This window comes from Kitasatospora sp. NE20-6, assembly GCF_045862635.1.
In genome coordinates this window covers 113,849-170,419 of record NZ_BPRL01000018.1, presented here as the reverse complement: position 1 = coordinate 170,419, position 56,571 = coordinate 113,849, and the positions used below count along the sequence as shown (strand labels likewise).

Below are 56,571 nucleotides of genomic sequence, written 5' to 3'. Positions count from 1 at the left end.
CGGCTCAGCCGTCCGGCCGCGCGGCCCGCGGGTCCTCCGGGGACGCGGGAGACGACGCCGTCGGTGAGCACCGCCGGGGGCAGCGGCGGCAGGATCCGCCCGGGATCGGCCCCCTTGCCGATCATGAAGGCGTCCCGTTCGGCGGCGGCGCCCGGGTCGGTGACGCAGATGACCTTGCCGAGCTCCACGGACATGCCGATCGCGTGCTGGACGTGCGCGCTGCGCTCGGTGCCGTAGCTGTCCAGCAGGCCCGGGCCGGCCTCGCCCCGCAGGACGAGGCCGAGCTTCCAGCTCAGGTTGGCCGCGTCGCGGATGCCGGAGCACATGCCCTGCCCTGCGAAGGGCGGCATCAGGTGGGCGGCGTCGCCGGCCAGGAGGAGCCGGCCCGCGCGCCACACGTCCGCCCACCGGGCCTGGAAGGTGTACACGGCGTGCCGTTCCAGCGTGCAGTTGGCGGGCGTGAGGTCCCAGGGTGCGAGCAGCTTCCACGCGGTGGCCTCGGTGTCGAGCTCCTCGACGGTCTCGCCGGGCATGCGCATGAACTCCCAGCGACGGCGCCCCGGTCCGCCGGAGACGGCGGTGACGGGCCGGGCGGGGTCGCAGATCTGGAGGTTGACCGGCTCCCAGGTGCGGGGCTCGTGCGGCCGGACGTCGACGATCAGCCAGTCGTAGAAGAAGCCGAGGTCGTGCATGCGGGTGGGCATGCGTGTGCGCACGAAGCTGTTGGCCCCGTCGCTGCCGACGACCCAGGGGGCGGTGAAGTGGTGGAGGGTGCCCTCGGCGTCCCGGGTGGTGACGCGGACGGCGCCGGGGTCCTCGGTCAGCCCGACGGCCACGTGCCCGCGCAGCACGGTGATGTTCTCGTGCCGGTCGGCGCGGAGCGCCAGGGCCCGCTCCAGGTCGGGCTGGTGCATCATCGACGCGGTGGGCCAGCCGGACGCCCCCCGGCCGGACCAGTCGAAGCGCAGGAGGGTCTCGCGGCCGGAGTTGACCCACTCGTAGGTGTCGGCCGGCTCGCTGAAGGCGCCGATGTCCTCGCCGAGTCCCGCGTCGGCGAGCAGCCGGGCCACCTCGTCGTCGAAGTGCACGGCCCGCGGCTGGGGGTAGGGGGCGGGCCAGCGTTCGAGCACGGTGACGGTCCACCCGTCGCGGGCCAGGTAGAGGGCGCAGGCCAGGCCGACGGGGCCGGCTCCGACGACGAGTACGTCACTGTCCGGGTTGCGGGTGTCGTGCGGGGTCATGGGGGTTCCTCGTTCCACGGTGCGGTGCGCGGGCAGCGGTCGGGGGTGCCGCCGGGCGCGCGGAGGGGGCGGCGGGTGCCTCGTGCCCGCGGGCCCGACGCGTGTGCGGGGGGCCGGTCCGGGCGTGGCGCCGCCGCCTCGGAGTGTTCATCAGGATTATCGAGAATGCAATAGATTCGCGAACTTCCGGCAGGATGGCGACCGCCGGAGGGTGGCACCCCCAGGCGGGCGCGGACGATCCGGCCTCCACCCGCCCGCCGCCGATTCGTCTGCGCGCGAGGGCACTTGCACAGGTCGGCGAGGGCGCGCACGCCCGCACGGCGGGCCCGCCGGCATCTGCGGCCGGGACCGGCCCACGGCGCCCCGCCCCCGCGCACCCTCCCGCGCCTCCGCCGCACACCTCGCGCTCCGCCCCCGCGCACCCTCCCGCGCCTCCGCCGCACACCTCGCGCTCCGCCCCCGCGCACCCTCCCGCGCCTCCCGCCGCACAGCCGCACCGCCTCCTCGCCGGTAGGCCCGCAGAAACCCATATAGAACGATTGCGTTTCTCCCGAGTGGCGTCTACGTTAAGGAAAGAACGGTGCCGTACCACCCAGAGGTCGGCAGGGCACCGGGACCGGTACGCGGGACACGGCACAGCGCGCCCTCGCCCACCGGAAGAACGGCCGCGGCCCACGTCCGCCGCGCGGCACCACCACTCCCCCGACGACTGCACCGTCACGCCCTCGCGTGTCCGCCCGTACGCACCGGGCCCCGCAGCCCGTCACACCCTCCGCTCCCCCCGCACCTTCCACGAAGGGGTCCGACATGACACCCACCACCTCCTCGCCCACGGCGGTCGCCCGGCCCTCCGCCGAAGAGGTCGTCGCCAGCACCTGGAAGCTGGTGCCCCGGCTCCGCGAGCGGATCTTCGCGACCGAAGAACTGCGCCGGCTCCCGCCGGAGACCGTCCAGGACGGCCACGACGCCGGAATCTTCACCCTGCTGCTGCCCCGCAGCCTCGGCGGATCGGCCGGCAGCCTCGACGACGCCGTCCAGGTGATGCGCGCGCTCGCCCAGGGCGACCCGACCGCCGCCTGGACCCTCGGGTTCCTGATGTCGCACAACTACCTGCTCGCCCGGTTCCCCGAGGCGGCACAGAAGGACTTCTTCACCGACGGCAGGCCGGCCCAGATGGCCGGCGTCGCCAACCCGCCCGGACGCGCCGAACCGGTCGACGGCGGCTACCTCGTCACCGGCTACTGGGGCTACTGCTCGGGCGTCATGCACTCCGACTGGGTGATGGTCACCGCGATCATCGACGGCGAGCCGTTCCCCTCCGTGTTCCTCCTCCCCCGTGCGGAGGCCGACGTCCAGGACACCTGGTTCATGTCCGGGATGAAGGGCACCGGCAGCCACGACGTGAAACTGGAGCAGGTGTTCGTGCCCGCCCACCGGGTCGAGAACTTCCTCCAGCAGTGCTCCCGCAACAGCTCCGGCGCGTCGCTGCACCCCGAGCCGCTGTACGCCTACGACGGCCGCGACCTCATCCAGCTCATCGGCCCGAGCATCGTCCTCGGTACCGCGGAGGCCGTGCTGGAGGGCTACCGGGACCGTCTGGAGAAGCGGCGGGCCGCCTTCAGCCCGACCGTCACGGGTGACACGGTCGCCGGCCAGATCCGCTACGCCCGGGCCGTCTCGGCCCTGCGGGCGGCGCAGGCCGTCCTCGACAGCGTGGTCCGGACGACCACGGACGCCAACGCGCAGAGCGGCGAGGACCTCGACTTCGAACTCCGCGCCCAGCTCAAGCTGGACTGCCTCAGCGTCATCCGGCTGGCCCAGGAGGCCGTCCGGACGGCCGTCGCCGGGTCCGGGTCGAGCATCTTCAGGTCCGGCGACGTCACGCAGCACTACCTGCGCGACCTCCAGACCATCCTCGGCCACCTGACCATCGACGAGGACGGCATGCAGGCACGGGCCGGGGAGATCCTCCTGGGCCGCTCGACCGAGCCCGACCCCACCCTGATCTTCACCTGAGCCCCCGCCACGGGAACGACGAGCCGTACCACCTCCGCACGACGAGAGAGGAACAACGATGACGAGCACCGACAGGGACGAGATCGTCGCAGTGACCGTCCGGTACTGCTGGGCGCTGGACCAGCGCCGCTTCGAGGACCTGGACCAGGTCTTCGCCGCGGACGCCGTGGCCGACTACGGTTCGGACGCGCGCTACGTCGGCCCCGGGCAGGTCGGCGCGTTCTGCGCCGGGGTCGTGAAGGCCATGGAGATCGACCGGTCGCAGCACCTGGTCGCCAACCACCAGGTGGAGATCACCGGCGACACCGCCACCTGCCGCTCCCAGTACCAGTCGCACTACGTGCTGCGCCCCGCCGCCGGGTCGGCGAAGCCGCGGGTCATGGACATCGGCGGCAGCTACCTCGACGCCCTCGCCCGGACGGAGGACGGCTGGCGGATCACCGGCCGGGTGGCCCGCGGCACCTGGAGCCTGGGCGACGCCCCGCACGGCGCTCCCGCCGCGGCCGGCGGCGAGAGCACCGCGTTCGTGGTCGCCGGCTGGATCGACGTCGAACCGGACAACCGCGACCGGCTGATGACGGCCGCCCAGGAGATGGCGCTCGCGGCGTCCGAGCTGGAGGAGGGCAGCCTGGACTACCTGGTGGCAGCGGACCCGCGGACGGCGGGCCGGGTCCGGGTCTACTCCCGGTGGCGCTCCGAGGGCGACTTCCGCGGCCACATGGACACCCTGCACGTGGCCGCCTTCCGCCGGGCGCTGGCGGAGGCGCAGGTGACGGGCCGCCACCTGCGGCGGTACGTGGTGAGCGAGGAGACGCCGGCCCTGGCCTTCGCCCTCCCCGTCACGGCGGCCGGAGCCGGGTCGTGACCGGTGCTTCCGCCTCCGGGGACGGCCGCATCGACGTGCACCAGCACATGATGCCGCCGGTCTGGGCCGAGGCCGTGGTCGACGCCCCGAACGGCCCGCCGTTCGTACCGGCCTGGTCCGAGGAGGACGCGCTGCGGGCGATGGACGCCGTCGGCACCCGCAAGGGCATCCTGTCGGTGACCGCCCCGGGCGTGCACCTGGGGGACGACGCCGCGGCACGGCGGCTGGCCCGGGCGGTCAACGTCTTCGGGGCGGAGGTCGTCGGACGCCGCCCCGACCGGTTCGGCCTGTTCGCGAGCCTCCCGCTGCCCGACGTCGAGGGAGCCGTGGCCGAGGCGGTCTTCGCCCTGGACGAACTGCACGCGGACGGCGTGGCCCTCATGAGCAACGCCGACGGGCGGTACCTGGGCGACCCGGAGTTCCGTCCGCTGTGGCAGGCCCTCGACGAGCGCGCCGCGGTGGTGTTCGTCCACCCCACCCTCGTGCCCGGCCTGCCGGAGCTCCCGGGCGCGCACGGCTGGGTCGACTTCCCCTTCGACACCACCAGGACCGCCGTGCACATGGTGATCAACGGTGTGCTGCGGGACTTCCCCTCGGTGAAGATCATCCTTTCGCACGCCGGCGGCTTCGTCCCGTACGTGGCCCCGCGGATCGAGGCCCTGACGATGTTCTCCCCGGGCCTGTCCGCGGACGAGGTCCACCGGGACCTCCGCCGCTTCTACTACGACACCGCGCTGGCGTCCGGCCCGGCCACGCTGGCCGGACTGCTGGAGTTCGCCGGACCGGGACACGTCGTGTTCGGCACCGACTGGCCGGCCGCACCGCTGCCCGTGGCCACCCGCTTCGCCGACTCCCTCGACCACTTCCTCACCACCCGCCCGGGCTGGTCGGACCGCATCAACCACGAGACCACCGCATCGCTCATCCCCCAGCGAGGAGAACGACCATGCCTGACGTGAACACCCGGCCGGAAGCGGCACCGCAGGGCACCGGGGCAGGCATGCTCCCGAGCCGGCTGCACCACAACGCCTACGTCGTGAAGGACCAGCGGGCCACGCAGCACTTCTACGAGGGCGTCCTCGGGATCCCGCTGGTGGCCACCTGGACCGAGACCGACGAACTCCTGGGCGCCGAGCGGGTCTACTGCCACACGTTCTACGGCCTCGCCGACGGCAGCGCCCTCGCCTTCTTCCAGTTCGCGGACCCCGGCGACCAGGCGCTGTTCGAACCGCGCTTCCGGCCCTCGCCCTTCATCCACGTGGCCCTCAAGGTCGACGACGCCACCCAGCAGGCCATGATCCGGCGCCTCGCCGACAACGCCTGGGACCACCTGGTCATCGACCACGGCTACTGCGTGTCCCTCTACGCCACCGACCCCGACGGCCTGCAGCTGGAGTTCACCCGCGACCACCCCGACACGGCGCGCATCGAGGCCGAACGGCTGGCCGGTGCCCACGCCGACCTCGACCGGTGGCTGAGCGGCGACCACCGCAGCAACAACACCTTCCGCGAGAGCTAGATGGCCCCGGCCAGGCGTCTCACGCTCAGCTTCGACAACGGTCCCGCCCCCGGCACCACCCCCTGGGTGCTGCGGCAGCTCGCCGCCCGCGACCTGCCGGCCACGTTCTTCCCCGTCGGCACCCAACTGCTCGAACCGCGCGGCCGGGAGACGCTGGAGCAGGTGGCCGCCGCCGGCCACCGCATCGGCAACCACTCGACGACCCACACGACCCCCCTCGGCGACGACCCGGGCCCGGACGCGGTCCGGCGCGAGATCGCCGACATGCAGGACCTCCTCGGCGACCTGGCCGGTCCGGAGAAGCTGTTCAGGCCCTTCGGCGGCGGCGGCGTCCTCGGGCCCCACCTGTTCAGCCGCGACGCGCTCGCCCACCTCACCGCGCAGCAGTACACCGTGGTGCTGTGGAACAGCGTCCCCCGCGACTGGGAGGACCCGGCCGGATGGCCGGCACGTGCCCTGGCCGACATCGCGGCGCAGCCGTGGACCGTCCTGGTGCTCCACGACATCGTGCCCCGGGCGATGGAACACCTGCCGGCCTTCCTCGACGAGGTCGCCGCCCGCGGGGTCGAGGTGGTCGCCGACTTCCCCGACGCCTGCGTGCCCGTCCGCCGGGGCGTCGTGCAGGGCGACCTGGCACCGCTGACCTCGCCGTGAACCACCCGCGCCCCGGGGAGCACCGCTCCCCGGGGCCCGTCCCCGGCCCACTCCGGAGGAGTGCGCCCGTACCCGATGAGAGGACTCCCGTGACCGTCACCACCGTGGACCCCACCGCCGCCCTGCTCGTGATCGACCTGCAGAACGGCATCCGGCGCCTGCCCTACGTGCACCCGCTCGACGGTGTCGTCGCCAACGCCGCGGAGCTGGCGGCGGCGTTCCGCCGCCACGGCCTGCCCGTCGTCCTGACCACCGTGACCGGCACCGCCGCCCACGGCCGGACGGACGTCGACCTCACCCTGCCCCCCGGTCTGCCGGCCGGCTGGCAGGAGCCGGTGGCCGAGCTCGCACCCGCCGAGGGCGACCACCGGATCGGCAAGCAGAGATGGGGCGCCTTCACCGGGACCGGCCTCGAAGCACGTCTGAGATCCCTCGGCGTGACCCAGGTCGTCCTCACCGGCGTCGCCACCTGCTTCGGCGTCGAGTCCACCGCCCGGCAGGCCGCCGAGCTCGGATTCCACGTCACCCTGGCCACCGACGCCATGACCGACCGGGACGCCGACGCCCACGCGCACAGCGTCACCCGTGTCTTCCCGCTGCTCGGCGAGTGCCGCACCACCCGGCAGATCCTCCGGGCACTCGACCCCACCGACCCCACCGGAGCGTGAGAGATGAGCACCCCCGTACGCGACAGGCCCTCGTTCGACAGCGCCCGTTTCCGGCACGCCCTCGGCCACTTCGCCACCGGCCTGACCATCGTCACGGCCCTCTCCGGGGACGGCCCCGTGGGCTTCACCTGCCAGTCGTTCACGTCCCTGTCCCTGGATCCCCCCATGATCGCCCTCGCCCCCGGCAAGGCCTCCCGGAGCTGGCCGCGGATCCGTGAGGCCGGCGCGTTCTGCGTCAACGTCCTGGACGCCGGCCAGCAGGACCTCTGCACGGCCTTCGCCACCTCGGGCGGCGACAAGTTCGCCGCCGCCCCCTGGTCACCGGGCCGCAACGGCGCACCCCGGCTGGCGGGCTCGCTGGCCCACGTCGAATGCCGCCTGGTCACCGCCCACGACGCGGGCGACCACGAACTCGTCATCGGCGCCGTCGAGGACATCGAGGTGCACGACGGCGAACCCCTGCTCTTCTACCGGGGGGCCTTCGCCGGGCTGTCCCGCTGAGCCGGGGCGCACCGCAGCTCGCCCGACCGTCCTCCGCACCGCCCCGCGCCCGATCCGCACCACCCTCCCGATCCGCACCACTCTCCCCGCTCGACGCGGAACAGCGCTCCGACGGACGCCACGTCGCAGCGCCTCCGTGCGGGCCCGCGCACGACAGCTCCCGGGAAGGCCCCCACATGTCGATCCCCGACTCCCCCGCACCACCGTCCGCCCCGCAGCCCGCGCTTCCGCCCGGAACGGCGCCCGCACCGTCGCTCGCACCGCCGAGCCGACGGGCACTCGGAAAGAGGCTCGCCGCGGTCGTCCTCGGACTCGCCGCCGCGGTCACCGCGATGCTCACCGCCTTCGCGCTCCCGGCGATCCACAGCGGTCCGCACCGCATACCCGTCGGCGTCACCGGTCCCCCGGCCGTCACCCAGCCGCTGCAGCGGACCCTCGACGGCGGCGCGTGGCGGGTGACCGCGTACCCGGACGAGAACGTGCTCAAGGCCGCGGTGCACGACCGGAAGGTGGCCGGCGGCCTCGCCTTCCCCGCCGGGCAGGTGCACGTCTACACCGCCACGGCCGGAGGCCAGCAGGCGACCGCCGCGATCACCGCCCTCGCCGGGACGCTCGCCGCCCGGCAGGGCACCGGCACCACCGTCACCGACCTCGCGCCCTTCCCCGCGCGGGATCCCCGGGGTGCCGGCTTCGGCACCGCCACCCTCCCGCTGATCTTCGGCGGCCTCTTCCCCGCCCTCGTCCTGGTCCGGCTCTTCCCCAGCCGGTTCGGCCTGGGCCTCCGGCTGGCCGGCGCCGCCGCGTTCTCGCTGGTCGCCGGTGCGGGTGTCGCCGCACTCCTCCAGTTCGGCACCGGCACGCTGGACGGCAGCTACCTGCGCAACGCCGCCGGTCTGGCCCTCGGCATGGCCGCCCTGTCGATCGCCCTCCTCGGCCTGCACGCCGCCGCCGGCACTCCGGCGCTGGGAGCGGGGGTCGTCGTCGTCTTCGTCCTCGGCAACCCGCTGTCCGCACTGGCCACGGGCCCGCACTGGCTGCCCGACGGCTGGGCCGCCGTCGGCCAGCTCCTGCCGCCCGGCGCCGCCGGAACCCTCCTGCGCGCCAACGCCTACTTCGGCGGCCACGGGGCGGGCACCGCCGCCGCGACCCTCGGTGTCTGGGTCGCGGCCGGGCTCGCTCTGGCCCTCGTTGCCGGACGGCCGCGGCGGGCACCGGGCGCCGATCCCGCCGCGGTCCGCGCCGTCGCCGGGCACCGGCCTGCCTGAGCCCGTTTGCACTCCCCCCGTCGACTCCCTACTTTGGTACGGAACGGTTCCGTACCAAAGAAAGGCGGGCCGATGCCGAGCAACACCCCGACGACCCCGGTCCGCCGGCCGCGCATGACCTCGGACCGGGAACTCGAACTGCTGGCCTGCTGCCTGGAGATCCTGCGCGAGGTCGGCTACGAGGCCCTCACCATGGAGGCCGTCGCCGCCCGGGGCCGCTGCAGCAAGGCGACGCTGTACCGGCTCTGGGTCGGCAAACCGCAGCTGGTGGCCGCAGCCCTCTACACCGTGCGGCCGGCCGACGCCAGCACCATCGACACCGGCACCCTCCGCGGCGACCTGGTGGCCTTCGTCGGGATGCTCGTGGTCCAGGCCGAGAAGGACACCGCACTCGTCGCCGGGCTCGCCCACGCGGCCCTCACCGACCGGGCACTGGCCCTGGCCCTCAACGACACCCTGACCGCGCCCGAACACCTGGCGGCCTTCGTCGACCGCGCCGTCGCACGCGGCGAACTCCCCGCCCGCCCCGCCGCCACGGCGTTCGTGCCGCAGATGCTCTTCACCGCGCTGTTCACCCGCCCTCTGTTCGAGGGCGCCTACTCCGACCTCGACTACCTGGTCCGCTTCATCGACAGCGTGCTCCTCCCGGCCCTCCTCCACAGCTGACCCGGACGACCGGGCGGCCGGACGACCGGCGACCGCTGCGAATCCAGAGCCCCTGCCCGCCCCGCCGCCCGGTGCCGACCGGCACGGCGGGGCGGCGCGCTTCGGCCGCAGGAACCACCCCTCCCGCACCAAGGTTCTCCGAAGTCCCGGACACGCCGCCCCTGCCCGGTACGGGCCGGTTCAGGCGGAGGTGGGGACCGCGCGGGTGGGGCAGTACTCGGGGTTCGGCGCGCCGAACCAGGCGTCGCCGCTGAACGCGTTGTAACGGCAGGTCAGCGGCGCCGTCGGGGCGCCGCCGTAGTTGCAGACCAGCCAGCCCTGGCCGTAGGTCCAGCCGTAGAGGCCGTGCGCACCGTCGGTGAGGAAGGGCGGGCACATGTACGGGGTGGGCGGAGTGGTCGCCGAGGCCTGGGTGGCGGACGCACCCATGAGCCCGGCGACGGTCAGCGCGACGGTCGCGGCGGCGGAGGTGATGCGAGCGCGTGGCAACGGTTCTCCTCTCTCGGCCGGCGGCGTGACGGTCCCGTCCCGAACCCGCCGGCGCTGAAATTTATGTCGAGAGGGACCGTATCAAGGAAGGAAACTCGCGCAAATAGATGACAGCAAACTGGAATTGACGCATTTTCAGCCAGCGCGGCCAGGCGCCGAGCCCGCCGCAGCCCCCTGCAGCCCCTTGCACCCCTGCAGCCCTCACGGGAGAGCGCCCGGCACGGCGCGGCCGGCACGGGTGGATCCCCGCGGCGGCCGCGCCGTGCCGGCCGGTGGTGCGACGGCGCGGCGGACGTACCTGTCAGGTCGGGCACCGTCCCGGCGGCGGGACGCGGCTCAGGTCAGGGCGAACTTCTGCGCGGCCGAGCCGTTGCAGTCCCAGATGCGCAGGGCCGCTCCGTTGTCGGTGGATCCGTTCGGGGAGTCCAGGCAGCGTCCGGACTGCGGGTTGCGCAGCGAACCGTCGTCCTGCTGGAGCCACTGCTGGCCCCAGGTGCTGTTGCAGTCCCAGAGCTGGACGGGAGTGCCGAGGGCGGGGTTGGCGCCGGTGACGTCCAGGCAGCGCCCGAGCGTGCGCAGGGCCCCGCCGGCCGCGGTGTAGTGCTGGTCCCGGGCGCCGCTCTGACAGTCCCACAGCTGCACCTTCGCACCGTTGCCCCCGGTGTCGTCGGCGGCGACGTCCACGCACTTGCCTCCCGGGCCGATCACCGTCCAGACCCCGTCGAACCGGTACTTCTGCGCGGCCGAGCCGTTGCAGTCCCAGATGCGCAGGGCCGCTCCGTTGTCGGTGGATCCGTTCGGGGAGTCCAGGCAGCGTCCGGACTGCGGGTTGCGCAGCGAGCCGTCCGGCTGCGGCACCCAGCGCTGGCCCCAGGTGCCGTTGCAGTCCCAGAGCTGGACGGGAGTGCCGAGGGCGGGGTTGGCGCCGGTGACGTCCAGGCAGCGTCCCAGGGTGTGCAGGGCCCCGCCGGCCGCGGTGTAGTGCTGGTCCCGGGCGCCGCTCTGACAGTCCCACAGCTGCACCTTCGCACCGTTGCCCCCGGTGTCGTCGGCGGCGACGTCCACGCACTTGCCGCCCGGGCCGGTGATCGTGGCCCCGATCGGCGGGAAGGTTCCCACGCCGGTGACGATCTTGTCGTTGGCGGCCTTCATGCGGGCCGTGTCGACCTTCGCCACCCGGCGGTCGTAGGTGTAGAGCCCGTTGAGTTCCATCTCGACGTCGGTGGGCTGGGTGTAGATCGCGGCGGACAGGCCGTAGTCGTCCTTCCGCTGCTTGACCAGCGCGGCGATCCTCTCGTACTCGGCGGTCACGTCGTTGGTGTCCGACGCCGCGACCGGCTGCCAGGTGTGGTCCCGGACCCGCTTGCCGATGCCGCCGTACTCGCCGAGGACGGCGGCACGGGTGGCGGACGGCGGCAGTGTGTCGCCGGGGCCTTCGTAGATGTGGTTGTCGCTGACGTCGCCGTTGCCGCCGTCGGTGCCGCAGCACTGGCCGTTGCCGCCGGAGTTGTTGTCGACCAGCCGGCTCGGGTCGAGGCTCTTGGCGAGGCTCGCCTGTCCGGCCGAGTCGTACTGGCCCCAGCCCTCGTTGAAGACCACCCACATGACGATCGAGGGGGCGCTGCGCAGCTGGTCGATCATGGACCGCAGCCCGGCCTCGTGCAGCTGGCGCCCGGTGCTGTCGGAGTCACCGGACGGCATGTCCTGCCACACCAGCATGCCGAGCCGGTCCGCCCAGTAGTACCAGCGCATGGGTTCGACCTTGATGTGCTTGCGCACGGTGTTGAAGCCCATGGCCTTCTCGGTCTGGAGGTCCCAGCGCAGCGCCTCGTCGGTGGGGGCGGTCATGTTGCCGTCCGGCCAGTAGCCCTGGTCCAGTGTGCCGTTCATGAAGACGGGTTTGCCGTTGAGCAGGGTGCGCATGGTGCCGTCGACCGTGCCGACGGAGATCGACCGCATGCCCGTGTAGGACCCGACCGAGTCCACCACGGCGCCGCCGTCCAGCAGGTCGACCCTGACGTCGTAGAGGAAGGGGTCGCCGGGGGTCCAGAGGTGGGCGCCGGGCACCGGGACGGCGATCGTCGTTCCGACCGTGCCGGTGGCGGTGCCGGCGACCGTGCCGCCGACCGAGACGGTGACCCGGGCCGACCTGCCTGCGGCGTTGACGGCGCGCGGGACGATCCGCAGGGTGCCGGACGGCAGGTCGGGGGTCATGTCGAGCCGGGTGAGGTGGGCGGTGGGGGTGGGCTCCAGCCACACCGTCTGCCAGATGCCGCTGGTCGCGGTGTATTTGATGCCGCCCGGGTCGTGGGTCTGCTTGCCCCGCGGCTGGGGGGCGTCGGTGGCGTCGTGGACCCCGACGACGACGGTGTTCGTGCCGCCGGCGACGAGGGCCGGGGTGATGTCGAACCCGAAGGCGTCGTAGCCGCCGGTGTGGGTTCCGACCTGGGTTCCGTTGACCCACACGGTGGTGGAGAAGTCCACCGCGCCGAAGTTCAGCTGGACGCCGCGGCCGGCCCAGTCCGCCGGGATCGTGAAGGTCCGGCGGTACCAGAGCCGGTCGTTCGCGGTGGGGTGCCGCATGATGCCCGACAGTGCCGACTCCACCGGGTAGGGGACGCGGACGGCCTCGCCGTAGCTGCCGGGCTGCCCGGCACCGGCGGCCGTCTGCTGGAAGTCCCACACGCCGTTGAGGTTCCGCCAGTCCGGGCGGGTCAGCTGCGGCCGCGGGTACTCCGGCAGCGGGTTGTCGACGGGCACCTGGCCCGTCCACGGCGTCGTCAGCGGGGGCGTCTTCGGCACGAAGGCGGCGGCGTGGGCCGCGGGGGCCTGGTCCGTGACGAACAGGGAGGCCAGCAGGGCGAAGGCGGCCACCGCGCAGCCCCTTCCGAGCGCGCGCGGACGCGCCCGTTGCAGCACTGGAAACACGTGGTTCTCCTCGGGCAGGGACGGGTGCCGGACGAAGTCGCCGCCGGCGGCGGTGTGCGCCGGTCCGCACCGGCGCGCCGGTGTCCAGGTCGCAGCCGGTGCACAGCCGGTGGTGGTGGTGCCGGCCGCTGACCGCCGGCGCGCCGGAACGGGGGACGTCGCCGCGCCCGTCCTGCCGCGCCGCCGACCGGCGGCACGTTCGGCCCCGACCAGGACGCGTCCACGTCCGCGGGCGCGGGTCACACGGGCGTCAGGGTGGTCCACTTCTGTGCGTTCGTCCCGTTGCAGTCGAAGAGCTGCAGTTGCGTGCCGTCCGCGGTGGAGGAGGCCGGATCGTCCAGGCACCGGCCCGACTGCGGGTTGCGGTAACCGCCGTTGTACGGCTGCCAGACCTGCGCACCGGTCCCGTTGCAGTCGTACAGCTGGATCTTCGTGCCGTTGGCCGTGCCGCCCGCGGTGGCGTCCATGCACCTGCCGAGGACGCGCAGGGTGCCGTCGGCGCGCAGGGTCCACCACTGGGCGTCGGTGCCGTTGCAGCCCCACAGCTGGACGGGGTTGCCGTTGGCGGCCGAACTGAAGGCGTCGTCCAGGCACTTGCCCGCGATGCCGGACCGGACGACGCCGCCGGTGGGCACCGGGGCCTTGACCCACCCGGCGGCGACGGCCGCCCGGATGCCGCTGTCGAACGCGTCGGCCATCTTGGCGTGGCCGGTGTCGTTCGGATGCAGCGCGTCGGCCAGGTCGGCCGGGGTCAGCGCGCTCATGTCGACGTGCCGGACGTGCCGGCCCGCGGCCTGCTCGGCCTGCACGATGCCGAGCAGCGCCTGGTTGAAGGCCGGCCGGTTCGGCTCCTCCACGGAGCTGGTGGAGACGACCAGCGAGGCGAGCAGCACGGCCGCGTCGGGGACGTCGGCGGTGATCCGGTCGACCAGCGCGCGCAGCCGGTCGGGGGCCGTCGGCACCTGGTAGTTCTGGTTCAGGTCGTTGGTGCCGATCTCCACGAGCACCACGTTCGGCCGGTACCGGGCCAGCGTGCCGTCCACGATCGAGGCGACCTGGTCGATCCGCCAGCCGGAGTGGCCCTCGTTGTCCGGATCGGACATGGTGCCGTTGCGTCCGCTGCCGACGAAGTCCACGGAGTACCCCGCACCCGTCAGCCGGCTGCCCAGCGGCGCCCGGTAGCCGTTGCCCGTGCTGCTCCCCTCCCCCCAGGTGATCGAGTTGCCCAGCGGCATCACGCGCAGCGGGACGGGCGCCGCGGCGCTGTCGGCGACCGCCGGCGCGACGCCCGTCCAGACCGCGGTCAGCACGGCCGCCAGCACCACGGCCGCACCCGCCAAGTACCTGGTCATGTCCCGTCCTCGCGACAAGTAGTAGGGTCACGCGACTGCCGTCCCGGCAGGGCCGACATCGCGTGGGCGGACGAGGGAATCCTCTCCGACATCGTTGTCAACCGCCCCCGCAGAAGCCCTTGGTGACGGAGAATCAGCAGATGGCGCGGAGAGGTTCCGGAGAGCGCTCTCTCACCGTAGCCAGGGGGTCGCGGACACGTCAAGAGTCGTGACGGCGGCTGTCCGGCGACGCTCGTCCGGGGCCCGGCGCCGGGCCCCGGCAGGTCGCGCACGCCGTGGAGGACGAGGGTGTCGTGGCCTTCGCAGCGTACGGGAACAGGTCGGCGTCGGCCGAGCTCCAGGTTTCCGGCCTCGCCGACGCCGAGCTCGCCGACGCCGACCTTGTCGCCCGGGCCCCACCGCCCGGGCCGCACCGTCCAGGGGCCGCGGCTCATGCCGGCCGGAGGAACTCCCCCAGGCCGGTCAGCTGCCGCCCCGCCGAGGCGAACAGCACCCCTATGCCCAGGGCCCCCGGATCGGGCACACCGGCGGCACGCTCGCCCAGGTAGCTCGCCCGGCCACGCCTGGCCCGCTGGAACATCGTGCTGCGGACTCCCGCGAACGCCGCGTCGGCCGCCGCCTCCAGCGCCTCGTCGGGGGGCGTGTCCGGGTCGAGGCCCCGCAGTGCACGCGCGGCCGGGTCGAGGGCGTCGACCAGCGTCTTGTCGCCCGGCCGGGCCTCGCCGACCCGCTGCACGGCGGCCAGCCCCTCGGTGACGCCGGCCGCGAGCGTACCGGCGGTCAGGCCGGGGCCGACCGCGACCGCCAACTCCTGCAGCACCAGCCCGAACAGCGGCCCGCTCGTCCCGCCGACCTTGTCCAGGAACGCGGTGGCCGCGGCCCGAAGCGGTACGGAGGCGGCGCGCGGGCCGGCCGGGAGCCGGTCGAGCGCCGCCACCACGCACCCGGTGCCCGTGCGGAGGTTGGCACCGAAGTCACCGTCGCCGGCCTGCTGGTCGAAGGTGGTCAGTTCCTGCTCGGTGGCCGACACCGACGCCGCGAAGCGCCGTAGCCACGCCTCGGTGAACGTGCCGTCGTACCTCATCGGGACACTCCCCTCCGTACGCCCGTCGGTCACTGCCACTGCACTGTGCGGGCCGGTGCGTCGTAGAGGCCGAGGATCTCCTCGTCGGCGACGAGCAGCGAGATCGAGAAGCCCCTCATGTCCAGGGCCGTCACGAAGTCGCCCACCATGCTCCGCGCCATCGGGGTGCCCCGGCGGTCCAGCAGGGCCGCCAGCTCGCCCACGACCGCGTACAGCTCCAGCCGCGTGACCGCGCCGAGCCCGTTGACCATCGCGATCACCGGTGCGCCGGCCGCGGGCTTGAGCGCGTCCCAGACGGTCCCGGCCATCCGTTCCACCAGCGGGCCGAGCGCCTCGGCCGGCACCGACCGTGCGGCGCGCTCCCCGTGGATCCCGACGCCGTACTCGATCATGCCTGCGGGGAGGTCGAAGGCGGCCTCGCCGGTGGCGGGCGAGGTGTGGGCCGCCGACGCGACGGCGAGGCTCCGGCACCGCCCGACGAGGGACTCCCCCCTCGCCGCCAGCTCGGCCAGGCCCAGGCCGCGGTCCGCGGCCGCGCCGAGCACCTTCTCCACCAGGACCGTGGCGGCGGTGCCGCGCCGGCCCGCGGCGATCTCCGCGGACTCGGAGGCCAGGTCGTCGTCGACGAGGACCCTCGCGCACGGAATGCCCTCGTGGGCGAGGCGCTCCGCGGCGATGCCGAAGTTGATGCGGTCGCCGGTGTAGTTCTTCACGATGTGGAGAACGCCCTCCGCACGGGCCACCGCGCGCGACGCCTCGAAGATCTGCCGGTTGTGGGGGGATGCGAAGATCTGCCCCGGGCAGGCCGCGTCGAGCATCCCCGCGCCGACGAATCCCAGGTGCATCGGCTCGTGCCCCGAACCGCCGCCGGACACCAGCCCGACCCGGCGGGACGGCGCGGTGTGCCGGGCGCGGACGAAACCGTGGTCGGCCTGATGGGTCACCAGGTCCGCGTGCACGCGGGCGAAGCCCGCCAGCGCGTCGGACACCAGCGACTCGGGGGCGTTCTCGAAGTACCGGGCCATCTCCGACTCCCTACTGCGCCGGAAGCCGCACCGTCCCGGGGCGAACAGCCGCTTGTCGCGCCCAATCCTGAGCCACGCCTCCGCACCTGGCAACCCGTTCGCCAGGACCGGCGGAGAACGACGACGGTGATCGGCACGGCTGCCACGGCGATCTGCGGGTACCGGGCGCCGCGGGTCACCGTCCGGCCGGGGTGGGCGGTCTGTCGGCCGCTCACGGGTCCGGCCGCTGCCGGGCAGCGGCAGATCCAGGTCCCCGGATGCCGCCATCCGTGTGAACGTCCGGGCGACGGACCGGCGGTGCCGCTCCGGGCCTCCGCCGTGGGGCGGGTGCCCGATCCGCGGCAACCGGCGCACCCGCCGACGCACCGGCCGGCGGGTGCGCCGGTGCTCATCGGTCGTCCGCCCGCCGCGGATCGGGCTGGCGCGGCAGCCGTACGGGCCAGGGCGGCAGGGTGGAGGGTCGGAAGGACGGAACGGGGGTCACGGTGTGCTCCTTGTGCCATCGGCGGGGCGCGCACGGAACGGGCACCCGGCCTCACTCCGACTCTGCACCGTGCCCCGGCGGGCCGCACGCCCTGGAACCGGCTCCGGGCACCGGCTCCGGGCACCGGCTCCGGGCACCGGCCGCACCGTCGGCCCGGGCCGTGCCGCCGCGGGCAGCCCGCCGGGGTCGGGCAGCTCGTCCAGGCGTTCCACCGGGCGGGTGCGGGTGGCCGTCGCATGTCCGGTGGCCTGACGCACGGACAGGTCGGTGGACGCGGCCGGTGCCGGGGGCCGGGGGCCGGGGGCCGGGGCGGTGCTTCTCACGGAAGGTTCTGCTCGGTCCAGATGGTCTTGCCGTGGGCTCCGTGTCGGCTTCCCCAGCGGTTGGTGAGCTGCGCCACCAGGAAGAGCCCGCGGCCGCCCTCGTCGGTGTTCAGCGCCCTGCGCAGACGGGGCTGGGTACTGCTGGAATCGGACACCTCGCACACCAGCACGTGGTCGCGGACGAGGAGCAGGCCGACGGGGCCACCGGCGTGGCGGATCGCGTTGGTGACGAGCTCGCTGACGACGAGCTCGGTGGCGAACATCTGCTCCTCCAGTCCCCATGACCGTAGTTGGGCGGTGGCGTCGGCGCGTGCCGTGTGCACGGCGGTGACGTCGGCGGGGTACTCCCAGCGCCGCACGTTCTCCTCCGGGACGGCCTGGATGCGGGCGATCAGGAGGGTGACGTCGTCGTCGCGGTGGTTCTCGGAGACGGGACGGCGGTCGACGAGGTCGGCGCCGATGTCGGCCAGGGGCCGTTCGGGCCGGGCCGCCGCGGCGAGGTGGGTCAGGAGGTCGGGCATGCCGCGGGTGGGGTCGTGGCCGGTCAGGCCGTCGGTGTAGAGGGCGAGGGTGCTCCCCGGGGGCAGCGCGCCGCTCCACTCCTCGAAGGGGTGGTCGCCCACGCCCAGCGGCGGCCCCGGCGTGAGGGGGACGTGGTGGGCGGTGCCGTCGGGCAGGAGGAGGGCGGGTGGAGGGTGACCCGCGCTGGCCATGCGGCAGTGCCCGGTGACGGGGTCGTGGACGACGAACAGGCAGGTCGCACCGACGGTGTCGGGGTGATCGGACTCCGCCGCCATGCGCCGGACCAGGTCGTCCAGGCGGGTGAGGAGCTCGTCGGGCGGCAGGTCGAGGTCGGCGAGGGTCTGCACCGCCGTACGCAGGCGCGCCATGGTCGCGGTGGCCGGCAATCCGTGTCCGATCACGTCACCGACGACGAGCGCCGTCCGCAGCGACGACAGCGCGATGGTGTCGAACCAGTCGCCGCCCGCGCTCACGCTGCCGCTGGCGGGCAGATAGGTGCCGGCGGTTTCGCAGGCCGTGCTCCGGGTGGCTGCGGGTGGCAGGAGACTGCGCTGCAGGGCCACGACGGTGCGGTGTTCGCGGGTGTAGCGGTGGGCGTTGTCCAGGACGAGTGCGGTGCGGTCGCACAGGTCCTGGACCAGTTTCAGGTCGTCCTCGTCGAAGGGGGCCGGGTTGTCGGTACGCCACAGCTGGAGGGAGCCGAACAGTCGGCCGCGGTGGTAGAGGGGGCAGACGACGGCCGTACGCATGTCGGCGGGCATCAGCCGGGTGATGAGCCGGGCATCGTGGGAGAGCAGCGCACGGCCGGCGGCCGGGTCCAGGACGAAGGCCCTGCCGACCGCGATGGCGGCGGTCCGGGGCTGGTCCTCGACGATCGGGACCTGCTCGCCGGCCTGCGTCATCGCCGCGGGCCAGCCCCCGTCCGCGGACTTCACGGCAACCCTGCGCGGACGCGAGGCACGCATGCCCGGGTACCCCAGGGGCGGGTCGCGCCCCTGCAGGACGTCGTCGGGGAAGTCCACGCAGCCCAGGTCTCCCAGCGCGGGCACGACCAGGTCGACGAGTTCGCGGGCAACGGTGACGACGTCGAAGGATCCGCCGATCTCGAAGGCCCGGCGGTAGGACTCGATCAGCCGGCGGCTGCGGAGGTCCCAGGCGCCCTCGGCCACGACGGCCGCCGCACCCACGGTGGTTCCCTGCCGGTCGCTGATGCGGAAACCGGCGAGCGAGAGCGCACCGCCCGCCCCGGCCGGCCCCGGGCGGTAGATCCTCCCGGCCAGGGACTCGCCGCTGTGCACCACCCGGGCGAGCTCCTGCCCGACCGTCTCCTTGCCACCGGGCCCGACCAGGTCGAGGAACCAGGTGCTCCCCCCGTCCGCGGGGCCCAGCGCCCGGAAGGCCGTGTTGCTCCGCACCAGCCGGAGCTGCGGGTCGAACGCGGCGACCGCGAGCCGGTCCTGCGCGAACACCGCCCGGGCAAGATCACCGCTCCGGTCGGGGTCCTCGGCAGCGGCGTCGGTGTCGGTGTCGGTGTCGGTGTCGGCGGGAGACCCGGCCGGGACCGCGAGGACGAGGTGGTTCCCCTGCCCGTCGCCGTCGAGCACCGCGATCCACACACCGACCGGTCCCCGGTCCCGGCTGCTCAGCCACACGGTGCGCCATCCCCGGGCCGTTTCCCGTGCTCCGGTCGCACGCGCCAGCAGGCGGCGGGCCGGTGTCCCGAGCACCTCGCCGGATTTCCGGTCCAGGAGGTGCTCGGCCTCGGTCGACCACCAGGCGATCAGGCCTTCCGGACCGACCAGCGCCGAAGCCACCCGCGCCGTGTCAGGGAGCCCCGGAGGCCGGTGGGTGGACGGCGGCACGGACCCTCCCTGCGGTCGGCGAGCTGGGGATCCGGCGCTCTGCGGTCCCACCAGCAGCATGCTCCCCGACCCGCCGCCGGGCACCCCGGAGGGCCTCCGCCGCACCCGCCGCCGAACCGCGGTCCGATCGCGGCGGCTCGGGCAGGCGGCAGCTTCTAGGATCTGCGGCATGGCGACACGACTCGTGCAGATCAACATGAAGGCCCAGGACGACTCGGCGCTCGGCCGGTTCTGGGCGCAGGCACTCGGTTGGGGCCTCGACAGCGAGGGGCCCGGCGTGACCAACCTCGAACCCGTGGGCTTCTCCTACCCCGACCCGGCGGCCGTCTGCATCGACGTCATCGCCCGCCCGGAGCCCAAGATGGTGAAGAACCGGGTGCACCTCGATCTGGCCACCACCTCGACCGCCCATCAGACGGAGTTGGTCGCGCGCCTGAAGGGTCTCGGCGCGACGCTCGCCGACGTGGGTCAGGGCGACGTCCCCTGGACGGTCATGGCCGACCCGGAGGGCAACGAGTTCTGCGTCCTGGAACCCCGCCCGGTCTACCGGGACACCGGGCCGATCGCCGCGGTGGTGGTCGACTGCACCGACCCGCGGGAGATGGCCCGGTTCTGGGGCGAGGCGATGGACTGGACGCTGCACGAGGTCACCGACGACCACGCGACCATGCGCTCCGCCGAAGGCGTCGGTCCCTACCTGGAGTTCCTCCGCACCCCCGACACCAAGAGCGGGTGGAACCGCGTCCACCTCGACGTGCGTCCGTACCCCGGCGGCGACCCGGCGGCAGAGGAAGCCCGGCTGCTCGCCCTGGGCGCCACCGACCCCGGTATCGACCGGTCCGAGATCTCCTGGACGGTTCTGGCCGACCCGGAAGGCAACGAGTTCTGCCTCCTCTCCCCCGGCTGACCTTGAGCAGCGGCACCGGCCGGTTCCGGGTCGGCGGCGGACCGGCACGGTGCCGGCCGGGTTCACCGCGTGCGGACGTCGCGCGGGCTGCCGCTCGAAGCGGTCCGCGTTCCGGATCGTTCGGGCGGTGGCGGGCCCGGGGTTCGTCGGCTCGGCCCTGGAGCTGGTGCCGGCGAGGGAGTCCGCCTCGCTGCCGGGCCGCCTGTTCGGTCGATGGTGCGGCCGGGCAGTGCCAGTCCGGCGCCGAGCGCGCCGACCAGGCAGATTCCGGCGGCCACCAGGCAGGCGAGGTGGAAGGCGTCCATGAAGGAGGTCTGGACGGCGGTCAGCAGGTCGGCCCGGCCGAGGCCGGTGGCGGCGGCGAGGGCGGATGCGACCGAGTCCTCGGCGGCTGCGGCGGTGCGGGGCGGCAGAGCGGTGAAGGCGGTGTCGGCGAGGCGGCTTGCGTAGAGCGAGGTGAAGATCGAGCCCAGGACGGCGACGCCGAGGGTGCCTCCCGCCTCGCGGGTGGCGTCGTTGACCGCGGAGCCGACACCGGCCTTGGCGGGCGGCAGCACGCTGAGGATCGACTCGGTGGCCGGGGCGGTGGTGAGCCCGAGGCCGAGGCCGATCAGCACCATCTGACCGACGATCAGTTCGTACGGTACGAAGGCCGGCGAGGTCGCGATCCAGGTGAAGGAGGTGCCGAGCAGGACGAGGCCCGAGGTCACCACGGCGCGGGTGCCGAACCGGGCGACCAGGGCGACCCCGCCGAGCGAGCCGGCGGCGATGCTCAGCGCGACCGGCAGGATGCGCACGCCGGTGGAGAGCGCGCCGTAGCCGCGGACGAACTGGAAGTACTGGGTCACCAGGAAGATGAAGCCGAAGAGGGCGAAGAAGGCAAGGGTGACCGAGCCGCTGGCGGCCGAGAAGGCCGGGGTGCGGAAGAGCGTCAGGTCGATCATCGGGTGGGCGCGACCGCGTTCGATCCCGACGAAGGCCGCGGTGAGCACGGCGGTGGCGGCCAGGCCGGCCAGGGTGGCGGGGGCACCCCAGCCGCGGTCGGGCGCCTCGATGATCGTGTAGACCAGGATGCCGATGGCCGCCGAGGACACGGCCAGGCCGGGCAGGTCCAGGCGCGCCGAGGCGGGGTCGCTGGACTCCGGTACCCAGGCCCAGGTGGCGGCCAGGGCGGCGAGCGCGACCGGCACCAGCGCCAGGAACACCGACGGCCAGCCGAAGTGGGCCAGCAGCAGGCCGCCGGCCACCGGGCCGACCGCGACGCCCAAACCGGTGACGGCACCCCACACCCCGACCGCCTTGGCGCGGGAGCGGCGATCGGGGAAGGTGTTGGTGATGATCGACAGCGTGGTCGGGAAGATGAGGGCCGCGCAGGCGCCCATGGCGAACCGGACCGCCACCAGTGCCGCCGGTGAACCGACCATGCTGCCGGTCGCACTGGTGACGGCGAACCCGGCGAGCCCGAGCAGCAGGGCGGGCCGCCGACCGAACCGGTCGCCGAGCGAACCCGCGGTGAGCACCAGCGCGGCGAAGGCCAGGTTGTAGCCGTCGACGACCCACTGCAGGTCACGGGTGGTGGCGTCCAGCTGTCGGCTCAGCTCGGGCAGGGCCACGTTCACGATCGTGGTGTCGAGGTTGATCGCGAACGCGGCGAGACAGACCGTGGCCAGGACCAGCAGGCGTCGGCGAGAGGTGAGGGCGGCCATGAGGTGCTCCATCCGCCAGGCAAGTTGACAGTGACAACATGCGGCGATTGACACGCTTCCACCCGAAATGGACACTGTCAACATTCAGCCGGAAAGGTGGTGAAACCTTGGAGAATCGGACATATCATCACGGCAATCTGCGTGAGGCCCTGATCGACGCCGGAGTCGCCCTCGCCCGTACCGGCGGCCCCTCGGCCGTCGTGCTCCGCGCCGTCAGCCGCGAGGCCGGCGTCTCCCACAACGCCGCCTACCGGCACTTCGCCGACCACCAGGACCTGCTCGCCGCCGTCGCGGCCCGCTGCATGGAACAGCTGGGGCTGCTGATGATCCGGCGCACCGCCGAGGTCGCCGAGCACGACCCCGCCCCCCGCGCCTGGGGCCGGCTGGAGGCCATCGGCCGGGCCTACGTCGACTTCGCGCTCACCGAACACGGCTGGTTCCGCACCGCCTTCTCCGGCGCCACCGCCCACGGAGGCAAGCCTCCGCTGCCGCACCCCGAACCCGGCAGCACCGACCCCTACACCCTGCTCGCCGCCCGCCTCGACGAGCTCGTCGAGGCAGGAGAACTACCGCCCGAGCGGCGCCCCGGCGCGGAGTACGCGGCCTGGTCAGCCGTGCACGGCCTGGCCGACCTGCTCGTCGACGGCCCGTTGCGCGACCTCCCCGCCGACCAGGTCCGAGCCGCGGTCGAGACCGTGCTCGCCGCCGTCGCACGCGGCCTCTGAGTCCGGTCTTCAAGCAAGTGCCTGGAGCGGACCGTCGAACGTGACCACTCGTATCGGCATCTGCCGCACACGGAGAGGACGGCTCCACGAGGTGCCCGACCACAGGGGTGGCGCTCCCGGCATGCGGCTCCGTTCCGCAGGACGGATCATGTGACCGACGAGCGGAGCAGCCGTGACAAAGGACATTCCCGCCCCTGCCGCCACGGGCGATCTCGTCGTGCTGCGCAAGGTCAACAAGCACTTCGGTGATCTCCACGTCCTCCGGGACATCGACCTGACGGTCGCCCGTGGCGAGGTCGTGGTCGTGATCGGGCCGTCCGGGGGCGGGAAGTCCACCCTGTGCCGCGCCATCAACCGTCTGGAGACCATCGACTCCGGCGAGATCGTCATCGACGGCAGGCCCCTGCCTGCCGAGGGCCGCGAGCTCGCCGCGCTGCGGGCCGACGTCGGCATGGTCTTCCAGTCGTTCAACCTCTTCGCGCACAGGACCGTGTTCGACAATGTCACGCTCGGCCAGATCAAGGTGCGCCGGAAGGACAAGAAGGCCGCCGCGGAACGGGCCGGCCGACTGCTCGACCGGGTGGGCGTGGCCTCGCAGGCCGACAAGTACCCCGCGCAGCTCTCCGGGGGTCAGCAGCAGCGCGTCGCGATCGCCAGGGCGCTGGCCATGGACCCGAAGATCATGCTCTTCGACGAGCCGACCTCCGCACTCGACCCCGAAATGATCACCGAGGTCCTGGAGGTGATGCAGCAGCTCGCCCGGGAGGGAATGACCATGGTCGTCGTCACCCACGAGATGGGATTCGCCCGGTCGGCCGCCAACCGTGTGGTGTTCATGGCGGATGGCCGGATCGTGGAGGAGACGACACCCGATCAGTTCTTCGGCAACCCGCGCAGCGAGCGGGCCAGGGACTTCCTCTCGAAGATCCTCCACCACTGACGGGCCCCTGCGCACGAGGAATGATCACCATGAAGCCTCTCAAGGTCATTTTGGCGGCCGCCGTGGCGCTCGGGCTGTCCCTGACCGCCTCCGGCTGCGGATCCGGCGGCGACAGCGGCAGCGGCAGCGGTTCGAGCAGCGGCGGTGCGGGCGGCGGCGAGAAGATCACCGTCGGCATCAAGTTCGACCAGCCGGGCATCGGCCTGAAGACCCCGGACGGCACGTACACCGGCTTCGACGTCGATGTGGCCACCTACGTCGCCAAGGAACTCGGCCACGACCCCGGCGACATCGAGTGGAAGGAAGCGAAGAGCGCCGACCGCGAGACGCTGCTCCAGCGCGGCGACGTCGACTTCATCGCCGCCTCGTACTCGATCACGCCCGCGCGTGCGGAGAAGGTCGACTTCGCCGGCCCCTACCTGCTCGCGCACCAGGACGTGCTGATCCGGTCGGACGACGGCTCCATCACGAAGCCCGAGGACCTGAACAACAAGAAGCTCTGCTCCGTCACCGGCTCCACCTCGGCGCAGAACGTCAAGACCAAGATCGCGCCGGATGCGCAGCTGCAGGAGTACGGCGGCTATTCGGAGTGTCTGACCGGTCTGGAGAACGGGGTCGTCGATGCTCTGACCACCGACGACTCGATCCTCGCTGGGTACGCCTCGCAGCCCGAGTTCAAGGGGAAGTTCAAGCTCGGCGGCTTCAGGATGAGCAACGAGAACTACGGCATCGGCGTCCAGAAGAACAGCGCGCTCACCGCACGGATCAACACCGCGCTGGAGAAGATGGTCGCGGACGGCTCCTGGGACGCGGCCGTCGAGAAGAACTTCGGCCCGGCCGGCTACCGGAACGAGCCCGCACCGAAGACCGGCGTCGTCGTCAGCTGAGGCCCGTCGTTCGAGGCGTGCCGCCCGTGAGGCGGCGCGCCTCGTCCGTCACTCGCGGAAGGCGGGGAGACCGTGTTCGACTTTCTTGAGGGCTACAACGTGCTCGGGGCCTTCTGGGTGACGGTGCAGCTCACCTTCTACTCCGCCGTCGGCGCCCTGGTCTGGGGAACCGTGCTGGCCGCCATGCGCGTCAGCCCCGTGCCCCTGATGCGCGGCTTCGGCACCGCCTATGTCAACGTGGTCCGGAACATCCCCCTCACGGTCATCATCGTCTTCACCTCGCTGGGCCTCTTCCAGACGCTCGGCATCACCCTCGGCGCCGACGACTTCACGACGATCGACTTCCGGCTCGCCGTCCTCGGCCTGATCGCGTACACCTCGGCATTCGTCTGCGAGGCACTGCGGTCCGGCATCAACACGGTGCCCGTCGGCCAGACCGAAGCGGCGCGGGCCCTCGGTCTGAGCTTTCCCCAGGTGCTGAGGCTCATCGTGCTTCCGCAGGCCTTCCGGTCCGTGGTGGGCCCCCTGGCGAACGTGCTGATCGCCCTGACCAAGAACACCACCGTGGCGGCTGCGATCGGTGTCGCCGAGGCGGCGGCGCTGATGCGGGTGATGATCGAGAACGAGGCTCAGCTCCTCCTCGTCTCCGCCGTCTTCGCCTTCGGGTTCATCTGCCTCACCCTCCCGACCGGGCTCTTCTTCGGCTGGGTCGCCAGGAAGGTCTCGGTGAGGCGATGAGCTCCTCGTCCGTCCTCCACGACCCACCGGGGCCGCGCGCAAGACGGCGCAACGTGCTGTTCACGGTGGTGTTCCTGATCGCCCTCGCTGCCGTGCTCTGGTGGGTGGTCCAGAGCCTCGTCGACAAGAACCAGCTCGAATGGGTCAAGTGGCGCCCGTTCTTCACGGACTCCCGCGTCTGGGAGACCTACCTCCTGCCGGGGCTCAGGAACACGCTCGTCGCCGCCTCGCTCTCCATGGTCGTCGCGCTGCCGCTCGGAGCGCTGTTCGGTATCGCCCGGCTCTCCGACCACCGCTGGGTCCGGGGCGCGTCCGGCACCCTCGTGGAGTTCTTCCGCGCCATCCCGGTGCTCATCCTGATGCTCTTCGCGAATGCCGCGTACTCCGAGTTCACGGACGTCAGCCCCGGCAGCCGGCCGCTGTACGCCGTGGTCACCGGTCTCGTCCTCTACAACGGAGCCGTGCTCGCGGAGATCGTACGCGCGGGGATCCTCTCCCTGCCCCGGGGCCAGGACGACGCGGGCAAGGCGATCGGCATGCGCAAGAACCAGGTGATGCGCTACGTGCTGCTGCCGCAGTCGGTGACCGCGATGCTGCCGGCGATCGTCAGCCAGATGGTGGTCATCGTCAAGGACACCGCACTGGGCGGCGCGCTGCTCGGTTTCTCGGAGCTGCTCGCGTCCGTCCGCCCGATGAGCGCGAACTACGGCGCGAACACCATCGCCAGCTTCACCGTCGTCGCGGTGATCTTCGTCCTGCTGAACTTCGCGCTCACGTCCTTCGCGACCTGGCTGGAACGCAGGCTGCGGCGCGGGAAGAAGTCCACCGGCGCGGTGCTCGGCGCGGCCGCGGTCGAGGAGTTGGCGACTCCCGGCGAGCACGTGGGCCGTGACGACCTCGGCGGAACGGGCGGCTCCTCCGGCACCTGAGGACGTCCGGGCGCCCCCTGGCCGACTGTGTCCTCGGGGCCGGGGCCGACGGGGCCGGGGTGGTCCGGGTCGCCGGCCGGGCGGCCCGGCGGCCGCCCGGCGCCCGAGCGGCCCCGGGTCAGCCGGCGGAGCCGGACCATTCGACGTCCTTGCGCTTCAGCCCGGAGCCGTAGTCGAACTGGACGAAGAACCGTTCGGCGGCGCTGTTCGACAGGGCGTACGCGGTCAGGCTGGTGGCCTCCTCGCCGGGGGCGAGGGAGTTGGGGAGCAGCTTCATCCGACCGCTTCCGTCGATCACCGAGAAGACGAGGTCGCCCTTGGCGTCCTTGACGAAGGGCATTCCCGACCCGTAGAGCGAGAGCTCCTCGGACCCGGTGTTGACGACGACGATCCTCACCTGGATGATCCTGGCGTTCTTGGGCAGGTCGAACACGGTCCCGCTCGGGACGTACGGCTCCGGCCCGGCCATGGTGACCTTCAGCCCGTCCTCGTACGTGTAGGACTGACCGAACGACAGGCGCCGGGCCTTCTCGTCCGCGGCCTCCTTCTCCCGTTCGGCGTCGATCCGCTCCTGCTGCTCCGCCTGCCGTTGCCTGGCGGCCTCGATCACGGCGTCGGCACGGGCGCGGGCGGCGTCCTCGTCCGCCTTCCGCTCGTCGCGGACCGTCTGCACCCGTGCCACGACGAAGGCCCCGGCACCGGCAGAGACCAGCAGGCCGGCGACACCGAGGATCACGCCCGCGAGCGCCGTCGCCCGGTTGGTCGCCAGGCCCTTGCGCGCATGGCCCAGCCCGATGGCGCCGAAGATCACGGCGAGCAGGGCCGGCAGCCAGGAGAGCCAGAACAGGACGACGACCAGACTGAGGACGGCACCGACGATCCCAAGCACCATGGCGGCGGTGCCCAGGCCGTTGCGAGGCTGCGGCGGCGCCGTCGGATACGGCGGCCAGTACGGCCCGCCCGGGGCGAAGTTCCCGGCCGGAGCCCCGCCCCGGCCCTCGTCCTGACCCGGGGCCGGCGGTGCCCACGGGTTGGGGGCGGCCGGTTCCCCGGCGGACCGCGAACTGTCGGGCGGGGCAGGCGTGGTCATGCGGCATCCTTCGAAAGCGTTGGGATGACGAGCGGCTGTTCGGCCCGACGCCGAAGTCTGTCCTGATCCCGTGGCGCCTGCGACCGGATTTCCGTCGAACAGCCACCGGCTCCTGTCGAGCAGTCACCGGCCGGGGATGCGCCGTACGTCGACGCCCCGGACGGGACGCCCGCGGGGCCGACGGATGATCAACATACAGGTACCCGGCGAGCACGGGCACCGACCCCCGAATGCCGGATGCCGGATGCCGGACACCGTGGGGCGCGGGAAGGTGGTCCCCGCGCCCCCGGAGAGCGTGTGGGCGTGCGCCGTGACGCGGTCCGGACGGTCAGGCGAGTGCGAACTTCTGGGCCGCGCTGCCGTTGCAGTCCCAGATCTGCAGCCGGGTGCCGTTGGCCGTGTTGCCGCCGGGGGTGTCCAGGCAGCGGCCGGACTGCGGATTGAACAGGGAGCCGTCGGAGCGCTGCACCCACTGCTGGCCGCCGACGCCGTTGCAGTCCCACAGTTCGACCTGGGCGCCGGCGGCGGTGCCGTTGCCGACGATGTCCAGGCAGCGGCCGATCGTGCTCAGCGACCCGTTGGCGTTGTGGGTCCAGTGCTGGTCCTCGGCGTAGGACTGGCAGTCCCACAGCTGCACGCCGGTGCCGTTGGTGCCGGTGTCGTTCGCGCCGACGTCGACGCACGTGCCGCCGGGTCCGGTGATCGTGCCCTGCGGGCCGTTGGGGACGTTCGTCTGGCCGGAGTAGCCGACGGAGACGATGTTCGCCTGGACGGCGTTCTCCGCGGCGTCGGTCGGGTAGCCGGAGACCATCACGCCCTCGAAGAACGTGCCCATGTTCCAGTTGCTGTTGTCACCGCCGATGCCCAGGATGATGCCGCCCTCCTGCTGCATCGGCCGGTAGCCGCCGCGGGTCGGCAGCGCACCGTTCCACCAGGTCGTCAGGCCGCCGGACTGCGCGTTGCCGCCCTTCAGCGCGTAGGTGGTCTGCCCGTTGTTCTTCAGGACGGCCGTGACGAACGGGCTGCTGTTCCCGGTGTTGGCGGTGTTGGAGCCGTTGTCGCCCTGGAACATCCCGTTCTCCAGGTCGGCCTCGATCCACGGGCCCGATCCCGTGCACGGCGCGAAGTAGCACGTGGTCGCGATGCTCACCGCGTCCATGTGGCCGTTGCCGGTGTCGGCGGGCGTGCTCTCGGCGTTGCCGTAGTCGAAGCAGCAGTCGGCGCCGACGTGGGTGCCGCTGGCCACCATGTAGACGCCCTCGGGCTGCCCGTTGACGGCGGTGCCGGAGGCGGCCCCGTGCGACCGGTACCCGACTCCCGGCGAGATCCAGATGCCGTACGCCTTGTGGCCGCCGGCCGTCACCGCGAGCTCGCTCGCGTCCGCGCCGCGGTCGGCTCCCATGCCGGAGGTGCCCGCCGGGCCGGGGTAGAGGTCGTTGTGCCGCGCGGTCTGGTCGTAGATCCTGTTGATGCGACACGTGCTGTTCGAACAGAACGCGTCCTGCTGGGCGGCGTTGGCGTAGCCGCCCTGGGCCAGCAGCCCGATGTCCGCGGTGGCTCCGTCCGAGGCCCGGGTGACCTGGTAGAGCGGGCCGTTGTAGGCGGAGAAGACCGCGCGCACCGTGCTGTGCGCGGCGACACAGGGGGTGCCGGCCCCGCCGTAGATGTCGCAGGGCAGCGAACCCGCGGCCTGTGCGGTGCCCGGCAGTCCGATCAGCGCACCCAGCAGCAGGCCGGCCGTCGCAAGGGCGGACAGCACGGCCTTCCTGAACCATCCGGGCCGCTGCGCAGCCGGGCGCACGACCGCTCCTGCGGCGGTTGTCCGGTGTCTTTGCATGTCACGCTCCTGAGGAGTGGGGAAAGGGAGCTCTGCACGACCGGTGACCGGCAACGCGGGCCTCCGCCCGGCCTCCGGTCGGGACAGGGCGGTGCGTCAGCCGTCCAGGACGCGCCGGTCGTTCTCGGTCCCGTGCGTCATCGGGACCTCCGGAGCGCCGTGCGTCGGGTCGTCGGTGGTGCTGGTGCGATCGCGCGGGGCCGTCCCGCGTGCGGTCCCGCTCCGGGGGTGGTCCCGCTCCGGGGGTGGTCCCGTTCCGGGGGCGCGGCACCGCGCCCGGGACGGGCAGATGTCGTCCGCGGGCATGCGGGACAGAGGCGTCGGGCGGACCGGACGCCTACGGGTCTGTGCGATCACCTCGCACATTCCAACGATGTAAACTTCGAGCAGCAAGATGACAGCACACCGTCAGGGGCGTGTCCATAGCCGCGACACGGCCGATCGACCGGGGGTCAACCCGGCGAGCGCGCACCGGCTCCGACGGGGTGCGGGTACGGGCCCCGCTGCCCGGTCTTCGGCCGGTCGCCCCGGACGGGACTCCGGGACGGCACTCAGCGGGGTCCGAGTCCGGTCCGTCCGTCGAGGAGTTCACGGACGATGTCCAGGTGACCGGCGTGACGCGCGGTCTCTTCGATCATGTGCATGATGATCCAGCGCAGGTCGGTGACCTCGTCCACCGGAGGACCGTGGTGACGACCCCGCGGGGGTGCCGACAACGGCGTGCGGGCGATCACGGTGTCGGAGCGCCGGCACTGGTCGTGGTAGAACGCGAAAACCGCTTCAGGCGGTCGCGGAGTCGTCAACGGGGCATGGTCGTCGGGCCATGCCAACGGCTCGGCCGTCCCGGTGGCGACCTCCTGGAACCAGTGCCGCTCCGCGTGCCCCAGGTGTTCCACGAGCCCGAGCGGCGTCCAGCCGGAGGGCAGGACCGACGTGGTCAGGGCTTGCGTGTCGAGCCCGTCGACAACGGCCAGCACACTGGCTCGCTGCGCCACGAGGAACGCCGACAGGGCCTTCTTCTCCTTGTCGTCCGAGTTCATGCACGCATGGTGCCGGCAGCCACTGACAAGCAGTGCGTGCGGGCACCCGCGGCAGGGGCGCGAGCGGGGCGGGCCGCGGGCACGTTCGCATCCGCGGGGAGCATCCGGCGGTGCCGAAATCTCCAGGGCCGGTGGGACCGCCGGGACTGCCGGACCTGCCGGACCTGCCGGACCTGCCGGACCTGCCGGACCTGCCGGACCTGCCTGGACTGCCTGGGCTGTCGGATGACGGCAACGGCCTCGCGGCTCACCCGCCGTCGCCGGTGCGGACGGTGTGGGCGTGGGCGGCCGCCGCCGCCCCGTACGCGCCCGGCCGGATCCGGCGGCGCCGGGCACGAGCGGCGAGGACGGAGAGCAGTACGCCCACTCCGCACGCCACCGTGAGCAGCAGACAGGCCCGGGAGAGGCCGTCCGCCAGTGCGTCCGCCGTCCCGGCGCCGCCCGAGAGCTGCGATTCGCCCACGGAGGTGTTCACCGTGGCCACGGCCGCGGTGAACGCGGCGGCACCGATGTACCGGGCCATGTTGGAGATGCCGGACGCCGCACCGACGTCCTCGGCGGCCACCGAGGAGGTGGACGCCGAACTCGCCGGACCGTTGACGAGCCCCAGACCGGCGGCCAGCAGCACGAGCGGCAGGACGAACGCTCCGTACCGCCAGTCGGCCTGAACCGCCACCAGCAGCGCGCAGCCGGCCGTCGCCGCCGCGAAACCGGCGCCGATCACCGGCCCGACGCCCAGGCGCTGGACGAACCGGGGCACCAGCGGGGTGACGGCGATCAGGCCCACGGTCGCGGGCAGCGTCGCCAGGCCCGCCTGGAACGGGCTCATCGCAAGTGTGGCCGGGTTCTGGAAGTAGAGGCTGACCAGGTACATCAGGCCGTTGATCACTCCCGCGCTCAGCAGGATCGCCACCGTGGCGCCGATCAGCACGCGATCACGCAGCAGCCGCAGGTCCACCAGCGGTTCGGAGACCCGCCGCTCCACCGCGACGAAGGCCACGGCCGCCAGCAGCGCCAGGGCGAGGCAGCCCAGCACTCCCGCCGATGTCCAGCCCCAGTCCGCGCCCTCGCTCAGCGCGAGCAGCGCGGGTGTCAGCACCGCGGCGATCAGCACGGTGCCCGCGAAGTCGATCGACCGGCTGCGGCCGGCGTCACGGGACTCGGCGATACCGGTCAGCGTGATCGGGATGCACGCGACCGCGATCGCGGCGTCGATCCAGAACAGGCCTTGCCACCCGATGCCGTCCACCAGCAGGCCACCCACCAGCGGCCCGGCCGCCGCGCCCACCGCAGAGGCGGCACCCCAGAGGGTCACGGCACGTACTCGCCCCTCCCCGGATGTCGCCACCGACAGCAGGCTCATCCCGCACGCGAGGATCGTCGCCCCCGACGCGCCCTGGACGGCCCGGCCCGCGATCACCCCGGCACCGCTGTCGGAGAGCGCGATCACCGCGCACGAGGCGATGAACAGCGCCAACCCGGCGAGGAAGACCAGCCGTCGTCCGAAGACGTCGCCCAGTGCGCCCGCCGTGACGATCACGGCCGCGCCCACCAGCGAGTACCCGGTGATCGCCCACTGCAAGGTCCCCAGCGACGTGCCGGTGTCCTCGCTGATCGCCGGCAGCAGGATGCTCACCGCCGAGGTGTTGGCGTTGACAATCAGGGCCGAGACGCAGGTGGCCGTCAGCAGGGCCGCGCCCGCCGGTCGGCCGGCGGCCCCACCGGATGATGGGCCATCCGTCCGATCTTGCATCTCCGTAGGTTTTCACAGGCCGATCCGGTTCGCCCCTCGACGCTCCGGGGCGCTGCACCGTGTCGGCACCGGGCGGGCCGTCGCCGTCCCCCGTCTCCCTCCGGCGGTCACGTGCGGACACGGACCGGCTTCAGGAGCAGGTGTTCAGATCGGCGGGGTGTCGGCGCGGAAGGCGACGAGGGCGGTGTCGTCACGGTGGTCGGACAGCTCCTGGAGGCGATCGAGCAGGCCGGGCAACGGGAGGTGCCGGTGGTGGGCGGCGGCCCGGGCGAGGCGCTCCTGGCCGTCGGTGAGGGAGGCGGCGGGGGTCTCGATGAGACCGTCGGTGTAGAGCAGCAGGGTGTCACCCGGGTGGAGTTCGTGGTGGTGGGTGGTACGGGCCGTTCCGGTGTCGACGCACAGGGGCAGGTCCTCGCCCGTGCCGGTCAGGTGGCGGACCGGGCCGTGGGCGGGCAGGAGGAGCGGCGGCGGGTGGCCGGCGTTGGACCAGGAGAGGTGCCAGGTGCCGTCGGGGCGGGGGGCGAGGTGGGCGTGGATCGCGGTGGTGAAGGGGGCCGTGGTGAGGTGCCCGGCGGCGGCGTCGAGCCTGCCGAGGACGCCGCCGGGAGCGGCCCTCGGACCGCAGGTGTAGGCGAGGGCACGGAGCATGCTGCGCAGCTGGCCCATGGCGGTGGCCGCGGTGAGGTCGTGCCCGGCGACGTCGCCGATGTCGAGGACGAGGGTGCCGTCCGGGAAGGTGAAGGCGTCGTACCAGTCACCGCCGATCTCGGTGGTCGTGGAGGCGGGCTGGTAGCGGGCGGCCAGCTGGGCGCCGGGGACGTCGGGCGGGGTGGTGAGGTGGGCGCGTTGCAGGTCGAGGGCGGTACGGCGGGCCTGCTGGTGGTCCAGGATGGCGCGGATGGGCTGCTGGGCGTAGTGGAGGACCTCGCGGAGCAGCTCGGTGTCGTCCCTGCCGGGTGCCGGACTGTCGCCGCAGGTGACGGTCACCGCGTAGCCGTAGACCGCGTCGGCGACGATCAGCGGGACGAGGGTCAGGCTGGTGGCGTCGATGCCGGTGAGCCAGCGGGCGGTGGCCTCCGGCACCAGGTGGGCGGGCACGGCGCCGGTGGGGAAGGTGACGGTCTGCGGTGCGCGCCGGTCCAGGGCCTCGCGCAGCGCCGGGGAGACCGGCACCTCCTGTCCGTCCAGGGGCGGGGGCAGGGACAGGCCGGGCCGGGCGGCGGTGGCGAGCCGCCTTGCCGTCCGGGCCTCGACGAGCGCCTCGGGCTCGGGCAGCAGCCACTCCGGCCGGGTGAGGGTCAGGATCAGGCACGCGTCGGCGAGTTCGGGGACGATCGCGTCCGCGACCGCCTGGAAGGCCCGGTTCAGGGCCGTGCCGCTGCCGGTGGCGGCGCTGCGCCGGGCGGTCGGGCCGGTGTCGGCGGTGGTGCTGGCGGCGATGGCCGTGAGGAGGCGTTCGCGCAGCCGGGCCCGCCAGGTGTCCTCGACGTCGTTGGTGGCGGAGATCCACTCCACGATGCGGCCTTCGTGCAGGGCGGGCACGGCGCGGGAGAACATGTGCCGGTACCCGCTGGTGGTGCGGGTCCGGAAGGTGCACTCGAAGACCTCGGGCGGATCGGCCTCGGCGGCGGCCTGCCAGGTCGCCGCGACGTCGGCGAGGTCGCGGGGGTGGATCATCTCGGACCAGCCGGTGTCCGCGGGCGATCGCCAGGGCGTGCCGGTCAGCCGCTCCCAGCCGGGCTGGATCTCACGCATGGTGCCGTCGGGGCGCACGAGCCACAGCGTCTGCGAGACCGCCGAGGCCAGGGCCTCGTAGCGGTGCAGTGCATCGGTGGCCTGCGTGGTGTCCATCGCCACCAGGAGGATCCCCGGCTCCTCCCGGCCGGCGGCGACGGGACTGCACGAGTAGACGAAGTGCCTGGCCCGCTCCTCCCCTCGCGGCTGTGTGTCGTACGCGCCCTCCGACTGCCGTTCGTGCCCGCTCGCGCGGATGGTGTCCAGGAAGTCGAGGAACCGCCGGCCGTCCGGATCGGGGAACGCCTCGGCGGCCGGCAGCCCCCTCCGGTGGGCGCCGAACAACCGGGTGAACGCCGCGTTGGTGTAGATCGGGCGGTGCTCGGGGCCGGCCAGCAGCGCGACGGCGGCCACCGCGTCGTCGAACACCCGCAGGTCCGGGACCGGCTCGCCGCTCACCACGGCGGCACCCCGCCGGGGCCGGGTGCCGCGGTCGCGGCGCCGGTCAGCGGTTCGGACATCGGCTCCTCCCCGGACGCACCCCACCGGCCGGGGGAGCCCTGTCACGAGTGTGCTGTCCGGGACGCTTTTCGGCACACGGGCCGCGCGGCGGGTCGGCGGGGTCGCGGCGGGTCGGCGGGGTCGCGGCGGGTCGGCCGCCCTGGTTCGACACCGGCAAATCGTGTAACGTTTTGATCACGCAGTCGTGGTTCCGAAGTTCCGCCCGCGGTTCGCCGTGGGCGTTCTTGCTGTTCAGCATCCTCCGGACCAGGCGATCGTCTCCGGGTTCCGCGCCGCGCGGAACCCGTCTCCCGGAAGGAGAACAGCATGGCTCTGGGAACCGTGAAGTGGTTCAACGCCGAGAAGGGCTTCGGCTTCATCGAGCAGGACGGCGGCGGCCCGGACGTGTTCGCCCACTACTCGAACATCGCCAGCCAGGGGTTCCGTGAGCTCCAGGAGGGCCAGCGGGTCCGGTTCGACGTCACGCAAGGCCAGAAGGGCCCTCAGGCCGAGAACATCGTTCCTGAGTAAGCCGTCTTCCGAAGGCCCGGAGCCACGCCGCTCCGGGCCTTCGCCGTTGCTGCTCCGCACCGCGCTGCCGCTCCGCACCGGGCGGGGCGGCGCGGGGAGACGCCCGTCCGCCGGCCGGCTACGGCCCGGCGGGAGCGCTGCCGTCCCCGGCCCGGACCGCGGAGCCGAACGGCCAGGCCTCGATGTCGCGGTACCGGATCGGCCCGGGACCACGGCCGGTGTTGCTGCCGACCAGGTGGAGACGCTCGGCCTGCCACGGCCGGCCCACGAACCCGGCGAGCCCGGCCGCGGCCTGCGGCACACCGACGGGATCGTCGCGACGGGCCCGTGCCAGCGTCAGATGGGGGCGCAGCGGGCGGTCCCTGAACTCGATCCCGCAGGATCCGACCAGGTGCCGGACGTCGGTGGCGAGCAGGTGCAGTCCCTCCAGGTCACCGTCGATCCCGCTCCACAGCAGTCGCTCGTCGAAGTGGCCGCCCCCGCGCAGGGCCAGCTGCAGGGCGGGGTGCGACGCGGCCCGGCCGGCCAGCGCCGACCGCAGCAGCGGCACTGCCGTGGAGGGCAGTTCGCCGAGGAAGGCCAGGGTGATGTGCCAGTCCTCGATCCGGTTCCACCGCAGCCGCGGGTACCTGGCGTAGGCGGGCTGCAGGACGTGGGCCAGCTCGTCCTTGGCGTCGTCGGGCGGGGCCAGCGCCACGAAGACGCGCAGGGTCGAGGGCTCGGGGTGATCGTCCACCAGGGATTTCTAGCACCTCTCCGTCGTTCCCGGCTGCCGGCACCGGACCCGGCCGCAGGCACCGGCTGCCAACACCGGCACCGGCACCGGCACCGGCACCACCCGCGCGGCATCCGGGGACGCCTCGCCCATGACGGCCTCCGGCCCCTCGGCTCCCCCTGCGCAGCGGGCCCCTGCGCAGCGGAGGGGAGGTTCCCGCTCGGGGAGCGGGGGTGCGCACCGCCGGGGCCGAACACCGTACGGTCGGCCTGCGTTCACACCTTGCGGCCGGACAGTGCCAGGGCGCGGTCGAACGCCGGTGCGTCGTCCGGGATCGGGACGGACGCGGCGAAGCCGTCGTAGCGGCGGAACATCTCGGCCCACTGCTCGACCTGGTCGAGCACGGCCGCGGACGTGGCCTCGTCGAGCCGGTAACTCCCGCCGGAGCCCCGTGCGGCCTCCCACCCGTGCAGGGCGTACTCCACCAGGACCATCCCGGCGATCGCGGCAGCCGGGACCACGGAGTCGCCCATCGGCATCTCCCGCTCCCAGACCGCCGGCTCGGACCAGGCGGCCAGCGCCTTGTCGACCTGCTCGGCGTAGGCATCGGCCCAGCCCGGCTCGGCGGTGAAGTCGCGTTCGTACCACTCGGCCGGGACCGCGTCGCCCTCCGCACGCAGCGCGAAGTTGTGGGCGGTCCACAGGATCAGGTGGTTCACGACCGTACGCAGGTCCCACTCGGCCGAGGGCGTCGCGGCCCCCAGCACGGCCGGATCGTCGCGGACACCGCGTACGACGCGAACGGTCTCGGCGGCGGCGTTGCACAGCGAGGTGTACAGAGCGGGCAGTTCGGGATCGTCGTTCATGAGGAGGAGGGTAGGGACGCCGTGCGCCGACGGTCTTGAAGAAACGCGACACGCGTAGGGTTGCCGGCATGGCGCAGAGGGTTCCGAACGCGGGAAGAGGCGTCCTGCACCCCGGGCAGGGCGCGAGCCGGTTCACGGTCACGCCCGTACCGCCCGGGCCTGCCCTCGCGGCCTACGTGGAGTACCACTGGATCGTCCGCTGGGACGTGACCGGGCAGCCGCCGTACGAGCAGCGGGTGCTCTCGCATCCCAACGTCCACCTGGTCTTCGAGGAGTCGGGGCCGCTCGTCCACGGCGTGACGCGCGGGGTCTACGCCCGCCGCCTGATCGGGGCGGGCCAGGTGCACGGGGTCAAATTCCTCCCGGGCGGCTTCCGCGCGTTCGCCTCCGGCCCGGTCCGGGAACTGACCGACCGGGTCCTGCCCGCTGCCGGCGCTTTCGGCCCGGAGGCCGACGAGCTCTGCCCGCGTGTCCTTGCCCGCACGGACACGGACGGGATGGTGAGCCTCGTCGAGGGCCTCCTGCTCACCCGCGTCCCCACCCGGCCGGACCCTCAGGCGGTCCAGGTCGCCGCCATGGTCGGGGCGATGGCGGCCGATCACACCATGGTCCGCGTCGAACAGGCCGCCGCCCGCTTCGAGATCTCGCCGCGCACCATGCAGCGCCTCTTCGCCGAGTACGTGGGCGTCTCCCCGAAGTGGGTGCTGCGCCGCGCCCGTCTCCACGAGGCGGCACAGCGTGCCGACAGCGGCACCGCCGACTGGGCGGCGCTCGCCTCCGATCTCGGTTACGCCGACCAGGCCCACCTCACGCGCGACTTCACCGCGGCGGTCGGCGTCACGCCCTCCCGGTACCTCCGCGGCGGGAGATGACCCGGAACTCCTCCGGCAGTGCCCGGCGTGCTGTCCGGCCGCGCCCCCCGCGACAATGCCGTGGTGAAGACCTGGACGGACCGCCTCCCGCAGATACCCTTCGCCTACCGCGACCTGCCGCCGGACGGCCCCTGGACGACCCGGGAGGAGGCCGCGTCCTGTCTCGGCATCGGGCCCTACCACCTGAACGTGCTGACGGACATCACCCACCGGATCGACATGGTCCGCACCACGGGCAAGGAACTCGCCGTCACGCGCGCCAGTGTCGAGGCGGAGAAGAACTGGCGTACCACCGCCACCCCGTGGCGGAAGATCCGGCGCCTGCTCAAGGACGTCCTCAGGGCGCTGTGAGGAACCCGACCGGCAGGCAGCCTGACCGCCGGGCGCCGATCAGGCGGTCAAGGCCGACGGGCCTCTGCCACCGGTCCCGGGCCGACGGCGGAGAAGCGCGATCCTGGCATCCCGTACGGGTCCTGAACCGGACGGTCACGCCACCTGGCGAACGGTCGTGGTCACGGCAGGCGGTGCACCGGCGACACCTCGCGGACGTGGATGAGCACGTCGAAGGCGTCGGCAAGGGAGTCGACGGCCAGGTGCTCGGCAGCGTCACGGGCCGGGGTGTAGATGCCGCTGATGACGCGGGCCTTCGCCGGTCCGTCCCAGCGGAGCCGTTCGTCCTCGTGCCGCAGGTCCAGCCAGTGGGCGGGCCGGTCGACCTCGCCGAGCCGTGCGTCCACCAGGTCCCCGGAGGGTTCCGGGACGACGGCGACGCCGAGGTCCCCGTGGTGGAAGCCGATGGCCACGGAGACGTACTGCGTGCCGTAGCGCGTGCGCAGCAGGCTGCCCACGCCGTCCTGGGGTCCGCGTTCCGGGGCCAGGCCCAGGGTCGTCCTGGCGGCCGACGTGTGCGCGATGCCGTCCCAGTAGACGGTGCGCCGGCCGGTCCGGTCGTGGGCGGCGCCGATGGCGTCCGCCCAGATCCCCGCCTCACCCGCGTAGGCGGCCCGTCCGGCGACACTGCGTTCGTGGAAGTCCACGATCAGCCGCATGTTCGGCAGCACCGGGTCGGCGCCGGGCAGGGCCTCCACCAGTGCGAGTGCGTCGCGGGCGTGCGCGGCGAACGGGCGCCCGGGGTGGATCCCCCGTGCGCGCTGCACGTGTTCGTCGGTCCGGTGGGCGGTGCGGATCGGGTCCAGGTGGGAGGCGGCTTCGGCGAGGAGTTCCGGCGCGGACGTGCGGACGTGGTCGAGGACGGTGTCGTAGTCGGCGGGCCGTGCTTGCACGGGCTTCACCCCGAGAACGCGGACGGGATCGTCCGTGCGGTCCGCGTTGAAGGCCCGGATCCACTCCAGGGCGGTGGCCATCTCGCGGGTGCGCCACGGGCCCCAGGCACCCGCCAACGCGGCTTCGGCCGGACCTTCGCCGCCGAGCACGTACGCGTCGAGGGCGGCTCCGGCAGCGGTGTCGTCCTGGACGGCCAGCGCACGGAACCCGTGGTCCCGGACCAGTCGGCGGAAGAGCTCGTCCCGCACGCCGAAGGTCTCCCGGGAGAACCGCGTGGACTCCCCGATGCCGACGACCGTCGACGCGGCGGCGAGTCGACCGGCGATCTCGTCGAGCACGGCGGCGGAGAGCGGCAGTGCTCCGGAGGGCTGTGGACCGGCAGGGTACCGGTCGGCGGGGAGCGGGTGGCGGCGGGCGGTGGCGTCGTTCGGCATGCCGCCCAGTCTGATAAGTGAAGCTGACTTCAGGTCAAGTGGTGCCGCACCGACCGGTGGGCGACGGCGGGCGGCGGCAGGCGCGGGCGCCGGATCGCGCGCCGCCACTTCCGGGGTACTGGATCGGGCCGCCGCCGCACCGATTCCGGCCAAGCCCGGTGCGGCTCGCGGAAGAGTTCTCCGTATGCGACTTGGCATGAGCTAACCTGAGAGCGGTTGACCGAGGCAACTTTCCCCTCCCCCCGAGGTGCCGCGATGCAGGTGACCGTTGATCAAGACCGCTGCTGTGGTTCGGGTCAGTGCGTGCTGACCGCTCCCGCAGTGTTCGACCAGAGCGAGGACGACGGCCTCGTCCGGCTGCTGACGGAGCGGCCCGACCCGGCGGAACAGGCCACCGTCCGCCTGGCCGCCGCCCTCTGCCCGGGCGGTGCCATCACCCTCCGGGACACGTGAAGACCCGTACCGGACATTCGCAACGACCCTGCGCGAACCGCCGGGACCGGTCCGCACGGACCGCGGCCGCCCGGCCGCCGCCGCGCACGGCGGCACGGCGATGCGCGGCGCCGGCCGCTCCCCACCCCCGAACCGCGCGACCACCCGTATGCGGAAGGACCGGCATGACCATCGCCACCCCCACGCACGACGACACCGCCCCCGCGCCGGCCGTCCCGGCCGACCGGCCCGACGGCTGCCCCTTCTCCCCGCCGCCCGCCTACGAGGACGCCCACCGCGGGACCGGCCCGATCAGCCGGGTCACCCTCTGGGACGGAGCCCCCTGCTGGCTGGTCACCGGCCACGCACAGGTACGGTCCGTCCTCGGCGACAGCAGGTTCAGCGCCGACGCCCGGCACCCCGGCTTCCCGTTCCTCTCCCCCGGCCGCCGCGAACTGCTCGACCGGACGACACCCACCTTCATCCGGCTGGACGACCCCGAGCACGCCCGCCAGCGCCGCATGCTCACCGGCGACTTCATCGTCAAGCGGATCGAGGCCATGCGGCCGGAGATCCAGCGGCTGGTGGACGCCGCGCTCGACACCATGGTCGCGCAGGGATCGCCCGCCGACCTGGTCGACGCCTACGCGCTGCCGGTGCCCTCGCTGGTCATCTGCCACCTGCTCGGAGTCCCCTACGCGGACCACGCGTTCTTCCAGAGCCGCAGCCGGGCCCTGCTCGACCTCACCGGCTCGGTCGAGACCGTCCGATCGGCCCAGCAGGAGCTGATCGGCTACCTCACCGACCTCGCCGGCCGGAAGCAGCGCGAGCCGGACGACAGCCTGCTCGGCCGCCTCGTCCGACGGCCCGACACGAACCTCGCCGAAACCGCCGCGACGGGCCTGCTGCTGCTCGTGGCCGGACACGAGACGACGGCCAACATGACCGCCCTCGGCACCCTCGCACTGCTGCGGCACCCCGGGCAGGCGGACCGGCTGCGGGCCGAACCCGCCCTGGTCAAGGGCGCGGTGGAGGAACTGCTGCGCTACCTGACGGTGGTGCACCTGGGCGTCCCCCGGGTCGCCTCCGAGGACGTGGAACTGGCCGGCACGACCGTCCGGGCCGGCGAGGGCGTGCTGTGCATGCTGTCCACCGCCAACCGCGACGAGCTGGTGTTCACCGGCGGCGACCGTCTCGACGTGACCCGCGACGCCCGCCGCCACTTCGCGTTCGGCTTCGGCGTGCACCAGTGCCTGGGCCAGCCGCTGGCCCGGGTGGAACTGCAGATCGCCCTGGAGACGCTGCTGCGCAGGCTGCCCGGCCTTCGGCTCGCCGTCCCGTTCGACGACCTCCGCTACCGCACCGGCATGGTCGTCTACGGCGTGGAGGAACTGCCGGTCGCCTGGTGAACCGGCCGAGACCGCCGGCCCCTGCCCGCGGGCAGGGGCCGGCGCGGGGCCGGCGGACAGGGCCGACGGACGCAGTGCACGGCCGCGGAACTGCCGGGCTTGCCGGACCTGCCGTCGTACCGGCCCCGCGCCGCCTCTGCTGTCGGGACACCGTCGGACTCCGGGCCGGAGCCGACGTGCACTACGCCAGCTGGTCGCGCCGGCGGGTCAGGTAGGCGGTCTCGGCGGTGTTGCCCGCCAGGCCGATCGCCCGGTCGTAGGCCGCGCGCGACTCGTGGCTGCGGCCCAGCCTGCGCAGCAGGTCGGCGCGGGTCGCGTGGTAGGCGTGATAGCCGGCCAGCGCGTCATCGAGACGGTCGACGGCCGCCAGCGCCACCTGCGGGCCGTCGGTCTCGGCGACCGCGACGGCCCGGTTGAGGGCGACGACCGGCGAGGGGTCGAGGCGGACGAGCTGGTCGTAGAGGGCGACGACCTGCGACCAGTCGGTGTCGCGCTGGTCGCGGGCGGAGGTGTGCACGGCGTTGATCGCCGCGAGGATCTGGTAGCGGCCCGGGGCCGACCCGGTGGCCAGGCGCTCGCGCACCAGCCGATGGCCCTCGGCGATGAGTGTCGCGTCCCAGGCTCCGCGGTCCTGCTCGCCGAGGGCGACCAGTTCGCCGCTCGCCGAGACCCGGGCCGCACGGCGGGCTTCGGTGAGGAGCATCAGTGCCAGCAGCCCGGCCGCCTCACCGTCCTGCGGCATGAGGGCACGGACCAGGCGGGTGAGCCGGATCGCCTCGGCGGTCAGGTCGTGCCGGACGGGACCGGTGTCGGGGCCGGTCGCCAGGTAGCCCTCGTTGAAGACGAGGAACAGCACGGCGAGCACGCCGCCGACCCGTGCCGGGAGGTCCTGCTCGGACGGCACCCGCCAGGGGATGCGGGCCGCCTTGATCTTGGCTTTCGCCCGGGTGATCCGCTGCCCCATGGCGCTCTCCTGCACCAGGAAGGCGCGGGCGATCTCGGGCACGGTCAGACCGCCGACCATGCGCAGTGTCAGCGCCACGCGGGTCTGCATCGCCAGCGCCGGGTGGCAGCAGGTGAAGATCAGCCGGAGCCGCTCGTCGTCGACGGGGCCGGCAGGCTCGGGCGGGTCGTCGTCGTACAACAGCTGAGCCTCCTTCTGCTTGTCGCCGCGCTTGTGCTCGCGCCGGATCCGGTCGACGGCCTTGCGGTGGGCGGTGGTGGTGAGCCACGCCCCGGGGTTGGGCGGCACGCCGTCGGCCTGCCAGCGCTCGACGGCGGTCGCGAACGCCTCGGCCGACGCCTCCTCGGCGATGTCGAGGTCTCCGAAGCGCCTGGTCAGGGCGGCGACCACCCGGGCCCACTCCTCACGGTGGGCCCGGGTGATCGCCTCCCGGACATCGGCGTCGTTCACAGGAACGGCCGCACCTCGACCTTCCGGTTGCAGGCCTTCGAGCCCTCGGCGGCCAGCTCGGTCGCCACGTCGAGGTCCGCGGCCTCGATGATCCAGAAGCCGGCGAGGAACTCCTTCGACTCCAGGAACGGCCCGTCGGTGAACATCGCCTCCCCGTCCCGGTTGTCGATCACCGTGGCCGTGTCGGGACCTCCGAGGCCCCCGGCGAAGACCCAGTGGCCCCCGGCCACCAGCCGGTCGTTGAACACGTCGATCGCGTCCTGCTCCTCCTGGGTGGCCAGGTCCGCGTTGTCGAAGATCACGGAAACCATGTACTGCATCTCGGGTCGTCTCCTGCGCTTCGGGGGCGCCCCTCGCGGGCGGCCGCTCACCCGTACAACGAACGCCTCCGCCCCGATCCGACACCATCTCCCGGATTTCTTCCGGGAAATTTCCGGCGCTCCCGATTCGCCCCGCCCGTCCGGCGGGGCGGTCCGGACGTTCCCGGACCGCCCCGCCGTACCCGGGTCGGATCCGGTCGGATCCGGTCGGGTCGGGATCAGGCCGGGATCAGGCCGGGTCGGGCGCCGCCAGGATGCACAGCAGCGAGCACGCCACCGCGGAGGACGGCGCGGTGGTGCTGGGCGCGGTGCCCGGGGGCGAGTTGGCCGGGACGAAGGTGGCCGAGGCGGTGTTCGTCACCGGCAGGGCCAGCAGGAAGGAGTTGCAGTACACCTGACGGCCGGCTCCGGCCGCCAGGTCGAAGGTGCCGGCCGCCGTACGGCAGGCGGGTGTCACGGCGTCGTTGACGGTCACGCCGGCGGCGCCCACCGGTCCGGCGTTGGTGACGGTGATCCGCCAGTAGGCCGTGCCGAGCAGCCGCAGCAGGCCGACGGGACTGATCTTGGCCCAGGGGCCGGCCCCGCCGGGTCCGCAGTTGTGCGGGTGGTCCGACGCGCAGATCTCCTTGACGACCGTCACGTGCGGTCGGCACGCGGCACCGGGGGCCACGGCCACGGTCACGGTGCCGGAGGTGATCGGGCCGGTCGTGTCCGTCCCGGTGGCGGTGTCGGTGAGCTGGGTGGTGGCGCAGTCCGCTGTGACGACCGTGCGGAAGCACACCTGGGGGGCGTCGCCCTGGTAGCCGACCACCAGGGCGGGGTGGTGGTCGGTGGTGAAGTCACCGGTGGAGGTCAGAACGAGCTGGACGGTGACGGTGAGGGCGGGGTGGTCGGTGGCGCTGACCGCGGAGAGGTCCACCGTGCCGGAGGAGGTCAGCGGCGGCTCGGCGAGAACGGTGCCGTCCGGGTCGGCGACGGTCACGTGCGAGGCCGCCAGGTCGACGTGGGTGATGTCGATGTCGTCCAGGCGTGCCCGGGTGTACGCCTGGACGTGGCCGGAAGCCCCGTCGCAGTAGAAGTCCGACGGGCGGAGCGTGACGGTGGCTCCGGAGTGCACGCAGGGGGAGGTTCCGGAGGCGGGGTCGAGGGAGAACAGCACCCCGGCGTCGCCGAGGGCGATCAGGCACCGGGTGGTGGCGTCGTAGCTGTAACCGTAGTCGCGGGTGGCACCGCCGTTGACGCCCGGGTGCGTCGCGGGCAGCGGGAATCCGGCGCAGGGCGCGGCGTGCGTCCAGTCGTGGCAGACCGTCGCGCCGGCGATGCCGCCGTTCCAGATCGGGAAGTAGCTGCGGGTCGTGCCGTCGGTGGTGACCGTCTCGGGGTTGAACACGTAGGCACCGCCGTTGATGCCGGCGAGACTGCCGAGCGGGGTCAGCGGCGCCCCGGCGAGCGTGTAGCAGACCGTGGCGAGGGTCGGGCCGCCCACGGTGGTGGTGCAGACGCCCTCGGCCCGGCCCGCGGTGTCGTAGGCGGTGTAGGCGTTGTAGGTGTTGTACGCGGCGCTGGGGCCGGCGGGGTGCGGGGTGTCCCAGCCGGTGCACACGGTGCCGCTCGCCGGGTCGAAGCAGCCCAGGGCGGGCGGGGCCGCCGCACTGGATCCCGTGGTGAGCGGCGCGGAGGAGGCGAAGACCTTGCCGTCGGCCACGGTCAGCGCACCCTGGTAGAGGCCGCCGGGGCTGCCCGGCAGGTCGTGGTTGGGCGGCACGATCGCCGCGTACGGCTGGCCGGGACACGGCGTGCGGGACGCCATGGCCAGGCACAGGACGCGTCCGGTGCTCGCCACGCCGTACAGGTTGCCGCCGACGGCGACGACGCCGCCCAGGTTGTTGGCGGAGGAGGGCGAGGTGCCGGACGCCACGAGGGCGAAGAAGCCGCAGTTCGCCCGGGCGACGAGATCCAGGCAGCCGACGCCGGCGGAGCCCGCCGAGACGCCCGGGTAGTAGACGACCCCGGCCCGGTCGGGGTCCTGGACGTACTGGGGGGTGAGCGGGCTGGAGATGTCACCGGTGTTGCCGGAGCCGAGCGGACCGGGAGTGCTGTTGAGCGGCCGCGGCCACGGTCCGCCGGTGCACGGCTGACCGGTGGTCAGGCTGCTGCACACCACCTGCCGGGCGGCGGCGGCCGCGTGGTGGTAGATGTTCCAGGACTCCACCTCCCCGAGCGCCGTGCGGTGCAGGATCGGCGTGAACCCGTCGCCGCCGGTGGACTGCGCGGTGGGCCGCACCGGTGCGAGCAGCGGCGCCCCCAGGTCGGTGCCGCCGGGACGGGCCGAGGCGTTCTCGGCGCGCACCGCGACCGCGGCACCGCCCGGATCGGTCGGGGTGAAGGTCGATCCGTCGGTGGACCACGACGGCGTCCAGCCGGGCGGGGTGCGCAGCGAACCGGGCACGTACGCCTGGGCGGTGCCGGCGCCGCTGATCGGGTCGGTGATCACGGCGGGGGCGCCCGCCGGGGACTCGGCCGCGTTGCGGTAGCCGATGACCCAGTTCACCGTGTCGCCGTGGTCGGCGGTGGCGGCACCGGGGTGCGTGACGTTCTGCACGGACTTCGTCAGCGTGGAGGCCGATGCCGCGGCGGGAGCGGCGGGAGCCGCGGCGGGTGCGCCCGCGGCTCGGGCCGGTGCGCCGGCCCCGGTCAGCAGGGCGGCCGTCAGCGCGACGGCCGAGAACGCTCGCAGGAGGGCGGATGTCCGGGATGGGAGGAGGTGTGTCCGCATGGATTCCCCACCTTGCTCGTCGGGCGGCCGGCACGCTGCCGGCCTCTGCCCGTTCCTGACGGTAGGGGCCGACGGGAATCCGGTCGGGAAATCCGAAGAAGTGGTGGCCGGCGGGGCGTCCTGGATCTGGATCACGCCGTTCGGGCCTCTCCGGGGCCGAAAGTAATCGCACGAATGATCCGGAGGCGCACACGTTCCCACGCTTTCGGCGTCACCTGGACACCGGCGGCCGACGGATCCGGACCTGGCATCTGACACCTGGCCGGCCGGAACCGGATCGTCACATGTCCTCCCCCTGAAAGCGAGTTCGCACGGTACGGTCGGCCCCGGGCCGGCCGGCCCGGGGAAGGGGCGCGGGCATGGCACTGGTCAAAAAGGGATCACGGCTCATCACGGTGGACGGCACCACCTACCGCTGGCGACTGCGCGGACGGCCGACCTACGACCAGGGGCTGGTCTGGGCACCGCTCACCTACGCGGTCGAGCACGCCGGTACCACCGGCCCCGTCCTGCTGGTCAGCACCGATCGGCCGCACCTGAGCAACTGGATCAGCGCCCGGGGCAGGCCCGTCCTGCCTGCCGAGGTGGCAGCCGGCATCCGCACCGCTCTCGCCTCCGGCTGGACACCCGGGATCTCCGGGCCCTCCTTCCATCTCGACCGGTCGGCGGGCTTCGTCTCCTCCTGCTGACCTGCAGCGCCGTACCCGGGGCGCAGCAGGCGGCGCCGCTGCACCCCGGTCCGGCGGTGCCGGCGGTCAGCCCAGTGCTGCTGCCAGCAGCGCGGCGGCAGCGGCGACCAGCGGCTCGTCCGCGGGTGCGGCGGCGTCGCGCCGGGTGGACAGGACCGCCATCACGATCGGTCCCCTGCCGGGGGGCCAGGTGACGCCGACGTCGTTGGTGGTGCCGTAGCTGCCGGTACCGGTCTTGTCCGCGACGGTCCACTGCACGGGCAGCCCCGCACGGAAGCGGTTGCCGCTGGTCGTGCTGGCGAGCAGCCACCCGGTCAGCCGCTCGCGGTCCCGCGGGTCGAGGGCGTTTCCCAGGACGAGGCGCGCGTAGGTCCGGGCGATCGCGCGGGGGCTTGAAGTGTCGGTCACCCGCCCCGGCTCCGCCGAGTTCAGTTCGGGCTCCCACCGGTCGAGCCGCGTCACCCCGTCCCCGACGGAACGGCAGAAGCGGGTGACCGCGCCCGGGCCGCCGAGCCCGCGCAGCAGGAGGTTCGCCGCGGTGTTGTCGCTGTGGTCGATCGCGGCCGCGCACAGGCCGGCGACCGTCATGCCGGCTGCGAGGTTGGCGGGCAGGCCCGTGACCGGCGCGTACCCCGACTCCGTGACGTCCTGCTCCGTGTACCGGATGCGCTCGGCGAGGAACTCGCCGTCCCGGTCGAGGTCCCGCAGGACCGCGGCGACGGCGATCGTCTTGACCGTCGAACACATCGGGAACAGCTCGTCCGCGCGGTACGTCACGGTCCGGCCCGTGACCGTGTCGCACGCGAAGATTCCCAGCCTCGCGGAGTGCGCCCGTTCAAGACCACGCAGCCGCCCGGCGACGCCCCTGCCGTCCGTGCCCTGTGCGAAAGCCCTTCCCCCGGTGGGGAACACGGCGGTGAACGCCGTCGTGGCGACCCCGGCAAGAACCCCACGCCGACCCGGCTGCGACTCCATGGCCATGCTCCTCCGCTCGTGCGGCCACCGGACATGGCGGCTGCCCCTTCCAGCCTGTCCGAACCCGTTCCTCCCCCGTCCGGGGCGCGCAGGACCCCGAGGGCGCCGACGCCCGGCGTGGTGGTCGCTCCCGCCGGCCGGGTGGATCCCGTAGGGTCGACCAATGGCGAAGTACTTCGACGTGCACCCGCAGACTCCCCAGGCCCGCACCATCGGCACCGTGGTCGACAGCCTCCGGTCCGGGGCCCTCATCGCGTACCCGACCGACTCCTGTTTCGCCCTGGGCTGCCGCCTGGGCAACCAGGAGGGCATCGAACGGATCCGGTCGATCCGGCGGCTCGACGACCGTCACCACTTCACCCTGATGTGCGAGAACTTCGCCCAGCTGGGGCAGTTCGTCCACATCGACAACGACGTCTTCCGCGCCGTCAAGGCGGCGACGCCCGGCAGCTACACCTTCATCCTCCCCGCCACCAAGGAGGTCCCGCGCCGCCTGATGCACCCGAAGAAGAAGACGGTGGGGGTCAGGATCCCCGACCACGCCGTCACGCGGGCCCTGCTCGCCGAACTCGGCGAACCGCTGGTCTCCAGCACCCTGCTCCTCCCCGGCGAGGACGAGCCGATGACCCAGGGGTGGGAGATCAAGGAGCGGCTCGACCACGTGGTGGACGCCGTGATCGACTCCGGCGACTGCGGTACGGAGCCGACGACGGTCGTCGACTTCTCCGGCGACGTGGTGGAGATCGTCCGGCGCGGGGCCGGCGACGTGACGCGCTTCGAGTGACGACGCGGGCACGGTTCGGCTGACAGGCCGTCATGGCGGGGGCGCCTCCGGGCATCCCCGCCGGCCACCACCGGTCGGGCGGGAGCCGGGACGTGCCGCCCTCCTCGGCGGACCGGGCGCTGCTCCGGTTGCCGACCGGCCGTCAGATCGTGGACCCCGCAGTGCCGGTGTGCAAGGATCGTCGGTCCACGGAGTCGGACCGAACCGGAGGATGCCATGCCGGCGTACGCCATAGCCCATCTGCGCGAGGCCGACCCGCACCCGGAGATCGCCGAGTACATCGAGCGCATCACCGACACCTTCGAGCCGTACGGCGGCCGCTTCCTGGTGCACGCCGCGCAGCACGAGGTCAAGGAGGGCGGCTGGCCCGGACACGTCGTGGTCATCGCCTTCCCCACCATCGACGATGCGCGGGCCTGGTGGGACTCCCCCGGTTACCGGGAGATCGCACCGCTGCGCTCCCGGCACGTCGCGGGCGACATCATCATCGTCGAGGGCGTCCCCGGGGGCTACGACCCGACCGCCACCGCTGCGGCGGTGCGCAAGGCCGCGTCCGCCCGGTAGGCCCACCCGTACCCCGCCGGTCCTGTCGCCGTCGCCGGCCCTGTCGTCCTCGACGTGACGGCCGTGGGCCGTGGGCCGTGGTGCCCGTGCCGGTGACCGTCGGGGCGGCTACGTGGCGGGCGGGCGGACCGCGGTGATGCCGGAGAGGATGAAGTCGATCCCGGCGAGGAACTGCTCGTGGTCGTCGTGCCCGCGCAACTGGTCCGCGGCGGCCCGGGTGAACGGGTAGTCGTCGGGGTCGAGCGCCTCCCACGCGGCCGATACGGAGTTGAGGAACTCGGCGCGGTCCGCGTCGTGCCCGAGAGCGCGGGCGCCCTCGACGTTCGCCGCGTTCTGGCCGGCGGCGCCGAGGATGTAGTGCATCAGCGCCGAGGACGCCGTGATCCAGCTGCTCTCGGGCACGCCCAGCGCGTGGACCTGCCGGCCGATGCTTTCGAAGATCCGTGGCGCCACCGGCCCCCAGGGGCTGCGGGAGATCTGCGTCGAGAGCTGCGTGGCGAGCCAGGGGTGCTGCTCGATCGCGTCGAACAGGCCGAGCGCGACGGTGCGGATCCCGTCCTGCGGCGAGTCCCCGGACACGGCGGGCTCGACGGCCAGAGCGGCGGCGACGACGGCGTCGGTCGCGGCGCCGAGCAGCTCGCCCTTGTTCGCCACGTGCCAGTAGATCGCCCCGGGCCCGGTGGCGAGGCGCTCGGTCAGCGCCCGGAAGGTCAGCCCGCCCTCGCCCGCGGTGTCGAGCAGTTCGACGGCAGCCTCGACGATGCGCTCCCGGGAGAGGGCTTCCGTGCGCCGCTGCGACCGGCGTGTCCGCGTTGTCATGGGAACAGTTTGACATATCTGGAACGCCACTCCAACAATGGAACGACATTCCAGAGAGGCCGCCGGACCTCACCGCGGCCTCGACCCGAAGGAGTCACCATGAACACCCCCGTCACGATCATCGGCGCCGGACTCGGCGGTCTCACCCTCGCCCGCGTCCTGCACGTCCACGGCATCCCCGCGGCGGTCTACGAGGCCGACACCTCGGCGGAGGCCCGTACGCAGGGCGGCCAGCTCGACATCCACGAGGAGGACGGACAGCGCGCACTCGCCGACGCCGGTCTCACCGACGAGTTCCGCGCGATCATCCACGAGGGCGCCGAGGCGCTGCGCGTGCTCGACCGGCACGGCAAGCTGCTGCACGACGCCCCCGACGACGGCACGGCGCAGCGTCCCGAGGTGCTCCGCGGAGACCTGCGCCGGATCCTGCTCGACTCGCTCCCGGCCGGCACCGTCCGGTGGGGCCACAAGGTCACCGGCGTCCGGCCCCTCGGCGGGGGCCGGCACGAGCTGGCCTTCGCCGACGGCACGACCGTGACCACCGACCTCCTCGTCGGCGCCGACGGCGCCTGGTCGAAGGTCCGCCCGCTGCTCTCCGACGCCGTGCCCGAGTACATCGGCACGACGTTCATCGACACCTACCTGTACGACGCCGACGAGCGGCACACCGCGACGGCCGAGGCCGTCGGTGTCGGCGCGATGTACGCACTGACCCCGGGCAAGGGGATCGTCGCCCACCGCGAGGCGGGGAACATCCTGCACACGTACGTCGAGCTGAGCCGCCCCGCCGAGTGGATCGCCGGCATCGACTTCACCGATGCCGCCACCGCGACCGCCCGGGTCGCGGCCGAGTTCGACGGGTGGGCACCGGAACTCACCGCGCTGATCACCGACGGCGAGACCGCCCCGGTCGCACGCATGATCCACACGCTCCCGGACGGACACCGCTGGGACCGCGTGCCCGGGGTGACGCTCCTCGGCGATGCCGCGCACCTGATGCCGCCGTCCGGCGACGGCGCGAACCTGGCGATGTTCGACGGCGCCGAACTCGCCAAGGCGATCGCCGCGCAGCCCGACGACATCGAAGCGGCACTCACCGCCTACGAGGACGCACTCTTCGCCCGCACCGAGCCCTTCTACGCCGACGCCCACGAAATGCTGGACCTCTGCCTCGGCGACCGCGCACCGTTCGGACTCATCGACCTCTTCAACGGCGGTCCCCAGGAGCAGGAGCAGGGCCAGGAGCAGGACCAGGACGGGGCACCGGCCCGGCCCTGAGCCGCCCCGCCGACGGCCCCTGTGCGACCGCGCGCCACGCTCCCGGGGTACGCGGAGCGGCCGGGTCGGCCGGGTCGGCCGAATCGGCCTGGTCGGCCGCAGAGATCGGGACGGTGATCCCGATGGTGATCCCGATGGTCGGGGTCAGCCGCCGTGGACGGGCAGCAGGCCGCGTTCGGCGAAGACCTTCTTCGCGGCGAAGGTGGCGTTGATCGCCTTGGGGAATCCGCAGTAGGCGGCGGAGTGCAGCAGCGCCTCGACGATCTCTTCGGGCGTCAGGCCCACGTTGAGGGCGGCGTTGACGTGGACCTCAAGCTGGGGCTCGCATCCGCCGAGTGCGGTGAGCATGCCGAGGGTGACCAGTTGGCGGTCGCGGGGCGGCAAGGCGGGACGGGAGTAGATCTCGCCGAACCCCCAGGCCGCGATCTGGTGCGCCAGCTCCGGGGAGACGTCCGCGAGCGCGGACACCACCCGGCTGCCGGCCTCCCCGTCGATCCGGGCGAGGACCTCCATGCCCCGCTCGAAACGGTCCTGACGGTCCTGACGGTCGTGCGCGGACGTGGTGTCAGCGGCCAAGGCGAGCTCCCCGTGTCGTGATCCTGCCCGCCCCTCCGACAGAAGGGACCGGGTGCGAACAGAACCCACCGTAGGTGTTGGAGCGCACTCCGACGCAAACCGCGGCCGGCCGACAACGGCCGTGTGACAGCGTTCCGGTGTCCGCTGCGGCACACGACCGCGAGCAGGTCGCCACCGCGACGGGGTACGCCGGGTGCGACCCGTGGCGCAGAACGCCGACACCGCCGTCCCGGGCCGGGGATGCCCGGCCGCACCGGGTGCGCACAGGTACCGGAAGGGGCGGATTATGCGAATCCCTGTGGCATTCGGGTATTCCGGTCGTAGATTTGCTGTGAAGAACAGTGGCTGACGATGCGACAGGAGTCTTTGTGGCAAGCGGAGAGACGTTCGGTACGGACAGCGGTGTGGGATCGACGATCGCCCTGCTGGAGGCCAGGCTGCCCGAAGTGCGGGAACGGCGACGGCAGTTGGAGGACGAACTCGCCGGCGTCGTCGCGCAGGAGAACGCGATGGTCAGCGTGCTGCAGGGCCTGGCGACGCTGTCCGGAGCATCCCTGGACGGCGCCTCACCGAGCGGGCAGGGCGCAGCAGCGTCGGCGGCGGAGGTGACGGCCGTACTGCCCGCGCCGGAAGCCACTTCGGCAGCGGTCGAGGTGGCCGAGGTGACAGAGGTGGTCGAGGTGGCCGCTGAGGGTACGGCGGCCGGGCAGGCGTCGGCCCCGCCCGAGTCGGCCGCGGCACGGCCCGTCCGCCGGCGGACCCCGAAGAGCACGGCGAAGAAGACCACCACCAGGAAGACGGCAGTCAAGAAGGCCGCCCCCTCGGGCAGGAGCGCTGCGGCCGCTCCGGCCGAACCGGTGGCAGAGGCCCCCGCCTCGGCGGCGGCCGAGGTGCCCGCAGCGAGCGGCGCCGTCGCGGCGAGGACGAGCCCGGCCAAGAAGGCCGCCACCAGGAAGACGGCGGCCAAGGAGCCCGCCGCGGTGAAGAAGGCGGCGACGAAGAAGGCGGTGCCCTCGGCCGGGAAGGCCGTGCCCGCGGAAGAGGCACCCCCCGCTCCGGCGCAGGCGGGCCGCCGCAGGCGGCTGACCGACGCCGAGAGCGTCCTGGCCACCCTCTCCGCGGCCACCGGCCCGCTGCGTGCCCGGGAGGTGGCCGGCCTGCTCGGCCTGGACGACCAGGACACCGGCAAGGTGAACGCGGTCCGCACCATGCTCGAACGCCTTGCCAAGGCCGACAGGGCGCGGCGCAGCGGCCGGGGCCTGTACGTGGCGGTGGCCGGCTGATCCCTCGGCCCGGGCGGCACCGGCGGCAACCGGGAGGCCACGCCGTGCGGTGCCGAACGCGGTCGACGGAGGGGACGGTGGCGGGCTGCCCGGCGCCGCGGCACCCACCGGGGGCGGTCCGAGCCCGCCCCTGACCCTGATCACGGTCGGCCGGACGACGGGCGGCCGAGCAGGCCCCGGCACCCTGCGGTGCCGGGGCCTGCTGCTGCCCGGGTCCCGGGGGTGGCGGGCCGGGGGGCCGCAGGTGTGGGGTCCGGGGTCCTGGGTGTGGACCGGCAACGCAGCGCGACATCGTCGACCGTGGGCGCGCGATCGGCATGCCCGTGCCGAACGGGCTTGCGCGGAGGGGTCAGTCGAGCTCGACGTAGGCGACGAGCACGACCGTGCCGAGCACGGTGGAGACGTAGGCGATCCGGACGCCGTCCTTGGCGTACTCGCGGACCGGGCTGTCCGGGCGCATCTGCACGCCCGTGGTCCTCGGGGACAGCGCGATCGTGTCCAGGTGCGGGTCGAGCCGGGCGAGCGCGGCGTCGTCCATCCCGGCGATCTGGCGCTCGGCGACCTCGTGGAACGTGATGACCGCCCGGCGCGGCAGGCGGTCAGGCAACGTACTGCTCGCCGTCGGCCGAGGCGGTGCCGGGAAGGCCGCGGCCTGCCGCGCCCTCCGGAGCGGCGTGCCGGGCCGTGGCACGCAAGCCGTCGCTCTCGGTCGGGTCGAACACCATTCGCATCGCGTCTTCCAGAGCGCCGGGGCCGGAGTTACGAGGCTAGCGCAGGGCGACCGGGAACCGGTGCGGGTTCGGTACCCCGGTCGGCGCGGGTTGCGCGCTCCGCCCCTCGGCGAACCTGTCGCCCACCTGGCGGGGATGCCGAAGCGGCGGGAGCGCTGCGGCCGCCCGGGCTGCCCCGACCGCCCTGACCGCCCCGACCGATCCGAGTGGTCGGGGCGGGACGGTCACGGCCGTCCCCAGGTCTTGCACGCCGGCTCGTGCCAGATGGTGCGGACGACCAGGCTGCCCCGGGAGATGTGCTCGCTGGCCCAGGTCCGGCAGCATCCGCCGTACGGCCGGGCCGCGGCCGACGGCTTCGCGGCGCGGACCGTGGCAGCAGGTGTGGATGCGGTGGGCGCGGCCGGGCGGCCGTGGCGGTGACCGGTCTGGAGAGTCGTCATGCCTGAGGCTGTGCCCATCCGGCCGCTGCGCCGAACCCCACGAACACCCGAACGGCGCAGCCCCGAGCCGATCCGGACGGCTACCGGCCCGCACCGGAACCCGCACCCGCACCCGCACCCGCACCCGCACCCGCACCCGCACCGGGAACGCGTCGGCTCGGCCGACAGCGTCCTCACGGCTGCGCGAGAGTGTGCACCGCCGGTCGAGCGGCTGCCGGGCCGGCTCCGGGAATGCCGAACGGCCCTGCCCCCAGGCACACTTCGGGAGAGTTGGAAGAAACCCTTGTGCGCCCACGCCCGGCGGTTTAGCGTCTGTGCCATTCGAGCACCCACCCCCCAGCTCGACGGCACGTCAGATTTGTTAGCGCTAACAGAACCGTTCAGGAGACCGGCGCACGACGCACGGCACCACCCCGCCCCACAGAGCCCGTCGATGGTTCCCCCGGCGAACCATGCTCTGCGCGGCGGCGCTCTCCGAGCTCACGGCCTCCGGCTCGGAGCGCCCGGCTGCCCGCCACCACGTGTGGCACTGCGACGCCGCCGTAGCAGCATCATCGGCACTGCCTCCACAGCCGCCGGATGGACCCCACCCACCTGACGGCGCACCGAGCGCGCGCTCGACCCGGATCCACGGCCGGCCGGCGGCCGTTCGCACCTTCCGGGGGCGTGATGCCTGCCCGAGCGGCGGCCGAAAAGCTCTCGAACGCCTGCAGTACCGCGCCCCTCACGGCCCGCGGAGCTTCCTGCTGCCCCTTTCCGTGTCGGCCGCACGTGTGGACCAGGCGGCGCCGCCCCGTCATGGCACCGCGCCCGTCCCGACCGAGCACTCCCGGCCACCCACCCCAAGGAGACCCCCACGCGGACGAACCCCCTCGCAGCCCCGGGCGGAGAGCAACGGCACTGCTGCCGGAACTCCTTGTGCACCTGCTCCGCCCCTGCCGGGGCGCGTCCCGCACCGCGCCACGCGCCCACCACCGACGACGCCCGGGAACGACTGCTCCCACCCTGACCGCTACGGCCGGTGGCGTCAGGCCGGCCCGAACAGGGCTCCGGTCCGGGCCACCCCGTGCGTCGGAACTTCCGTACACCACCCAGGAATCGAGGAGAGAAATGAAACGACTCCGGTCTGTCCTTCGCCGGCGTGCCGCCGTACTGACGGCAACCTTCGCCGCTGCGCTGGTCGCGGGGGCCCTCTCGGGCAGCGCGGTCTCGCAGGCCGCGACGTCCCAGCCCTGCGACCTCTACGCCGCCGGCGGCACGCCGTGCGTCGCCGCGCACAGCACCACCCGTGCCCTGTACGGCAGTTACAACGGGGCGCTCTACCAGGTGCGCCGCACCTCGGACAACACCACCCGCGACATCGGGGTGCTGAGCGCCGGCGGATACGCCAACGCCGCCGCGCAGGACTCGTTCTGCGCCGGAACGAGCTGCGTCATCACGGTCATCTACGACCAGACCGGCCGCAACAACCGCCTCACCCAGGCACCCCCCGGCGGATTCAACGGGCCCGCCGCGGGCGGCTACGACAAGCTCGCCAACGCCACGATGGCGCCGGTCACCCTCAACGGCAACCGCGCCTACGGCGTCTTCGTCTCGCCCGGAACCGGCTACCGCAACAACACGACCAACGGCATCGCGACCGGCGACCAGCCCGAGGGCATGTACGCGCTCTTCGACGGCACGCACTACAACGACGGCTGCTGCTTCGACTACGGCAACGCCGAGACCAACAGCCGCGACAACGGCAACGGCACCATGGAGACCATCTACTTCGGCAACAGCCGGGGCTGGGGCTCCGGCGCCGGCAACGGCCCCTGGGTGATGGCCGACCTGGAGAACGGCCTGTTCTCCGGCGTCAACACCGGCTACAACGCGAACGACCCGACCGTGAACCACCGCTTCCTCACCGCGATCGTCAAGGGCGAGCCGAACCACTGGTCCATCCGCGCCGGGAACGGACAGTCCGGCGCACTGTCCACCTACTACAACGGGACCCGGCCGAACGCCTCCGGCTACAACCCGATGAAGAAGGAGGGCGCGATCATCCTCGGCATCGGCGGCGACAACAGCAACAGCTCCGCCGGCACCTTCTACGAGGGCGTCATGACCTCCGGCTACCCCTCCGACGCCACCGAGAACTCCGTCCAGGCCAACATCGTCGCGGCCGGCTACGCGCAGGGCTCGGGCGGCGGCACCGCCCTCAACTCCGGCTCGTCGATCTCGCTCCGGGCGACCACCGCCTGCTGCACCACCAGCTACCTCAGCCACTCCGGCACGAGCGTCGCCACCGCGGCCGTCACCTCCGCCAGTTCGGCGACCGTCAAGGCGAACGCCTCCTGGATCGTCCGGCCCGGCCTGGCCAACAGCGCCTGCCGCTCCTTCGAGTCGAAGAACACACCGGGCAACTACCTGCGGCACCAGAACTTCCAGCTCTACCTGCACCCCAACGACGGCAGCGTCCTGTTCGCCAACGACGCCACCTTCTGCTCGCAGGCCGGCGTGAACGGCCAGGGCAATTCGCTGATCTCCTACAACTTCGCCGACCGCTACATCCGCCACTACGCCAACACCGGGTACGTCGCCTCCAACGGCGGCTCCAACACCTTCGACGCCACGGCCCTCTGGGCCGACGACGTCAGCTGGGTGGTCGCCTCTCCCTGGACCCCCTGACCCCCGAACCTCTGACCCCGAACCGCCGGCGGCCGTCCCCGGGACGGCCGCCCGCGCCGGGCCCCCCCCCCCCGCCCCCCCCCCCCCCGGCGCCCGCCCCCGGGCCGGCCGCCGGCCTCGGCCCCGCACGCCTCGCCCACCCCGGTCCCGCCGTGACAGCCGTGACAGCCGCGTACAGCCGCGTACAACCGCGTACTTCCGGGCAGCCGGAACCGGCTCCCGGAGCCGCTAGGACCGCTACGGCCGCTCGCCGGCGATGCGGTCGAGCCAGTCCTCCAGGAGCCCGCGCTCGTTGGCGGTCAACGCGGAGGTCTGCGGAAGCACTGCCCGAAGGGTGACCGCGGCGCCGGCCGGGCCAGGCGGCTCCTGGCCGGGCGAGCCCTCGGTGGGCGGGCCGGTGGTGATGGCCGCGATGACCGCCTCGCGGGCGAGGTCGGAGAGGGTGAGGTCACGCTGGT

52 protein-coding genes (2 of these 52 only partly in view) are annotated in these 56,571 nt (G+C 73.2%); 26 read left to right on the top strand and 26 right to left on the bottom strand.

Going from position 1 to position 56,571, the window contains the following annotated elements; all coding sequences use genetic code 11:
- On the bottom strand, window positions 1-1,241 hold the 5' portion of the coding sequence (locus tag SNE206_RS16315) for a bifunctional 3-(3-hydroxy-phenyl)propionate/3-hydroxycinnamic acid hydroxylase (RefSeq protein WP_407914088.1). Its footprint begins 346 nt before the window's first position; 1,241 of the gene's 1,587 nt are visible here — the first part of the coding sequence; it begins with the start codon at window positions 1,239-1,241; its stop codon lies beyond the left edge, outside the window.
- Window positions 1,242-2,048: 807 nt separating this feature from the next.
- On the opposite strand from SNE206_RS16315, the gene SNE206_RS16310 reads away from it, so the two are divergent.
- The 9 genes from SNE206_RS16310 to SNE206_RS16270 all read left to right on the top strand — a co-directional run bounded on the left by SNE206_RS16310 (window position 2,049) and on the right by SNE206_RS16270 (window position 9,395).
- Window positions 2,049-3,257 carry an acyl-CoA dehydrogenase family protein gene (locus SNE206_RS16310; RefSeq protein ID WP_407914087.1) on the top strand — a complete coding sequence of 403 codons (1,209 nt, stop codon included), beginning with the start codon at window positions 2,049-2,051 and terminating at the stop codon, window positions 3,255-3,257.
- 58 nt (window positions 3,258-3,315) lie between these two features.
- A complete protein-coding gene (locus SNE206_RS16305) occupies window positions 3,316-4,122 on the top strand; it encodes a nuclear transport factor 2 family protein (protein WP_407914086.1) in 807 nt (268 codons plus the stop codon).
- Window positions 4,119-5,081, top strand: a complete 963-nt coding sequence (locus SNE206_RS16300; protein WP_407914085.1) for an amidohydrolase family protein — start codon at window positions 4,119-4,121, stop codon at window positions 5,079-5,081. Before SNE206_RS16305 ends, SNE206_RS16300 begins: the two co-directional genes overlap by 4 nt.
- Complete coding sequence (locus SNE206_RS16295; protein WP_407914084.1) at window positions 5,069-5,641, top strand: VOC family protein; 573 nt, start codon at window positions 5,069-5,071, stop codon at window positions 5,639-5,641. The genes SNE206_RS16300 and SNE206_RS16295 overlap by 13 nt, the downstream gene beginning before the upstream one ends.
- Window positions 5,642-6,295 carry a polysaccharide deacetylase family protein gene (locus SNE206_RS16290; RefSeq protein WP_407914083.1) on the top strand — a complete coding sequence of 218 codons (654 nt, stop codon included), beginning with the start codon at window positions 5,642-5,644 and terminating at the stop codon, window positions 6,293-6,295.
- 89 nt (window positions 6,296-6,384) lie between these two features.
- The gene (locus tag SNE206_RS16285; protein WP_407914082.1) at window positions 6,385-6,963 is read left to right on the top strand and encodes an isochorismatase family protein; all 579 of its coding nucleotides are present in this window, start codon (window positions 6,385-6,387) and stop codon (window positions 6,961-6,963) included.
- 3 nt (window positions 6,964-6,966) lie between these two features.
- Window positions 6,967-7,464 carry a flavin reductase family protein gene (locus tag SNE206_RS16280; RefSeq protein ID WP_407914081.1) on the top strand — a complete coding sequence of 166 codons (498 nt, stop codon included), beginning with the start codon at window positions 6,967-6,969 and terminating at the stop codon, window positions 7,462-7,464.
- A gap of 176 nt (window positions 7,465-7,640) precedes the next feature.
- Entirely contained in the window at window positions 7,641-8,729 is a 1,089-nt protein-coding gene (locus tag SNE206_RS16275) for a hypothetical protein (RefSeq protein WP_407914080.1), read from the top strand.
- 72 nt (window positions 8,730-8,801) lie between these two features.
- A complete protein-coding gene (locus tag SNE206_RS16270; RefSeq protein ID WP_407914079.1) occupies window positions 8,802-9,395 on the top strand; it encodes a TetR/AcrR family transcriptional regulator in 594 nt (197 codons plus the stop codon).
- 180 nt (window positions 9,396-9,575) lie between these two features.
- Here the strand turns inward: SNE206_RS16270 and SNE206_RS16265 are convergent, their stop codons facing one another.
- The 6 genes from SNE206_RS16265 to SNE206_RS16240 all read right to left on the bottom strand — a co-directional run bounded on the left by SNE206_RS16265 (window position 9,576) and on the right by SNE206_RS16240 (window position 19,416).
- On the bottom strand, window positions 9,576-9,884 hold the full coding sequence (locus SNE206_RS16265) for a hypothetical protein (RefSeq protein WP_407914078.1): 309 nt from the start codon (window positions 9,882-9,884) through the stop codon (window positions 9,576-9,578).
- A gap of 336 nt (window positions 9,885-10,220) precedes the next feature.
- The gene (locus SNE206_RS16260) at window positions 10,221-12,758 is read right to left on the bottom strand and encodes a ricin-type beta-trefoil lectin domain protein (protein WP_407914077.1); all 2,538 of its coding nucleotides are present in this window, start codon (window positions 12,756-12,758) and stop codon (window positions 10,221-10,223) included.
- A 293-nt stretch (window positions 12,759-13,051) separates the two neighbouring features.
- Complete coding sequence (locus SNE206_RS16255; RefSeq protein WP_407914076.1) at window positions 13,052-14,164, bottom strand: ricin-type beta-trefoil lectin domain protein; 1,113 nt, start codon at window positions 14,162-14,164, stop codon at window positions 13,052-13,054.
- Window positions 14,165-14,594: 430 nt separating this feature from the next.
- Window positions 14,595-15,248, bottom strand: a complete 654-nt coding sequence (locus SNE206_RS16250) for a DAK2 domain-containing protein (RefSeq protein WP_407914075.1) — start codon at window positions 15,246-15,248, stop codon at window positions 14,595-14,597.
- A gap of 29 nt (window positions 15,249-15,277) precedes the next feature.
- Window positions 15,278-16,273, bottom strand: coding sequence for a dihydroxyacetone kinase subunit DhaK (locus SNE206_RS16245; RefSeq protein ID WP_407914074.1), 996 nt, complete (start codon window positions 16,271-16,273; stop codon window positions 15,278-15,280).
- Between the two features lie 803 nt (window positions 16,274-17,076).
- The gene (locus SNE206_RS16240) at window positions 17,077-19,416 is read right to left on the bottom strand and encodes a SpoIIE family protein phosphatase (RefSeq protein WP_407914073.1); all 2,340 of its coding nucleotides are present in this window, start codon (window positions 19,414-19,416) and stop codon (window positions 17,077-17,079) included.
- Window positions 19,417-19,633: 217 nt separating this feature from the next.
- On the opposite strand from SNE206_RS16240, the gene SNE206_RS16235 reads away from it, so the two are divergent.
- Window positions 19,634-20,371 (top strand): VOC family protein, encoded by a 738-nt coding sequence (locus tag SNE206_RS16235; RefSeq protein WP_407914072.1) that lies wholly within the window; start codon window positions 19,634-19,636, stop codon window positions 20,369-20,371.
- A gap of 62 nt (window positions 20,372-20,433) precedes the next feature.
- Here SNE206_RS16235 and SNE206_RS16230 read toward each other — a convergent pair whose 3' ends face one another.
- Entirely contained in the window at window positions 20,434-22,077 is a 1,644-nt protein-coding gene (locus SNE206_RS16230; RefSeq protein WP_407914071.1) for an MFS transporter, read from the bottom strand.
- Between the two features lie 107 nt (window positions 22,078-22,184).
- Here SNE206_RS16230 and SNE206_RS16225 point away from each other — a divergent pair, with 107 nt between their 5' ends.
- The 5 genes from SNE206_RS16225 to SNE206_RS16205 all read left to right on the top strand — a co-directional run bounded on the left by SNE206_RS16225 (window position 22,185) and on the right by SNE206_RS16205 (window position 26,296).
- Window positions 22,185-22,802, top strand: a complete 618-nt coding sequence (locus SNE206_RS16225; RefSeq protein ID WP_407914070.1) for a TetR/AcrR family transcriptional regulator — start codon at window positions 22,185-22,187, stop codon at window positions 22,800-22,802.
- Between the two features lie 172 nt (window positions 22,803-22,974).
- Window positions 22,975-23,742, top strand: a complete 768-nt coding sequence (locus SNE206_RS16220; protein WP_407914069.1) for an amino acid ABC transporter ATP-binding protein — start codon at window positions 22,975-22,977, stop codon at window positions 23,740-23,742.
- A gap of 29 nt (window positions 23,743-23,771) precedes the next feature.
- Complete coding sequence (locus SNE206_RS16215) at window positions 23,772-24,629, top strand: glutamate ABC transporter substrate-binding protein (RefSeq protein ID WP_407914068.1); 858 nt, start codon at window positions 23,772-23,774, stop codon at window positions 24,627-24,629.
- Between the two features lie 72 nt (window positions 24,630-24,701).
- Window positions 24,702-25,367, top strand: a complete 666-nt coding sequence (locus SNE206_RS16210) for an amino acid ABC transporter permease (protein ID WP_407914067.1) — start codon at window positions 24,702-24,704, stop codon at window positions 25,365-25,367.
- Window positions 25,364-26,296: an amino acid ABC transporter permease gene (locus tag SNE206_RS16205; protein ID WP_407914066.1), complete on the top strand. Its 933-nt coding sequence runs from the start codon at window positions 25,364-25,366 to the stop codon at window positions 26,294-26,296. Before SNE206_RS16210 ends, SNE206_RS16205 begins: the two co-directional genes overlap by 4 nt.
- A 118-nt stretch (window positions 26,297-26,414) precedes the next feature.
- Here SNE206_RS16205 and SNE206_RS16200 read toward each other — a convergent pair whose 3' ends face one another.
- The 5 genes from SNE206_RS16200 to SNE206_RS16180 form a co-directional block, all read right to left on the bottom strand.
- A complete protein-coding gene (locus tag SNE206_RS16200) occupies window positions 26,415-27,386 on the bottom strand; it encodes a DUF4190 domain-containing protein (protein ID WP_407914065.1) in 972 nt (323 codons plus the stop codon).
- Window positions 27,387-27,714: 328 nt separating this feature from the next.
- A complete protein-coding gene (locus tag SNE206_RS16195; protein WP_407914064.1) occupies window positions 27,715-29,145 on the bottom strand; it encodes an arabinofuranosidase catalytic domain-containing protein in 1,431 nt (476 codons plus the stop codon).
- Window positions 29,146-29,774: 629 nt separating this feature from the next.
- Window positions 29,775-30,263, bottom strand: coding sequence for a DinB family protein (locus SNE206_RS16190; protein ID WP_407914063.1), 489 nt, complete (start codon window positions 30,261-30,263; stop codon window positions 29,775-29,777).
- A gap of 247 nt (window positions 30,264-30,510) precedes the next feature.
- Window positions 30,511-31,926 (bottom strand): MFS transporter, encoded by a 1,416-nt coding sequence (locus SNE206_RS16185; RefSeq protein WP_407914100.1) that lies wholly within the window; start codon window positions 31,924-31,926, stop codon window positions 30,511-30,513.
- 234 nt (window positions 31,927-32,160) lie between these two features.
- The gene (locus SNE206_RS16180; RefSeq protein ID WP_407914062.1) at window positions 32,161-34,209 is read right to left on the bottom strand and encodes a SpoIIE family protein phosphatase; all 2,049 of its coding nucleotides are present in this window, start codon (window positions 34,207-34,209) and stop codon (window positions 32,161-32,163) included.
- Between the two features lie 369 nt (window positions 34,210-34,578).
- Here SNE206_RS16180 and SNE206_RS16175 point away from each other — a divergent pair, with 369 nt between their 5' ends.
- Window positions 34,579-34,782, top strand: a complete 204-nt coding sequence (locus SNE206_RS16175) for a cold-shock protein (RefSeq protein WP_407914061.1) — start codon at window positions 34,579-34,581, stop codon at window positions 34,780-34,782.
- Between the two features lie 118 nt (window positions 34,783-34,900).
- Here the strand turns inward: SNE206_RS16175 and thpR are convergent, their stop codons facing one another.
- Window positions 34,901-35,518, bottom strand: a complete 618-nt coding sequence (gene thpR / locus SNE206_RS16170; protein ID WP_407914060.1) for an RNA 2',3'-cyclic phosphodiesterase — start codon at window positions 35,516-35,518, stop codon at window positions 34,901-34,903.
- Window positions 35,519-35,772: 254 nt separating this feature from the next.
- Window positions 35,773-36,363, bottom strand: a complete 591-nt coding sequence (locus SNE206_RS16165; protein WP_407914059.1) for a TIGR03086 family metal-binding protein — start codon at window positions 36,361-36,363, stop codon at window positions 35,773-35,775.
- A gap of 68 nt (window positions 36,364-36,431) precedes the next feature.
- On the opposite strand from SNE206_RS16165, the gene SNE206_RS16160 reads away from it, so the two are divergent.
- Window positions 36,432-37,235, top strand: a complete 804-nt coding sequence (locus SNE206_RS16160; protein WP_407914058.1) for a DUF6597 domain-containing transcriptional factor — start codon at window positions 36,432-36,434, stop codon at window positions 37,233-37,235.
- Between the two features lie 63 nt (window positions 37,236-37,298).
- Window positions 37,299-37,586 (top strand): hypothetical protein, encoded by a 288-nt coding sequence (locus tag SNE206_RS16155; RefSeq protein WP_407914057.1) that lies wholly within the window; start codon window positions 37,299-37,301, stop codon window positions 37,584-37,586.
- A gap of 161 nt (window positions 37,587-37,747) precedes the next feature.
- Here SNE206_RS16155 and SNE206_RS16150 read toward each other — a convergent pair whose 3' ends face one another.
- Window positions 37,748-38,953, bottom strand: a complete 1,206-nt coding sequence (locus SNE206_RS16150) for an erythromycin esterase family protein (protein ID WP_407914056.1) — start codon at window positions 38,951-38,953, stop codon at window positions 37,748-37,750.
- Window positions 38,954-39,208: 255 nt separating this feature from the next.
- Between SNE206_RS16150 and SNE206_RS16145 the strand changes: the two genes are divergently transcribed.
- Together SNE206_RS16145 and SNE206_RS16140 are read left to right on the top strand one after the other, a co-directional pair.
- Window positions 39,209-39,406, top strand: coding sequence for a ferredoxin (locus SNE206_RS16145; RefSeq protein WP_407914055.1), 198 nt, complete (start codon window positions 39,209-39,211; stop codon window positions 39,404-39,406).
- A gap of 164 nt (window positions 39,407-39,570) precedes the next feature.
- Window positions 39,571-40,794: a cytochrome P450 gene (locus tag SNE206_RS16140; RefSeq protein WP_407914054.1), complete on the top strand. Its 1,224-nt coding sequence runs from the start codon at window positions 39,571-39,573 to the stop codon at window positions 40,792-40,794.
- Window positions 40,795-40,975: 181 nt separating this feature from the next.
- Here the strand turns inward: SNE206_RS16140 and SNE206_RS16135 are convergent, their stop codons facing one another.
- From SNE206_RS16135 to SNE206_RS16125, 3 genes are all read right to left on the bottom strand, one after another.
- Window positions 40,976-42,208, bottom strand: coding sequence for an RNA polymerase sigma factor (locus SNE206_RS16135; RefSeq protein ID WP_407914053.1), 1,233 nt, complete (start codon window positions 42,206-42,208; stop codon window positions 40,976-40,978).
- The gene (locus tag SNE206_RS16130) at window positions 42,205-42,528 is read right to left on the bottom strand and encodes a YciI family protein (protein ID WP_407914052.1); all 324 of its coding nucleotides are present in this window, start codon (window positions 42,526-42,528) and stop codon (window positions 42,205-42,207) included. The genes SNE206_RS16135 and SNE206_RS16130 overlap by 4 nt, the downstream gene beginning before the upstream one ends.
- A gap of 229 nt (window positions 42,529-42,757) precedes the next feature.
- On the bottom strand, window positions 42,758-45,304 hold the full coding sequence (locus SNE206_RS16125; RefSeq protein WP_407914051.1) for a hypothetical protein: 2,547 nt from the start codon (window positions 45,302-45,304) through the stop codon (window positions 42,758-42,760).
- 359 nt (window positions 45,305-45,663) lie between these two features.
- On the opposite strand from SNE206_RS16125, the gene SNE206_RS16120 reads away from it, so the two are divergent.
- Window positions 45,664-45,993: a hypothetical protein gene (locus tag SNE206_RS16120; RefSeq protein ID WP_407914050.1), complete on the top strand. Its 330-nt coding sequence runs from the start codon at window positions 45,664-45,666 to the stop codon at window positions 45,991-45,993.
- Window positions 45,994-46,059: 66 nt separating this feature from the next.
- Here the strand turns inward: SNE206_RS16120 and bla are convergent, their stop codons facing one another.
- Complete coding sequence (gene bla, locus SNE206_RS16115) at window positions 46,060-46,974, bottom strand: class A beta-lactamase (protein WP_407914049.1); 915 nt, start codon at window positions 46,972-46,974, stop codon at window positions 46,060-46,062.
- A gap of 157 nt (window positions 46,975-47,131) precedes the next feature.
- Here bla and SNE206_RS16110 point away from each other — a divergent pair, with 157 nt between their 5' ends.
- Entirely contained in the window at window positions 47,132-47,752 is a 621-nt protein-coding gene (locus SNE206_RS16110; RefSeq protein WP_407914048.1) for an L-threonylcarbamoyladenylate synthase, read from the top strand.
- A gap of 216 nt (window positions 47,753-47,968) precedes the next feature.
- Entirely contained in the window at window positions 47,969-48,316 is a 348-nt protein-coding gene (locus SNE206_RS16105) for a DUF1330 domain-containing protein (RefSeq protein ID WP_407914047.1), read from the top strand.
- Window positions 48,317-48,424: 108 nt separating this feature from the next.
- On the opposite strand, the gene SNE206_RS16100 is transcribed toward SNE206_RS16105, so the two are convergent.
- Window positions 48,425-49,135 (bottom strand): TetR/AcrR family transcriptional regulator C-terminal domain-containing protein, encoded by a 711-nt coding sequence (locus SNE206_RS16100; protein ID WP_407914046.1) that lies wholly within the window; start codon window positions 49,133-49,135, stop codon window positions 48,425-48,427.
- Window positions 49,136-49,234: 99 nt separating this feature from the next.
- On the opposite strand from SNE206_RS16100, the gene SNE206_RS16095 reads away from it, so the two are divergent.
- Window positions 49,235-50,413, top strand: a complete 1,179-nt coding sequence (locus SNE206_RS16095) for an FAD-dependent oxidoreductase (protein WP_407914045.1) — start codon at window positions 49,235-49,237, stop codon at window positions 50,411-50,413.
- A 144-nt stretch (window positions 50,414-50,557) separates the two neighbouring features.
- Here the strand turns inward: SNE206_RS16095 and SNE206_RS16090 are convergent, their stop codons facing one another.
- On the bottom strand, window positions 50,558-50,926 hold the full coding sequence (locus SNE206_RS16090) for a carboxymuconolactone decarboxylase family protein (protein ID WP_407914099.1): 369 nt from the start codon (window positions 50,924-50,926) through the stop codon (window positions 50,558-50,560).
- 431 nt (window positions 50,927-51,357) lie between these two features.
- Here SNE206_RS16090 and SNE206_RS16085 point away from each other — a divergent pair, with 431 nt between their 5' ends.
- A complete protein-coding gene (locus tag SNE206_RS16085; RefSeq protein WP_407914044.1) occupies window positions 51,358-52,272 on the top strand; it encodes a hypothetical protein in 915 nt (304 codons plus the stop codon).
- 349 nt (window positions 52,273-52,621) lie between these two features.
- On the opposite strand, the gene SNE206_RS16080 is transcribed toward SNE206_RS16085, so the two are convergent.
- From SNE206_RS16080 to SNE206_RS16070, 3 genes are all read right to left on the bottom strand, one after another.
- Window positions 52,622-52,879, bottom strand: a complete 258-nt coding sequence (locus SNE206_RS16080) for a hypothetical protein (protein WP_407914043.1) — start codon at window positions 52,877-52,879, stop codon at window positions 52,622-52,624.
- On the bottom strand, window positions 52,872-53,003 hold the full coding sequence (locus tag SNE206_RS16075) for a hypothetical protein (protein WP_407914042.1): 132 nt from the start codon (window positions 53,001-53,003) through the stop codon (window positions 52,872-52,874). Before SNE206_RS16075 ends, SNE206_RS16080 begins: the two co-directional genes overlap by 8 nt.
- Before the next feature lie 224 nt (window positions 53,004-53,227).
- The gene (locus tag SNE206_RS16070) at window positions 53,228-53,443 is read right to left on the bottom strand and encodes a hypothetical protein (RefSeq protein WP_407914041.1); all 216 of its coding nucleotides are present in this window, start codon (window positions 53,441-53,443) and stop codon (window positions 53,228-53,230) included.
- Between the two features lie 1,110 nt (window positions 53,444-54,553).
- Between SNE206_RS16070 and SNE206_RS16065 the strand changes: the two genes are divergently transcribed.
- Window positions 54,554-56,113 (top strand): alpha-L-arabinofuranosidase B, encoded by a 1,560-nt coding sequence (locus tag SNE206_RS16065; protein WP_407914040.1) that lies wholly within the window; start codon window positions 54,554-54,556, stop codon window positions 56,111-56,113.
- 237 nt (window positions 56,114-56,350) lie between these two features.
- Here SNE206_RS16065 and SNE206_RS16060 read toward each other — a convergent pair whose 3' ends face one another.
- Window positions 56,351-56,571, bottom strand: partial view of a TetR/AcrR family transcriptional regulator gene (locus tag SNE206_RS16060; protein ID WP_407914039.1) — the final stretch only. Its footprint extends 508 nt past the window's final position; only the last 221 of its 729 coding nucleotides appear in the window; the start codon falls outside the window, past its right edge; the stop codon is at window positions 56,351-56,353.

What these genes read in the sequence shown, in the direction of transcription:
- SNE206_RS16310 (WP_407914087.1), top strand. Translation starts at nt 2,049, where the DNA reads ATGACACCCACCACCTCCTCGCCCACGGCGGTCGCCCGGCCCTCCGCC.
- SNE206_RS16305 (WP_407914086.1), top strand. Translation starts at nt 3,316, where the DNA reads ATGACGAGCACCGACAGGGACGAGATCGTCGCAGTGACCGTCCGGTAC.
- SNE206_RS16295 (WP_407914084.1), top strand. Translation starts at nt 5,069, where the DNA reads ATGCCTGACGTGAACACCCGGCCGGAAGCGGCACCGCAGGGCACCGGG.
- SNE206_RS16290 (WP_407914083.1), top strand. Translation starts at nt 5,642, where the DNA reads ATGGCCCCGGCCAGGCGTCTCACGCTCAGCTTCGACAACGGTCCCGCC.
- SNE206_RS16280 (WP_407914081.1), top strand. Translation starts at nt 6,967, where the DNA reads ATGAGCACCCCCGTACGCGACAGGCCCTCGTTCGACAGCGCCCGTTTC.
- SNE206_RS16275 (WP_407914080.1), top strand. Translation starts at nt 7,641, where the DNA reads ATGTCGATCCCCGACTCCCCCGCACCACCGTCCGCCCCGCAGCCCGCG.
- SNE206_RS16270 (WP_407914079.1), top strand. Translation starts at nt 8,802, where the DNA reads ATGCCGAGCAACACCCCGACGACCCCGGTCCGCCGGCCGCGCATGACC.
- SNE206_RS16255 (WP_407914076.1), bottom strand. Translation starts at nt 14,164, where the DNA reads ATGACCAGGTACTTGGCGGGTGCGGCCGTGGTGCTGGCGGCCGTGCTG.
- SNE206_RS16250 (WP_407914075.1), bottom strand. Translation starts at nt 15,248, where the DNA reads ATGAGGTACGACGGCACGTTCACCGAGGCGTGGCTACGGCGCTTCGCG.
- SNE206_RS16245 (WP_407914074.1), bottom strand. Translation starts at nt 16,273, where the DNA reads ATGGCCCGGTACTTCGAGAACGCCCCCGAGTCGCTGGTGTCCGACGCG.
- SNE206_RS16235 (WP_407914072.1), top strand. Translation starts at nt 19,634, where the DNA reads ATGGCGACACGACTCGTGCAGATCAACATGAAGGCCCAGGACGACTCG.
- SNE206_RS16230 (WP_407914071.1), bottom strand. Translation starts at nt 22,077, where the DNA reads ATGGCCGCCCTCACCTCTCGCCGACGCCTGCTGGTCCTGGCCACGGTC.
- SNE206_RS16215 (WP_407914068.1), top strand. Translation starts at nt 23,772, where the DNA reads ATGAAGCCTCTCAAGGTCATTTTGGCGGCCGCCGTGGCGCTCGGGCTG.
- SNE206_RS16205 (WP_407914066.1), top strand. Translation starts at nt 25,364, where the DNA reads ATGAGCTCCTCGTCCGTCCTCCACGACCCACCGGGGCCGCGCGCAAGA.
- SNE206_RS16200 (WP_407914065.1), bottom strand. Translation starts at nt 27,386, where the DNA reads ATGACCACGCCTGCCCCGCCCGACAGTTCGCGGTCCGCCGGGGAACCG.
- SNE206_RS16190 (WP_407914063.1), bottom strand. Translation starts at nt 30,263, where the DNA reads ATGAACTCGGACGACAAGGAGAAGAAGGCCCTGTCGGCGTTCCTCGTG.
- SNE206_RS16175 (WP_407914061.1), top strand. Translation starts at nt 34,579, where the DNA reads ATGGCTCTGGGAACCGTGAAGTGGTTCAACGCCGAGAAGGGCTTCGGC.
- SNE206_RS16165 (WP_407914059.1), bottom strand. Translation starts at nt 36,363, where the DNA reads ATGAACGACGATCCCGAACTGCCCGCTCTGTACACCTCGCTGTGCAAC.
- SNE206_RS16160 (WP_407914058.1), top strand. Translation starts at nt 36,432, where the DNA reads ATGGCGCAGAGGGTTCCGAACGCGGGAAGAGGCGTCCTGCACCCCGGG.
- SNE206_RS16150 (WP_407914056.1), bottom strand. Translation starts at nt 38,953, where the DNA reads ATGCCGAACGACGCCACCGCCCGCCGCCACCCGCTCCCCGCCGACCGG.
- SNE206_RS16145 (WP_407914055.1), top strand. Translation starts at nt 39,209, where the DNA reads ATGCAGGTGACCGTTGATCAAGACCGCTGCTGTGGTTCGGGTCAGTGC.
- SNE206_RS16140 (WP_407914054.1), top strand. Translation starts at nt 39,571, where the DNA reads ATGACCATCGCCACCCCCACGCACGACGACACCGCCCCCGCGCCGGCC.
- SNE206_RS16130 (WP_407914052.1), bottom strand. Translation starts at nt 42,528, where the DNA reads ATGCAGTACATGGTTTCCGTGATCTTCGACAACGCGGACCTGGCCACC.
- SNE206_RS16125 (WP_407914051.1), bottom strand. Translation starts at nt 45,304, where the DNA reads ATGCGGACACACCTCCTCCCATCCCGGACATCCGCCCTCCTGCGAGCG.
- SNE206_RS16120 (WP_407914050.1), top strand. Translation starts at nt 45,664, where the DNA reads ATGGCACTGGTCAAAAAGGGATCACGGCTCATCACGGTGGACGGCACC.
- bla (WP_407914049.1), bottom strand. Translation starts at nt 46,974, where the DNA reads ATGGCCATGGAGTCGCAGCCGGGTCGGCGTGGGGTTCTTGCCGGGGTC.
- SNE206_RS16110 (WP_407914048.1), top strand. Translation starts at nt 47,132, where the DNA reads ATGGCGAAGTACTTCGACGTGCACCCGCAGACTCCCCAGGCCCGCACC.
- SNE206_RS16105 (WP_407914047.1), top strand. Translation starts at nt 47,969, where the DNA reads ATGCCGGCGTACGCCATAGCCCATCTGCGCGAGGCCGACCCGCACCCG.
- SNE206_RS16100 (WP_407914046.1), bottom strand. Translation starts at nt 49,135, where the DNA reads ATGACAACGCGGACACGCCGGTCGCAGCGGCGCACGGAAGCCCTCTCC.
- SNE206_RS16095 (WP_407914045.1), top strand. Translation starts at nt 49,235, where the DNA reads ATGAACACCCCCGTCACGATCATCGGCGCCGGACTCGGCGGTCTCACC.
- SNE206_RS16090 (WP_407914099.1), bottom strand. Translation starts at nt 50,926, where the DNA reads ATGGAGGTCCTCGCCCGGATCGACGGGGAGGCCGGCAGCCGGGTGGTG.
- SNE206_RS16075 (WP_407914042.1), bottom strand. Translation starts at nt 53,003, where the DNA reads ATGCGAATGGTGTTCGACCCGACCGAGAGCGACGGCTTGCGTGCCACG.
- SNE206_RS16070 (WP_407914041.1), bottom strand. Translation starts at nt 53,443, where the DNA reads ATGACGACTCTCCAGACCGGTCACCGCCACGGCCGCCCGGCCGCGCCC.
- SNE206_RS16065 (WP_407914040.1), top strand. Translation starts at nt 54,554, where the DNA reads ATGAAACGACTCCGGTCTGTCCTTCGCCGGCGTGCCGCCGTACTGACG.